The 42744-nt window shown below is 66.2% G+C and carries 36 protein-coding genes, 4 tRNA genes and 1 pseudogene; 23 read left to right on the plus strand and 18 right to left on the minus strand.

The annotated features are described in order from the left end of the window. Position 1: 1 nt before the first annotated feature. Positions 2-778 carry a phosphate ABC transporter ATP-binding protein PstB gene (gene pstB / locus ABZ293_RS18005; RefSeq protein WP_355181844.1) on the plus strand — a complete coding sequence of 259 codons (777 nt, stop codon included), beginning with the start codon at positions 2-4 and terminating at the stop codon, positions 776-778. A 349-nt stretch (positions 779-1127) separates the two neighbouring features. Here the strand turns inward: pstB and phoU are convergent, their stop codons facing one another. The 4 genes from phoU to ABZ293_RS18025 all read right to left on the minus strand — a co-directional run bounded on the left by phoU (position 1128) and on the right by ABZ293_RS18025 (position 7244). Then, positions 1128-1790 (minus strand): phosphate signaling complex protein PhoU, encoded by a 663-nt coding sequence (gene phoU / locus ABZ293_RS18010; protein ID WP_355181846.1) that lies wholly within the window; start codon positions 1788-1790, stop codon positions 1128-1130. 667 nt (positions 1791-2457) lie between these two features. After that, the gene (locus ABZ293_RS18015; RefSeq protein WP_355181848.1) at positions 2458-4836 is read right to left on the minus strand and encodes an LCP family protein; all 2379 of its coding nucleotides are present in this window, start codon (positions 4834-4836) and stop codon (positions 2458-2460) included. A gap of 303 nt (positions 4837-5139) precedes the next feature. Continuing rightward, complete coding sequence (dusB, locus tag ABZ293_RS18020; protein WP_355181940.1) at positions 5140-6261, minus strand: tRNA dihydrouridine synthase DusB; 1122 nt, start codon at positions 6259-6261, stop codon at positions 5140-5142. Between the two features lie 116 nt (positions 6262-6377). Then, on the minus strand, positions 6378-7244 hold the full coding sequence (locus ABZ293_RS18025) for an SDR family oxidoreductase (RefSeq protein WP_355181850.1): 867 nt from the start codon (positions 7242-7244) through the stop codon (positions 6378-6380). A 231-nt stretch (positions 7245-7475) separates the two neighbouring features. Here ABZ293_RS18025 and ABZ293_RS18030 point away from each other — a divergent pair, with 231 nt between their 5' ends. Next, entirely contained in the window at positions 7476-8129 is a 654-nt protein-coding gene (locus ABZ293_RS18030) for a hypothetical protein (protein WP_355181852.1), read from the plus strand. A gap of 122 nt (positions 8130-8251) precedes the next feature. Here the strand turns inward: ABZ293_RS18030 and ABZ293_RS18035 are convergent, their stop codons facing one another. From ABZ293_RS18035 to ABZ293_RS18050, 4 genes are all read right to left on the minus strand, one after another. Continuing rightward, positions 8252-9214 carry an acyl-ACP desaturase gene (locus ABZ293_RS18035; protein ID WP_354961786.1) on the minus strand — a complete coding sequence of 321 codons (963 nt, stop codon included), beginning with the start codon at positions 9212-9214 and terminating at the stop codon, positions 8252-8254. Positions 9215-9225: 11 nt separating this feature from the next. Then, entirely contained in the window at positions 9226-9951 is a 726-nt protein-coding gene (locus tag ABZ293_RS18040) for a DUF937 domain-containing protein (RefSeq protein ID WP_355181942.1), read from the minus strand. After that, a complete protein-coding gene (locus ABZ293_RS18045) occupies positions 9894-10052 on the minus strand; it encodes a DUF937 domain-containing protein (RefSeq protein ID WP_355181854.1) in 159 nt (52 codons plus the stop codon). The genes ABZ293_RS18040 and ABZ293_RS18045 overlap by 58 nt, the downstream gene beginning before the upstream one ends. A gap of 171 nt (positions 10053-10223) precedes the next feature. After that, positions 10224-10296: transfer RNA gene (locus ABZ293_RS18050), tRNA-Lys, on the minus strand. Positions 10297-11145: 849 nt separating this feature from the next. On the opposite strand from ABZ293_RS18050, the gene ABZ293_RS18055 reads away from it, so the two are divergent. The 7 genes from ABZ293_RS18055 (at position 11146) to ABZ293_RS18085 (ending at position 13923) form a co-directional block, all read left to right on the plus strand. Beyond that, positions 11146-11811, plus strand: coding sequence for a TetR/AcrR family transcriptional regulator (locus tag ABZ293_RS18055; RefSeq protein WP_355181856.1), 666 nt, complete (start codon positions 11146-11148; stop codon positions 11809-11811). Between the two features lie 93 nt (positions 11812-11904). Then, positions 11905-11977: transfer RNA gene (locus tag ABZ293_RS18060), tRNA-Glu, on the plus strand. Between the two features lie 29 nt (positions 11978-12006). Further along, a tRNA-Asp gene (locus ABZ293_RS18065) sits at positions 12007-12080 on the plus strand. Positions 12081-12137: 57 nt separating this feature from the next. After that, positions 12138-12211: transfer RNA gene (locus tag ABZ293_RS18070), tRNA-Phe, on the plus strand. Positions 12212-12500: 289 nt separating this feature from the next. After that, on the plus strand, positions 12501-12683 hold the full coding sequence (locus tag ABZ293_RS18075) for a DUF6374 family protein (protein ID WP_355181858.1): 183 nt from the start codon (positions 12501-12503) through the stop codon (positions 12681-12683). An 83-nt stretch (positions 12684-12766) separates the two neighbouring features. Continuing rightward, positions 12767-12952, plus strand: coding sequence for a hypothetical protein (locus tag ABZ293_RS18080; RefSeq protein WP_355181860.1), 186 nt, complete (start codon positions 12767-12769; stop codon positions 12950-12952). A 251-nt stretch (positions 12953-13203) separates the two neighbouring features. After that, complete coding sequence (locus ABZ293_RS18085) at positions 13204-13923, plus strand: polyprenol monophosphomannose synthase (RefSeq protein ID WP_355181862.1); 720 nt, start codon at positions 13204-13206, stop codon at positions 13921-13923. On the opposite strand, the gene ABZ293_RS18090 is transcribed toward ABZ293_RS18085, so the two are convergent. Together ABZ293_RS18090 and ABZ293_RS18095 are read right to left on the minus strand one after the other, a co-directional pair. Further along, positions 13920-15386, minus strand: coding sequence for an HAD-IB family hydrolase (locus ABZ293_RS18090; RefSeq protein WP_355181864.1), 1467 nt, complete (start codon positions 15384-15386; stop codon positions 13920-13922). The two genes, ABZ293_RS18085 and ABZ293_RS18090, sit on opposite strands and share 4 nt — an antisense overlap. Beyond that, positions 15386-17839: a glycerol-3-phosphate 1-O-acyltransferase gene (locus ABZ293_RS18095; protein WP_355181866.1), complete on the minus strand. Its 2454-nt coding sequence runs from the start codon at positions 17837-17839 to the stop codon at positions 15386-15388. Before ABZ293_RS18095 ends, ABZ293_RS18090 begins: the two co-directional genes overlap by 1 nt. Positions 17840-17994: 155 nt before the next feature. Between ABZ293_RS18095 and ABZ293_RS18100 the strand changes: the two genes are divergently transcribed. Continuing rightward, a complete protein-coding gene (locus tag ABZ293_RS18100; RefSeq protein ID WP_355181868.1) occupies positions 17995-18759 on the plus strand; it encodes a DUF2127 domain-containing protein in 765 nt (254 codons plus the stop codon). Positions 18760-18862: 103 nt separating this feature from the next. Then, positions 18863-20176, plus strand: a complete 1314-nt coding sequence (gene nbtS, locus ABZ293_RS18105; protein ID WP_355181870.1) for a nocobactin biosynthesis salicylate synthase NbtS — start codon at positions 18863-18865, stop codon at positions 20174-20176. A 118-nt stretch (positions 20177-20294) separates the two neighbouring features. On the opposite strand, the gene ABZ293_RS18110 is transcribed toward nbtS, so the two are convergent. Then, positions 20295-21914, minus strand: a complete 1620-nt coding sequence (locus ABZ293_RS18110; protein ID WP_355181872.1) for an AMP-binding protein — start codon at positions 21912-21914, stop codon at positions 20295-20297. Between the two features lie 151 nt (positions 21915-22065). Here ABZ293_RS18110 and ABZ293_RS18115 point away from each other — a divergent pair, with 151 nt between their 5' ends. From ABZ293_RS18115 to ABZ293_RS18130, 4 genes are all read left to right on the plus strand, one after another. Beyond that, complete coding sequence (locus ABZ293_RS18115) at positions 22066-25599, plus strand: amino acid adenylation domain-containing protein (RefSeq protein WP_355181874.1); 3534 nt, start codon at positions 22066-22068, stop codon at positions 25597-25599. A gap of 74 nt (positions 25600-25673) precedes the next feature. Continuing rightward, positions 25674-26552: an oxidoreductase gene (locus tag ABZ293_RS18120; RefSeq protein ID WP_355181876.1), complete on the plus strand. Its 879-nt coding sequence runs from the start codon at positions 25674-25676 to the stop codon at positions 26550-26552. Between the two features lie 124 nt (positions 26553-26676). Further along, the gene (locus ABZ293_RS18125) at positions 26677-27147 is read left to right on the plus strand and encodes a carboxymuconolactone decarboxylase family protein (RefSeq protein WP_355181878.1); all 471 of its coding nucleotides are present in this window, start codon (positions 26677-26679) and stop codon (positions 27145-27147) included. 266 nt (positions 27148-27413) lie between these two features. Next, positions 27414-28505, plus strand: a complete 1092-nt coding sequence (locus tag ABZ293_RS18130) for a 3-deoxy-7-phosphoheptulonate synthase (RefSeq protein ID WP_355181880.1) — start codon at positions 27414-27416, stop codon at positions 28503-28505. A 112-nt stretch (positions 28506-28617) separates the two neighbouring features. Here the strand turns inward: ABZ293_RS18130 and ABZ293_RS18135 are convergent, their stop codons facing one another. Then, positions 28618-29187, minus strand: coding sequence for a GNAT family N-acetyltransferase (locus tag ABZ293_RS18135; RefSeq protein WP_355181882.1), 570 nt, complete (start codon positions 29185-29187; stop codon positions 28618-28620). Between the two features lie 106 nt (positions 29188-29293). On the opposite strand from ABZ293_RS18135, the gene ABZ293_RS18140 reads away from it, so the two are divergent. Beyond that, entirely contained in the window at positions 29294-30214 is a 921-nt protein-coding gene (locus tag ABZ293_RS18140) for a sigma-70 family RNA polymerase sigma factor (protein WP_355181884.1), read from the plus strand. Positions 30215-30264: 50 nt separating this feature from the next. On the opposite strand, the gene ABZ293_RS18145 is transcribed toward ABZ293_RS18140, so the two are convergent. After that, positions 30265-30468, minus strand: coding sequence for a hypothetical protein (locus ABZ293_RS18145; RefSeq protein ID WP_355181886.1), 204 nt, complete (start codon positions 30466-30468; stop codon positions 30265-30267). 174 nt (positions 30469-30642) lie between these two features. On the opposite strand from ABZ293_RS18145, the gene ABZ293_RS18150 reads away from it, so the two are divergent. Then, a complete protein-coding gene (locus ABZ293_RS18150; RefSeq protein WP_355181888.1) occupies positions 30643-31830 on the plus strand; it encodes a pyridoxal phosphate-dependent aminotransferase in 1188 nt (395 codons plus the stop codon). Here ABZ293_RS18150 and ABZ293_RS18155 read toward each other — a convergent pair. Together ABZ293_RS18155 and ABZ293_RS18160 are read right to left on the minus strand one after the other, a co-directional pair. Further along, positions 31827-32477 carry a trimeric intracellular cation channel family protein gene (locus tag ABZ293_RS18155; protein WP_355181890.1) on the minus strand — a complete coding sequence of 217 codons (651 nt, stop codon included), beginning with the start codon at positions 32475-32477 and terminating at the stop codon, positions 31827-31829. The two genes, ABZ293_RS18150 and ABZ293_RS18155, sit on opposite strands and share 4 nt — an antisense overlap. Positions 32478-32697: 220 nt before the next feature. Continuing rightward, positions 32698-33342, minus strand: coding sequence for a LysE family translocator (locus ABZ293_RS18160; protein WP_355181892.1), 645 nt, complete (start codon positions 33340-33342; stop codon positions 32698-32700). Between the two features lie 314 nt (positions 33343-33656). Here ABZ293_RS18160 and ABZ293_RS18165 point away from each other — a divergent pair, with 314 nt between their 5' ends. The 4 genes from ABZ293_RS18165 (at position 33657) to ABZ293_RS18180 (ending at position 38221) form a co-directional block, all read left to right on the plus strand. Continuing rightward, on the plus strand, positions 33657-35315 hold the full coding sequence (locus ABZ293_RS18165; protein ID WP_355181894.1) for a DNA repair helicase XPB: 1659 nt from the start codon (positions 33657-33659) through the stop codon (positions 35313-35315). 98 nt (positions 35316-35413) lie between these two features. After that, positions 35414-36082 (plus strand): DUF3239 domain-containing protein, encoded by a 669-nt coding sequence (locus tag ABZ293_RS18170; RefSeq protein WP_355181896.1) that lies wholly within the window; start codon positions 35414-35416, stop codon positions 36080-36082. A gap of 40 nt (positions 36083-36122) precedes the next feature. Then, positions 36123-36758: a LysE family translocator gene (locus ABZ293_RS18175; protein ID WP_355181898.1), complete on the plus strand. Its 636-nt coding sequence runs from the start codon at positions 36123-36125 to the stop codon at positions 36756-36758. A 50-nt stretch (positions 36759-36808) separates the two neighbouring features. Continuing rightward, positions 36809-38221, plus strand: a complete 1413-nt coding sequence (locus ABZ293_RS18180) for a M1 family metallopeptidase (RefSeq protein ID WP_355181900.1) — start codon at positions 36809-36811, stop codon at positions 38219-38221. Positions 38222-38224: 3 nt separating this feature from the next. On the opposite strand, the gene ABZ293_RS18185 is transcribed toward ABZ293_RS18180, so the two are convergent. Next, positions 38225-39046 carry a hypothetical protein gene (locus ABZ293_RS18185; RefSeq protein ID WP_355181902.1) on the minus strand — a complete coding sequence of 274 codons (822 nt, stop codon included), beginning with the start codon at positions 39044-39046 and terminating at the stop codon, positions 38225-38227. Between the two features lie 304 nt (positions 39047-39350). Here ABZ293_RS18185 and ABZ293_RS18190 point away from each other — a divergent pair, with 304 nt between their 5' ends. Beyond that, a complete protein-coding gene (locus ABZ293_RS18190; protein WP_354959195.1) occupies positions 39351-39878 on the plus strand; it encodes a hypothetical protein in 528 nt (175 codons plus the stop codon). Here ABZ293_RS18190 and ABZ293_RS18195 read toward each other — a convergent pair whose 3' ends face one another. Beyond that, positions 39879-42152 (minus strand): helicase-associated domain-containing protein, encoded by a 2274-nt coding sequence (locus ABZ293_RS18195; RefSeq protein WP_355181944.1) that lies wholly within the window; start codon positions 42150-42152, stop codon positions 39879-39881. 262 nt (positions 42153-42414) lie between these two features. On the opposite strand from ABZ293_RS18195, the gene ABZ293_RS18200 reads away from it, so the two are divergent. Then, complete coding sequence (locus ABZ293_RS18200; RefSeq protein WP_062988419.1) at positions 42415-42603, plus strand: hypothetical protein; 189 nt, start codon at positions 42415-42417, stop codon at positions 42601-42603. A gap of 59 nt (positions 42604-42662) precedes the next feature. Here the strand turns inward: ABZ293_RS18200 and ABZ293_RS18205 are convergent. After that, positions 42663-42744: pseudogene (locus tag ABZ293_RS18205) on the minus strand (hypothetical protein); the annotation flags it as partial.

Here is a 42744-nt window from a genome sequence, read left to right on the forward strand (position 1 = left end):
GATGGCCAAGCGGATCGACGTCAAAGACCTGAACATCTACTACGGCAAATTCCACGCGGTTGCCGATGTCAAGCTGTCGGTATTGCCGCGCAGCGTGACCGCCTTCATCGGCCCGTCCGGTTGCGGTAAGTCCACCGTGCTGCGTTCGCTCAACCGGATGCACGAGGTGACCCCGAATGCCCGCGTCGAGGGCGCGGTGCTGCTCGACGGCGAGGACATCTACGGCTCGCAGGTCGACCCGGTCGGCGTGCGCCGCACCATCGGCATGGTGTTCCAGCGCCCGAACCCGTTCCCCACCATGTCGATTCGCGACAATGTGGTGGCCGGGCTCAAGCTGCAGGGTGTGCGCAACAAGAAGGAGCTCGACGAGGTCGCCGAGCGCTCGTTGCGGGGCGCCAACCTCTGGAACGAGGTCAAGGACCGTCTCGATAAGCCGGGTGGCGGCCTCTCCGGTGGTCAGCAGCAGCGTCTGTGCATCGCGCGTGCGATCGCGGTATCGCCCGATGTGCTGCTGATGGACGAGCCATGTTCGGCGCTGGACCCGATCTCCACCCTGGCGATCGAGGACCTGATCACCGAGCTGAAGAAGGAATTCACCATCGTCATCGTCACCCACAACATGCAGCAGGCCGCGCGCGTGAGTGATCAGACCGGCTTCTTCAACCTGGAGGCGCAGGGCAAGCCGGGCAAGCTGATCGAGATCGACGATACCGAGAAGATCTTCTCCAACCCGGGCCAGAAGGCGACAGAGGACTACATCTCCGGTCGCTTCGGATAGCGGCTCCCCCGCCTCCCCGCACCTTCAGGCGCCGGACTCAGGTGCCCGAAGGTGACGTTGGCGGCTGGCGGAGCACCTGAGCCCGTACCCGGCGGGTTACCCATGGGCTCGCGAAATCAGTGGAACCGGCTGAAATGGGAAAGGCCCGCGCTACGGCGCGGGCCTTTTTGCTCTGTCGGCAAATGTAACTTGTTCGAGCTGTATGAACGCCGCGCCGTCGTCCCCGGTTTGCGCCTGGATCCAGTGGATCCGGCGATCGGAGCGACGGCGCGGGCGTGCCTTGTCCCGTTGCGGGGATGTTCGCGTGCGTGCCCTGGTTTTGCTTGGTCCGGCGAGCGGTTCGCCGGGATCAGGCCTCGGCGTCGGCGTCCGGCGGCAGCACGCCGGTGACCAGGAAGATCACGCGACGGCCGATCTCCACCGCGTGGTCGGCGAAGCGCTCGTAGTAGCGGCCGAGCAGCGTCACGTCGACGGCCGCGGCGACCCCGTACTTCCAGTCGCGGTCCATCAGCAGGGTGAACAGGTGACGGTGCAGATCGTCCATCGCCTCGTCGTCCTCATTGAGCTGGGCGGCGCGCTCGGGATCGCGAGTCTCGAGCACCTCCCTGGCGCTCTCGCCCATATTCACCGCGATGCGGCCCATCTCGGCGAAGTAGCCGTTCACCGCCTCGGGGAGCGCGTGATTGGGGTGGCGCCTACGGGTCACCTTGGCGACGTGCAGCGCCAGCGCGCCCATTCGGTTCACATCCTGGACGATCTGGATCGCACTCACGACCTGCCGCAGATCGCCCGCCACCGGTGCCTGCAGCGCAAGCAGGGCAAACGCCTTCTCCTCGGCGTCGGTGATCATTTCGGAGATTCGGTCGTCCTCGCTGATCACCGACTCAGCCAGGGTGAGGTCGGCCTGGAGCAGTGACTGGGTGGCCCGGTCCATCGCCGAACCCGCCAGACCAGCCATCTCGCCCAGCAGGTGGGCAAGATCGGCCATTTGCTCGTTGTAGATGACACGCATGAAATCAGACATTAGTGCCCACTGCTGACCTAGTCACCAACGCAGGGTTAATGGGTGGTGCCGAACATTAGCGACGGTGTTGCCCCAGTTCGGGGCCATACCTACTTGCAGGTGTCGTCGGCGGTATCAGTGCGCCCAGAACTGGCACGAAATGTGATCTGCCTGACTATGACGTGGCTCGTGGGTGCATACACGACTGTTCGCCTTGCACAGAACTCCCGTGTGAGCGTGCGGAAACCGCGTACCCACACGGGAGTTCAGCCCGGATCAGGCTCGATTGTCTACGCCTGCCACTGCTTAGGTCCAGTATTGATAGCTTTCGCCGCCGTCGTACTCGCAGTTGTCACTGACCCGGATTCCTAGGTGTGCAGTGCTTCTCCGGTCTTCCTCGCACTGTTGGTAAGTCGGAGACTTATGCCAGTTCGTAGCCCAATCCGGCTTTTCGGCTTGCGCTGGCCCTGCGAGCAACGTCAGAGCGGCCGCTGATGCGGCTGCGGTGAAGGTTAGTTTGCGTAGCACTGAAACCCCTCCCTGTGTGTTGTAACCGTGCTCACTCTACCCCGCGATGATCATCGCTGAAGCGAATATTGTTGCAGCAGTGCGTGATCCGAGGCCACGGCTGTTGCAGTGGCCAGGTCTGAGTCGGCTGGCCGGAGATTTCGGCGAGCTACTTGCAGGTGTCGTCGGCGGCGTTGACGTGCTCCAGATCCGAGGGCAGTGTGACCGGTGCCGCACTCGATACCGTGACCGACACATTCGAGATCGGATCACCGACCGGCGTCGGAGTCTTCACGGTGCCCGCGTAGTCGGCGCCGATCACAACCTCGACGATGCCGCCGAGATCCTTCGCTTCCTCCAGGGTCGCCCCGGGCAGGGAGCTGGCCACCGTGGCCGCCTCGGCCTCATGGCCGGACCCGAAGCGGACCTTGGTGGCGACCTCGGAATTCCCGCCGGAGTAATTGCCGGTGTTGTAGATCTGGAAGCCCTGGTTGCCGAGTTTGGTCGCCGCCTTATTGGCCACGCCCGGCGTCCCCGAACCATTGGAGACCAGCAGCGACACCGTGCCCGGATCGACCGCGAACAGCTTCGGCGGCGCCGGTTGGGCCGACGGGATCGATCCGGGGGCCGGAGCCGACTTCTTCTCGCCCGGCAGTGGCTGGTCATCGATGACGGCGCGGAAGATCGCCTTGATATCGGACTCGCGGGGGATCTCATTGCCGTATGAGGTGGTGCCTGCGGTGGGGATGGTCAGGAAGGTGACCGCGCCCGCATCCACCTTCTGCAGTGAGCGACCGAGCGTCAGCAGGTCGCTTGTATCGACCTTGTCTACCCAGGTGTGTTTGGTGAATGCATCTATGAACCCGCGCAGCTTGCCAGGGTCGAACAGCACCTTGCTGGATAGCGCGCCGCGTAGCAGCGAGGCGAGGAACCGCTGCTGGCGGTTGATTCGGTCGTAGTCGCTACGCTCCTCGCCGTAGACATGCCTGGCTCGCACATAGTTGAGTGCAGTCTCACCATTGATGTGCTGCCTACCCGGGTTCTCCAAAACCGTGCCGAGGATCCCGTCGACGATCGGCTTCGTGGCGCACACGTCGACCCCGCCCACCTGGTCGACCATCGCCTCGAATCCGGCGAAGTCGATGCTGATGAAGTGCCCGATCGTCAGACCGGTCATCTTTCGGATCACATTCACCAAGCACTTCGGTCCGCCGAGGGCATAGACAGCGTTCAGCTTGTCACCCATTGCCGAGGGGAAGACCTCGTTGGTGTACGCGACCTTGTCGTTGTCCCAGCCATTGCACTGCGGCCGCGTGACATCGAGATCGCGCGGGAATGAGACGACCACGACCCGTGACCTGTTCTTTGGGATATTGACCAGCATGACAGTGTCAGCGCGCGAGCCTTCGGCATCGTCGGTCGACCCCGCACCCACCTGACCGTTGGCTCCCACACGGGTGTCGGTTCCAACGAGGAGGAAGTTCTCATCGCCGAGCTGTGCGCCCGAGTCGACGACATCCTCGGGATGGTCGTCGAGCGCGGAGACCTGGGTGAAGCCGTTGGCGGTCGAACGCAGATAGCTCCAGCCCGCGCCGGTAACCAGGAGCGAGACCACCGCGCAGATCGTCATGGTGGCCCGGCCCGCCAGTTGCAGCCGCTTACTGCGGCGCTGCCGACTCGCAGCGAGCCGGGACAGGCCGACGCGGGTCGATGCCGCGGCCGTCTTGGGGGCCTCCGAATCGGTGGTCGGCCAGCCGTTGGCGCGCTTTTTGGCGGGCGGTGTGTCCTCGACCGGGGGAATGACATCGGTGACGACCTCGGGCGGCTCATTCTCGCCGGACGCGGTCGCGGTACGGCGCTTCGCGGGGTGGGCGGCCGTCGAGGTACCCGCGATGTCGTCGACAACCGCGGAGGACCCGGCTCTGCGAGTGGTGCCGGACGCGCGAGGCGGCGCGTCCGCCTTGCTGGCCGCTGGGGTACTCGATGTGCGGGGCGGTGCGTCGGCCTTGCGTCCGGCCGGGATGCCCGACGTGCGCGATGGCGCGTCCGCTTTCGGCCCGGCTGGCATGCCCGATGTGCGGGGCGGTGCGTCGGCTTTGCGTCCGGCCGGGATGCCCGACGTGCGAGGCGGTGCGTCCGCTTTCGGCCCGGCTGGCATGCCCGACGTGCGGGGCGGTGCGTCGGCTTTGCGACCGGCTGGCATGCCCGATGTGCGCGGCGGTGTGTCCGCCTGACGTCCGGCAGGGGCACTCGATTTGCGCGGCGGCATATCGGACTGGCGCGCGGAGTCCGCGGACCGGGACGGGGCGGATTCCGGGGGGTTCGGAGCGGCGCTCTCGGACCGCCGCCTGCGTCCGGAGCGTTCGTTGTCGACCTTCTGGACCAGGTCCTGAACCGTCAGCGGGGCCGAGCCGGGTTCGGAATCGTTATGTCGGGCTCTGCGGGACGACCGTGCGCCGTCCCGGTCGGTGTTATCCGCCGTGGGATAGCGCTCCCACGGGGCGCGACCTCCGGGCCGTGGCGACTGCCCGTGCCGATCGTCACCCACTAACGAACCTCGCTTTTCGTCTCTGCTGCCGTTTCGGCCGCTTTCGACCGGCATGACCGATTCCGCCAATGATAACGATTCCGCCACGGCGAGCCAGCCCAGTGCGAAATCAACAGGCCGCAGAGGTGTTTCGGAACTGCGTGCGCGCTGGTGGGAGGGTTTTTGACGATCGTATTTCATTTCGAGTGCGCACCGATCGCGCCGGTGTGACCGATGCACCTTGCACGAGACGATCCCGTAGCGATTGCTTGCAGGTCGTTCGAAAGGATCCCGTAGCGACTGCTTGCAGGTCGCTCGAAAGGGTCAGCCGCCGCTGTGCATCAGATCGGCACCCGCTGGAACGGCCGGATCGTCCGGATCGTCGAGCCAGCCGTGCGGCAGCGCCACCTTGCCCGGTGACCCCTGGCGGCCGCGTGGACCTTCGGCATCGCGGGGGAACGGTGCGGTCGGGTCGAGTTCGCCGATGAGATCCTGCAATTGGGTGAGACTCGACACAGTGGCGAAGCTGCGGCGCAGCTCGGCGCCGACCGGGAAGCCCATCAGATACCAGGCCATATGCTTGCGCAGATCGCGCATGGCCTTGTCCTCGCCGAGATGTTCGGCGAGCAGCGCGCCGTGCCGATATAGCACCTCGCCGACCCGGCCGAGATTCGGCGCCTCGGGCAGTGCTTCGCCGCGCAGTGCCGCTTGCAGTTCGGCGAACAGCCACGGGCGGCCGAGGCAGCCGCGCCCGACAACCACTCCGTCGCAACCGGTTTCGTCCATCATGCGTACCGCGTCGGCGGCGGAAAAGATATCGCCGTTGCCGAGGACCGGGATCGTGGTGACGGCTTCCTTGAGTCGGGCGATCGCGGTCCAGTCGGCGTGGCCCGAATAGCGCTGTGCGGCGGTGCGGGCGTGCAATGCGACGGCCTTGGCACCCTCGGCCTCGGCGATGCGGCCTGCGTCCAGGTAGGTCAGGTGGTCATCGTCGATGCCGATGCGGAACTTCACCGTCACCGGGACACCGGCCGGTTCGGCACCCGAGACCATGGCCTTGACGATCTTGCTGAACAGCGCGCGCTTGTACGGCAGCGCCGCGCCGCCACCCAGCCGGGTGACCTTCGGTACCGGGCAGCCGAGATTGAGATCGATGTGATCGGCCCAACCCTCGCCGACAATGATCCGCACGGCCTCGCCGAGTGTGGCCGGATCCACGCCGTACAGCTGCATCGAGCGCGGATGCTCATCCTCGTCGAAGGACATCATGTGCAGCGTCTTCTCATTGCGCTCCACCACCGCGCGCGCGGTGATCATCTCGCACACATAGATCGATGTGGAGCTGCCGAACTCCCGGCACAGCTTGCGGAACGCCAGATTCGTAATGCCCGCCATCGGCGCGAGCACCACCGCCGGATCGACCGGATACGGCCCGATCCGCAGCATGCTCTTGGCCTCAGCGGTAATAGTCACGCCCACCAGTGTCTCATCCGCCCCGAGGCAGCGCCGATGCCACCGCTGTCCGATATGCGCTGGCGCACGCCGGTTCGGCGCGATACGACCTATTGGTCGCGGAGTCTGCGGTGGTAGATCTCGCGTACGGCGGGATCGGGCTGGGCATAGGCCGTTGTCGCGCCGGTGAATTCGGCGACGAGCAGCTGGGCGCGGTAGGGCAGCAGCTGGGCCGACTTGATAATGGCCGCGAGTCTGCGCGGGACGGTGATCAGCGGCTTGTTCGTCCGTACCGATTGCACGATCGCCTGCGCGACATCCTCCGGATCCACTGTGGTCAGCGGTGTGATCCAGTTCGGCATATTGGCACCGGCCGATAGTTCGGTGCGGACGATGCCGGGCAGCACCGCGCCGACGTGCACACCGTGCTCCTTCATCTCCAGGTGCAGCGCCGAGGTGAACCCGACGACCGCGTGTTTGGTCGCACAGTAGGTGGCCAGGCCCGGAAAGCCCTGTGTCCCGGCCAAGGACGCGATATTGATCAGATGTCCGCTGCCGCGGTCCTTGAACCGTTGGACCGCGAGCCGGGAGCCGTGGATCACCCCGTTGAGGTTGATATCGATGATCCGATCGGTCATCTTCTCGTCCTCATCAGCAAACAGGCCGGTCGGCATGATTCCGGCATTATTGACGAGTACGTCCAATGGCCCGAGTTCGCTGTCCACGGTGTCGAGGAATGCGGCGAAGGCGGCGCGATCGGTCACATTGAGCGGCAGACCGACGATCTTGGCATCCGGATCCGCACCCAACTCCGCCGCCGTCTTCGCCACCAGTTCGACATCGATATCGCCGATCGCGACCGCGGCGCCCGCCGCGAGGAATGCCTCGGCGGTGGCGCGTCCGATACCGCGCGCCCCTCCGGTGATCGCGACGACCTTGCCGGTGAGCGTCCCGTTGTCCTTCGATGTGTTGGACATGTCCTCGGCCTCCTACGGTCCTATGACGGTGGCCGGTCGGCGCAGCGCGCCGTCGGCGGCAATACCTTCAGTGTCGAGGTTTGCGGCCGGATCGTCGGCGGATTCGGAATAGCTTTCGAGCTGGCTGCACACTCCCGGTGCGCCGAGGGTGCCAGGACCTTCTCAGACGCCCTCAGTAGCCTGTTACTCGCGGGTATCGCCCGTGACCACCACACTCATCGGAGAGGGCGAATGACGGAACGGATCGAGGGCACCGCATCAGCCGGGGACGGCGACTCCGGTATGGAGTCGGACAAGACTGCCGAGACGAGGGCATCCGATACGAAGGCCGATTCGTCCGGGCAGCGGTCGGACCGGCAGTCGGGAACCGTATCGATTCGCGTCTCCACCGTGGTCACCGGCGTCGTAATCGGTGCATTGGTGATCGCAGTCGGCATATTGACCGGATTGCTGTGGTCGGCGCGCAGCGATCTCGCCGAGCAAAAGGATCGGGCGGCCGCGGATAAGAAGGCCGAACAGGTCGCCAGCGAATATGCGGTCGGCGCGGCCACCGTCAATTACCAGGACATTCCGTCCTGGGTGGCCAAGCTGAAGGCAAATACCGTTCCGCAGCTGGCAAATAAGTTCGATGCGACCGCGCCCAAGCTCGAACAGATTCTGGTTCCGTTGAAGTGGACCTCCACCGCCGCGCCGATTACCGCAAAGGTGATGTCGGAACAAGGCGGTGTCTACAAAGTCGACGTGTTCGTAAATGTGAGTTCGACGAATGCGCAGAGCCCAGAGGGCGCGCAGACAACGGTGACCTACAACGTCGCACTGGATAAGAACTCGGATTGGAAGATCACCGATGTCGGCGGTGTCGACGGCGCACTGCCGATGAAGTAGGGCCGCCGCGAGTTTCGGTGGTTGAACCTAAAAACTCGCCGACGAGATCGGCGTTGCCGGATATAAACGCGCCGCCGCCGGAGAAATCCGGCGGCGGCGCGTTGTCGTTTGCGGGGTCGAGATCAGCTGGCAACCCCGGCCAGCTCCCGCTTCTTCGCCTCGCGGGCGAGCATGCGGTCGCGCTGCTCTTCGAACTTGATGACGTCCTGGCCCAGCTTCTCCAGGAACAGACCGAGCCGCTCGCGGACGGCCTCACCGCGCGCGGTGAAGTCGGTGCGCTCGAAGATGTTCCACTTCTTGAGCACCGGCTGCACCACCTCTTCGAGGTGCTGGCGCAGGTCGTAGATGCCGTGCTTGGCCATCAGCACGCCGTTGCGGCGGAAGTTGGGCATACCCGCGCCGGGCATCTGGAAGTTCTCCAGGATCAGAGTGATCGCCTCGAGCGCCTGGTCGGGGGACAGGTCGAGGGCCGCGCCGCACATGTTGCGGTAGAAGATCATGTGTAGGTTCTCGTCGGCGGCGACGCGCTGCAGCATGCGGTCGGCGATCGGATCGTCGCAGACCCTGCCGGTATTGCGGTGGCTGACCCGGGTGGCCAGCTCCTGGAAGGTCACGTACGCGACCGAATGCAGGAAGCCCGCATCGGCCTCGGTGGGGGAGGCGAAGCCGTTGGTCATGTGGACCATGCGCGCTTCCTCGAGCGCCACGGGATCGACGCCACGGGTGACAACGAGGTAGTCGCGCATGACGATGCCGTGGCGGTTCTCCTCGGCCGTCCAGCGGCCGACCCAGGTGCCCCAAGCGCCGTCCTGGGAGAAGTTCTCAGCGATCTCGCGGTGGTAGGAGGGCAGGTTGTCTTCGGTCAGCAGATTCGTGATCATGGCCGCCTTCGCGACCTCGTTCAGTCGGGACTGCTCGGGGTCCCAGTCCACGCCGCCGAGTGCCGCGAAGTTGCGGCCTTCATCCCACGGGACATAGTCGTGCGGATGCCATTCCTTTGCCATGGAGAGGTGCCGGTTGACGTTTTCTTCGGCAACCGGCTCCAACTCCGTGAGCAGCTCGAGTTGAGTCAGATCCCTTGCCATATACAAGCCCTTCATGTGTGCGTGGCGCTCTTGCTGGTCAGTCCCCTGGGTAGACCGTGTCGATGCGGCCATACCTTACGGCACCGTAGGTGTGATGCGAAACGCATCCGGCCGACAAAGAACACGTCGTGATAGACGTCATACGCCAACGTTGGCGTACGACAACCATCCCGAGTGTAGGTGGTTGGTTCGCGCGAGGGGTCTATCGCTATGGCCCGAGAGTCGTTAGCCCAGCGTGGGACATCGCACAGAGTCGGGAGTGTCGGCGCGGGCGAGCTTCCGCGTTTGCGCCAGAAAAGACCGTCCGGCGCGCTTCCGAGCGCACCACCTGCGTTCTCGGCCAACGCTTCTCCGATCGCGCCCCCGCTGCCGCCGCTGTTGCTGCTGCCGCCGAGCATGTCGCCGATGCCGCCGCCCGACTGTGTCCGCGGCGCCGCCGTGCCGTCACCGCCGCGGGTCAACTGCTCGCTGGGCCAGCACGGAGCCAGCATTGGCAGCAGCTTGGCGACCAGGTCGTTGCCGACGGTGCCCGCGGTCGCGCCGAGCGCGCTGATCACCGCGTTCTGCTTCGCGCCGAAGACCTTGTCGACGATCTTCGACCCGCTGGCGATATCGACCTTGTCGACTTCCGCCGCGCCCTCGCCTTCGACGAGTTCGCCGTGCTGGTCCAGCGCGCCGATCAGAGCGCCGCCGGTTCGGTCGCGTTGGCCGGTAATCCGCCGAAGGCGGTCGGCAATGCCACCTTTACCGCATTCGTCGCAGCGGGTTGGTCGACACCCAACTTGTCGGCGAGCTGTGCAATGGGAACTTGGGAGAGCAGATCATCGAAGGGCGTCATCGTCTCCACCTGTTATCGAGGGATGTCCCCAGGTGTGCGGGGACGTGCCCGCGGTATGGGAAAGCCTGCCCGCAAATGTGCCGATTCGCGGTCGGTGCCGACGTACGTCGGGTGTGCGAAGGGACCGAAAAAGACTCAGGCGTCCGGTATGAAACCGGACGCCTGATGCGGTGCCCCCAGTAGGGCTCGAACCTACGACCTGCGGATTAAAAGTCCGTAGCTCTACCAACTGAGCTATAGGGGCGCGGAGGGACAGTGTAGTTGGCTCGGCGCGGATCGGGTAACCGGGGGCGGGACGCGGCGGGTGGGCCGCGGTTCGGTTCGCTCGGGGTTGCCGGGGTCGGGGGCGAGTCATGCTGGTGTAGCGGGTAACACGGCGCGTGGGCGCGGCGATGCTGCGGGGAAACGTTTGGTGCCCAGCTTTGTTCATTTCGCCCGTGCCGGGCTACCATCCAATCATGTTGCGTACCAATGTCTTTGGATTTGCGGGGGGTGTAGGGTCAGCGCACGGGGGGACGCAGCGAGGCGGCTGGCCGGTGTCGCGCGGTCGGCGCCGCGGCGATCGGTGCGCTGGTCGACTCGGGTGAACGGTGCTGCGTCGCTGCCGAATTCGGAAATCAAAGCGGCTCGATCGCGTGATTGCGCGATGTTAGCTGTAACAGATATCCGGATGTTTCGTCCGCTCGAGTCTTCGGTTTGCCGCGTGTCGGATGGCCTATCCGGGTACGGTGACGACTTGGTGAATTACGGAGGAATCGCCGACTTACCCGGCGATCCGGAATTCGGCTTATCGTTGTTGTGCCCGAACGTGTCGCGACCGGTACGGCCGATCGTGACTTCCTACGAGTCGACGCCGGGGGAGGCAGATCCGAGACGAAGTAATGCCCAGGTGCGCACCCCCTGCGGCGCACCTGGGCAGGAAAACTATACCAGCTGGTGTGTTTCAGGATTTCCGCAAGTTTTCGTACCGAAAGTTTGAAACTGGGCGAAATCCCGGTTTGAAGTATTGATAAAACTCATAACTTCGCGCCAAGGGTCCGTTCCATTGGGGGGCACCGTTTGGCGGCGAGTAGGCTTCGGAGGCGTTTCGAGCATGGCACGGCAGCAAGAGCGGGCCCGCCGGACACGCGCGGCGATAATCAGGTCCGCCGCCGTTGAGTTCGGGAAGAGCGGCTATGCCGCTGCATCGCTCAACCGCATATTGGAAGGTTCACGCGCCACCAAGGGCGCCATGTACTTTCATTTCGATTCCAAGGAAGATCTGGCACGCGCCGTACTCGATACCGCGGTCGAACGATACCGGGCATCGGCCGAACGTTGGCTTGCCAGAACCGATCTCGGTCCGCTCGACGTGCTGCACGGGATGATCGACGAGATGGCGTTGCGGCTCGAGCACGACATCATCGTGCAGGCCGAATTCCGGCTGATCATCGAACCGGACTTCTATCGCGATGTGCAGACCGGTGGCGGCCGGATCCTCGGCCGCGCGACCAGGGCGCTCGCGATCCGGGCCATCGATCAGGGGCAGCTGCGCTCCGACGCCGACCCGGACCGCTTCACTCGCACCCTCTCCGCCGCGCTGGCCGGCCAGCGCTACCTGGTGGACATCCTCGGCAACGGGGTCGATCTACGCGCCCGGTTCCAGGAAGCGCTCGAGGTCGTGGTCGAGGCGATGGCCACCCAAGAGTGGGAGGAGAAGTTCCGCAATGACGGCTGGCGCGCCCAGGCCCGGCTGGAAGAGCTGGGATTGGGAGCCTGAACAGCCGATTTGGGAAACATGGCCGGTCTGTCATAAGCTATCCCAGCTCCCAACGGACACCCGTTGAAGCCGATCCGGAGAAATCCGGGGCGAGCCCCCTTCGTCTAGCGGCCTAGGACGCCGCCCTTTCAAGGCGGTAGCGCGGGTTCGAATCCCGTAGGGGGTACGGTCTTCGGATCGTTGGAAGTAACGCAAGGCCCTGTGGCGCAGTTGGTTAGCGCGCCGCCCTGTCACGGCGGAGGTCGCGGGTTCGAGTCCCGTCAGGGTCGCAAGTGAGCGCCGGAGCAATCCGGCGTTTCGCGTATGGCATTCACCACGGTGCCTGCGGCCAGGTAGCTCAGTTGGTACGAGCGTCCGCCTGAAAAGCGGAAGGTCGCCGGTTCGATCCCGGCCCTGGCCACTCGTCGCGAGGAGCCCCTGTCCGCAGAAAGCGCGGACAGGGGCTCCTCGTCTTTTATTTTGTGGGGTGCAACCCCACACCCGCTCGGCGGGGCTCTCGCCCCCCGAACTCCCCGCCTGCCCGGAGTGCCGTTTCTCGGCCAGCGCCCGGCCCCGCCCCGCCCCGCCTCGGCCAGTGCCCCGCCTCGGTCGGTTCGCTCATCGATAGCCTCGACTGTTCTCCGAAACTCTTGCCTGCGTCTTTGAGGTTCGCTATCGAAAATTTGTTCGATTCGAGGTAGTCTCCGCTCATGCCGGACAGTTCTCGCCTCGACCGGGCACGGACGAACCTCGAACAGGTTCGCGGGCAACTCCTCGACGCCGCCGCATTCGGCAAGCATCTGACTCCCGAGCAGTTGGAGAACGCGGCCGGAAAGATCGGCGAGGGGATGCGGATCTACGTCGAGGCGACGCAGGGGCGCGCTCACGGATAGATCACCGGTCCGCACCGACTGCGCATGAGCCGGGATGGCCGGAAATCTCGGTGCGGTGATCATGGTGGTGCAATGCTGGGGGCATGGCGGAGAAGTGGTACTACTGCTTGAAGCATCAGCGGGCCGAGAACGGGAAGCAGTGTTGGTTCCGGGATCGGATGGGGCCCTACCCGGATCAGCGGACGGCCGAGCGGGCCTTGGAGATCGTGCATGCGCGCAATGCCAGCGAGGATGCCCGGGATCGGGATTGGCGCGACGGGCAGAAGTGAGGGCGCGTCAGGGGTGGTGTGGGGCAACTGATTTCATCCCAGGAGCGGGGCGGCGGGCCGGAGTGCCCGGGCGGTGGGCGGTGCGATCTGCGAGGTAGTCGGCATGTCGCCGGAAAACGGGCGGTGACGGGAGCCCGTATGCGCTCAGGAGCTGTTTAGGTCGATCAAGTACGGTTCTTTGCAATCAGACGAATGCTCGGGGTCCTGTCGTGGGTCAGCGGGCTGGAACAGGTGAGCAGGGAGGGCGACCCTTGAGGGTTACCGTTGTTGTGCCGACCTACAACGAGCGGGAAAATCTGCCGGTTGCGGTGGAGCGGCTGACGGCGCTGCCGGTGCCCGACCTGCATGTGCTCGTGGTGGATGACAATTCGCCGGACGGTACCGGTGAGGTCGCCGACAAGTTGGCGGCGGAGCTGCCGAACGTGGTCGGCGTGCTGCACCGAACCGAGAAGAACGGATTGGGCCGCGCCTACGTGGCCGGGATCACCCGGGCACTGGACGAGGGCGCCGATGTGGTGATCCAGATGGACGCCGACCTGTCACATCCGGCCGAGGTCATTCCGGCGATGCTGGAGAAGCTGAACACCACCGATGCCGGTGTCGTACTCGGTTCGCGCTATGTGCCCGGCGGGTCGACCGCCGAGGAATGGAAGTGGTATCGCAAGGCGCTGTCGGCGTGGGCCAACTTCTACGTGAACCTGATCCTGCGGATCGGTGTGAAGGATGCGACCGCCGGATTCAAGGCATGGCGGGCCGACACCCTGCGCGCCATCGACGTGGCCTCGATTCGCAGCAACGGGTACTCGTTCCAGGTCGAGATGAACTACCGGACCGTGCAGAAGGGCATTGCGATCGCGGAGGTTCCGATCCGGTTCGAGGAGCGCACCCTCGGCGCCTCCAAGATGAGCCTCAAGGTGCAGCTGGAATCGGCGCTGATGCCGTGGAAGCTGCTGCTCGGCCGAGCCGTCTAGTCCGGCGCGGGCCAGTTCAGCAGGGTGTCGAGGTAGCGCTGACGGACCGCTTCGACCTGGTCGTCCATATCGTTCGGATCCCAGCCGCTGACGTCGATCGGGTCGAGGATGGCGACATCCACCGTGCCCTTGCGCGCGACCATCGAATTGCGCCAGTTGACCTCGCCCGCATTGCGGATCACTACCGGGATCACCGGCACCCCGGCCTGGATCGCGATGTGGAAAGCGCCCTTCTTGAACGGGCCGATACCCGGCGTGTACGACCGGGTCCCCTCGGGCGCGACCACGATCGACAATCCATCGCGCAATGTCCCCACCACCGGGGCGAGGGCCGCCTTGGCCTGTGTGGTGTTCGCACGGTCGATAAAGGTGACACCGACGAACCGCATCAGCGGACCGAAAATCGGATTCTTGGTCAGCTCCTTCTTGCCGATTCCCGTCACACCACCCCCGAGCACCTTGGGCAGGATGATGACGTCGAATTGGCTCTGATGGTTGAACAGGAAGACGGCGGGCCGCGGCGCACGGGCGTGCTCCGCACCGGTGACCCGCAGCCGGATCCCGGTCGCCGCCAGTGTCGCGCCGGTCCCATCGGCCATCAGCGCATCGGCCATCTGCCGCCGCTGATGGGTGTACGACTTGGCCAGCACGCCGAATAGCGCCCCGCCCAGCAGTCCGGCGAATCCGGCGATGGTGCGCAGATAGTCACTCGGGCGTGGCGGTTGCCGAGGACGGAAGGTCACGATCGGCCAATGCTGTTCGGTGGCGGCGATGCCGAGCTTGCGATCGGGATTCACCGCGACCGGATATCCGACCACCGATAGCAACGGCAGATCGGCGATGCTGTCGGCGTAGGCGTAGCTGTGGGTGATGTCCAGGCGGTGTGCCGCGCCGAATTCGCGGACTGCATCGGCTTTGCCACTGCGCCACAGCGTTCTTCCCTCGGCATATCCGGTCAGTACGCCGTCGGTCGTCGCCATTCGGGTGTACAGCACATGGTCGATACCGAGTGCGGCCGCGGCGGGCTCGACCTGGAACCGGGTCAGCGCCGTGACCAGCACCACGGTGTGCCCCGCAGCCTCGTGCGTGCGGATCAGCTGCCACGCTTCGGGATACAGATGTCCGTAGATGGTGCGTCGGAACAGCCGCTCGCCCAATTGCTCCAGTTCAGCCTCCGGATGGTCGGCCAATGTGCGCTCGGCCTGCTGTAGAAACCGACCGTATTCGCCGTCTGTGAGCCCGTCGCGGATACCGTCGAGCAGTGTGTTCGCGGGGGCTCTGTCGCGCTGGAGTATCCGCCGCCACCAGGGCGGACGTGCGAAACCGTCCACCACGGTGCCACCGAAATCGAAGACCGCGGCGATCTGCGGTCCCTGCGGTCCGGATCGGATCGCGGCAATCGCCGTCGCCAGATCCGCTGGGGTCGCTCGGTGCTGCGACTCCGCGGTATTCGATGACTCCATCAGGCCCCCAGCCCGGGCCGATTCGACGGATCGAGTGCGGCGGCCTGCGAGATCAGGGCGGCGATGGTGCGCAGCTGATCGGCGAACTCGATTCTGCGCCGCGTCAATTCGGCCCTGCGCTTGGCCGAATCACGACTCACCGGAGCCAGCAGGCCGCGGTTGTCCGCGAGTTTCAGTGCGCTGGTGAACAGTTCGGTGGAGACCGACTCCGGACTGTGCAGCCGCTGCTGCAACAGCATCTGCTTGCCGACCGCAACGCATTCGTCGATGAATTCCTTGCGGTCGATCTGCTCGGCGTTATCGCGGGCCGCCAGCCGCTCGGCCACCACCAGCTGCGCGTCGACGAACGGGCGCAGCGCACGGTGAGCCATCATGAAACCGGAGGCGGTGAGCTTGTGCAGAATGTCCACTCCGAGCGTGTCCTCGGTGGTGTGGGCATACCAATCCGGATCGACCAGCAGCATCTCCGCGGTCATCTGCGCCGAGAATTCGGCCCGCTCCGGGAAGAAGAATTCGAACTTCAGCAGATCGCGCAGCTCGAAGGCCTCGTCCCAGCCGGCCCGCAGCTGATCCGGCGCCTGCTTCTCCAGCCCCGCCAGGATGGACAATTCGAGGATGGCGCGGTTGATGAACCAGTGCACCGCGCTATTGCGATAGAACGCGGCCTCCAGATGCGCACCCGCTTCGATCGAGTAGACCGGTTCCAGCCCACCGCGATACACCGTGACGACCCTGGCCAGCGACAGCTGCTCGAGCACGACCGCCAGGCTCTGTTCATCGCGCAATGCCGCCAGCTCGCCGCGCGGCAGATCGCGCTTCTCGATATAGCCCAGCACCGGGGCCAGCACGGCGCGCACCTCGCCGAGGGTGAGCGCGCGCTCGTGCACACCGAGCAGCGCCAGCGTGACCAGCGCGTTGACGGTGATCGGCGTGACCTCGTTGATGCCGACGGCGACCTCGAAGGCCAACCGCTGCACCGCCTTTCGCTCCAGCTCCGCGACATGCTCGGACTCCGCCGTCGCGGTCGGCTGGGGCGCGGTCCGCTCGACGCCGTGCAGCGGAATCGTCACCGGCGGCGGGGTGAGCGGATCACCGTATGCCGCAAGGCGATCGCGCGCCGACAGCGGCGCACCGAAGCGTACATAGACGTGTCCGGCCGAATGCTGTTGGCTGCGCACATAACGCGCCAGCCAGGCCAGCCCCTCCGGCTTCTTGGTCCCGCCCACCTGCTCGGTCGCGATGGCGCCGAGTTCGTTGAGCCGCTCATAGGTGATCGAGACCGGGACGAGCAGGACATCGTCGATCCGATTCGAACGGACCGCGGCGGCAAGATAGTTCAGCAGTCCGTAGCGCGGTGGACGCAGCTTCCCGGTGCGCGTCCGGCCGCCCTCGAAGTACCACTCCATATTGAATCGCTTGGACAGCAGATAGGCGAAGTACTCCTCGACCACCGCCTTGTAGACCTCGTCGTCACCGAAGCTGCGGCGAATGAAGACGGTGCCGGTGCGCCGGGCGATCGGTCCCATCGGCCAGAAGCTCAGATTCGCGCCGCCGATCACATGATTCGGCGGGAAATCATTGCGGGCCAGCACATCACCGAGGACGAACGCATCGACATAGGACCGGTGCGAAGGCAGAAAGACCAGCGGATAGCTGCGGTTGAGCGCGCGCAGTCCGTCCAGACCGGTGTCGTCGGATTCCACCTTCCAGGTCGAGGCGTGGACCGGGCGCATCGCCTGGGTGAACAGATCCGTGACCAGTCTGCTCTGCGCGGCGACGAGTTCGCGCAGCGCCTTCTCCGCCCGCCGGTACACCTCATGCGGACTGGCGCCGAGCTGATCGGCGATGAATTCGAGACGGCGCAGGAATTCCGGGGAGTCCAGGATCTCCTCGGCTACCAGCCGCGGCACCTTGTACCGGTCGCCGATGACGGAGCGTTCCGCGCGTTCCAGCGCGACCACCGCCGCGCGCACAATGGCGCGGGCGAACGGCTCGGTGGAGCCCTTGACCAGCAATGCCGCCGCCTCCGGATTATTGGCGCGCAGCTCGCTGAGCAGGGCGGGCTGACCGGTGAGCACCACGTGCCGGTCCGGCTCGCCGACCAACCGGCGCTGTGCGAGGCGGTTCGGCTTGCGTGGATTGGTCAGCAGGGCCAGGTCGGCGAAGGTGATGCGCCGGACCCCGTCGCGCTCGGGCGGTAGCCACAGCACCCGGATCGGCACCACGAGTGGATCGTCGCGCCGTCCGACCAGTCGAGCGCCGATCGCGCCCGCGTCCAGATCCAACTGGGTGACGGGCGCGTCGATGCCGAGTTCGTGCTCGAGCCCGCCGTCGGCGAGCCAGGCGCCGACGAGTTCGCGTTCCACTCCGGAGCCCGCGTCGATGAGCGCCACCACCGATCCGGGTGCGGTCGCTCGAGCCGGAGCGGGCGAATCCCCGCGGTGATCGATCATGCTTTTCCTCCGCAACTGCCGATCCCCCTATTCAAGCCCGCCAGGGGATTCCGCGCAGGAACTCCGGCGGGCGAGTCGGCCGCGAGCCCGGTGGGCGGCGGCGGACACGATGGTTTCGATCGCTGCCGATGGTGATCATTAACTAGGCTGCGCGCATGGATTGGGCGTTACGCGCATGCGGCTGGCACGGCCACTACACCTATGCGCCGGATGAGCAGGATCTGGCGGAGCGTCTGCATGTGCAGACCGTGGCCGGGGTTGCATGGCGGTGTCTGCGCTGCGGCACCTTCGTTCCGGGCGAACCGGTCGGCTCGGGGCCCGCCGATCATGCGCCGGAGGTGCCGCGCGGGCGACTGCTGCGCGACCGCTGGCTGATGCGGGCGCTGGCGATCGAGCGGGTGGTACGCGGATTGCTGTTGGTGGTGGCCGCGCTCGCCGTCTTCAAGTTCCGTTCCTCGCGCGAGACCATGCGGGCCGACTTCGAACGGGATCTGCCGCTGCTGCGGCCGCTGGCCGATCAGATCGGGTGGGATATCGACCGATCCAAGATCGTGCATCTGATCGATCAAGCGTTCTCGCTGTCGAATACGACGCTGCTGTGGGTAGGCATCGGCATCCTGTGCTACGCGGCGCTGCAGGCCATCGAGGCGGTCGGGCTGTGGTTGGTCAAGCGCTGGGGCGAATATTTCGCCGTCATCGCGACCAGCATCTTCCTGCCGTTGGAGATCTACGAATTGACCGAGAAGATCACCGTGCTGCGCATCGGCGCGCTGCTGATCAATATCGCCGCCGTGGTCTGGCTGGTCTACAGCAAGCGCCTGTTCGGCCTGCGCGGCGGCGGAGCGGCATACCACGCGGAGCACAGCACGGAGAGTCTGTTGAGTGTCGAGCGTGCCGCGCTCGCGCTGCCTGCGGAGTAACGGTTTTCGCGGTCGTCGCTGTGGCCGTCGGCACGCTGGCGATCTAGACAGGTAATGCTAACCTTACTTCTCGAAGTTAGGTCAGCATAACCTTGGAGGATCGTTGTCGATCACGGAGCGCTTGCGCGTTGAGTATGTGACCGATCCGGCGGCAGCGATGTCCCGGCTGGCGGCGGCCGAGCGCTTCGGCGAATACGTGGTGTACGAGCGGCCCGGCGAATGGGTATTCGCAGCCGACCCCCTGGGCGGCGTTGAACTCGACGCGAATGAATTGCGCGTGAGTTGGGACGGGCGCGTTACGGCCGGTGCGTGGGAGGGCAGTCCGGCCAGTGTCATCGACCGTGCACTCGGCATGCTGCCGCTGGGTGGGCGCCGGGCCTACGGCTGGATCGGATTCGAATTCTGCGCATGGGCATTGGATGCGACCGCACATCTGGATCCGCGAACGGCGCTGGCCCATTTGATGATTCCGCGCATCGAGGTGCGGGTCGGCGCATTCGGCGTCCGGATCTCCGGTGCCACCCCCGCCGAGGCCAACGACATTCACGATCTCATTGCCGCCTCGCAGAACACCGAATTGCCGCGGGCGCAGCCGGTCGATGTGCGCCTGGATCCGACCGGATATCGCGACCGGGTCACCGAGGCGGTCGCGGAGATCCGTTCCGGCCGTTACCAGAAGGTCATTCTGTCCAGAAAGGTCGATCTGCCCTTCGCAGTCGACGTACCGGCCACCTACCGGCTCGGCCGTGCCAACAACACTCCCGCACGGTCGTTCCTGCTGCGCCTCGGTGGGCTGGAGGCGGCGGGATTCAGCCCGGAACTGGTCGCCGCCGTCGATGAGGATCGGGTGGTCACCACCGAGCCGCTCGCCGGAACCCGTGCCTTCGGCCTCGGTGCGGCGATCGATATGGCGGCTCGTGCCGACCTGGTCACCGATCCCAAAGAGATCGTGGAGCACGCGATTTCGGTCCAGACCTCCTTTGCCGAGATCGCCGCGGTGGCCGATCCGGGCACGCCCGCGGTCTCCGATTTCATGGCGGTTCGCGAACGCGGCAGCGTGCAGCATCTGGCCTCCACCGTGCGGGGACGCCTCGCGGCGGACCGCACCAGTTGGGATGCGCTGGAGGTGCTCTTCCCGTCGGTCACCGCGTCCGGCATTCCGAAGCGGGCGGGCGTGGATTCGGTATTCCGACTCGACGGTGCGCCGCGTGGTCTGTACTCAGGTGCCGTCGTGACGGTTTCGCCGTCCGGTGCGATGGAGGCCACGCTGGTGCTGCGCGCGGTCTATCAGACCACCGAGGGCGCCTGGCTGCGTGCGGGCGCTGGCATCGTCGGGCAGTCGCGGCCGGACCGGGAATTCGAGGAGACCTGCGAAAAGCTGGGCAGTATCGCCCCCTACGTCGTCAAAGCGTCATAGCAGACCCATCAACTTCGGGGTGGGCTCCGAATATCTGCCGGGGCAACCCGGTTATCGGCGACATCCGGGTAGATCGGGGGCGGCGTAGGTCGGACTCACGCCGCCCCCGATTGTCCGATCAGGCGTGTCCGGCGCGCAGGGCCTTCTTATCGATCTTGCCGACGGCGGTGATCGGGAGCCGGTCGGCCCGGCGCACCAGGTCCGGCAGCTTGTAGGTGGCCAGACCGCGATCGGTCAGGAAGGACTTGAGCTGGGCCAGGGTCGGCATCTCGCCGTCGACGACCAGGACGGCGCATACCTTTTCGCCGAGTGCGGCATCGGGAAGGCCGACGGCGGCGGCATGGCGGACCGATGGATGGGCGAGCAGATGTTCCTCGAGTTCGTCGCAGGAGATGTTCTCGCCGCCGCGGTTGATGACGTCCTTGATGCGGCCGGAGACGATCAGGTGTCCGCTGGGGAGGCGGCGCACGAGGTCGCCGGAGCGGTAGTAGCCGTCGGTGGTGAAGGCGCGGGAATTGTGCTCGGGGGCGCGGTAGTAGCCACGGATCGTGTAGGGGCCCTTGGTGAGCAGTTCGCCCTCCTCGCCCGGGGCGACATCATTGCCGTCGGCATCCACGACGCGGATCTCATCGGCGGGGGAGAGCGGGCGGCCCTGGGTGGTGCAGACGAGCGCGGCGCTGTCATCGAGGCGGGTGTAGTTGAGCAGGCCCTCGGCCATGCCGAATACCTGTTGCAGTTGTACGTCCAGCGCCGGTGCCACCTCGCGGGCATTCACTTCCGCGAGCCGGGCGCCGCCGACCTGGAGTAGTCGCAGTGAGCCGAGCTCGGCGTCCTCCCATTCGGTTGCCGCGCACCAGAGTTGGGCCAGTGGCGGCACCACCGCGGTGACCGTGACCCGATGGCGGGCGATCGCGGCGAAGGCGCTCTCCGGACTCGGATCGGTCGTGAAGGCAACGGCCGCGCCGACCGCGACGGTGCCGAGAATGCCGGGACAGGCGAGCGGAAAGTTGTGTGCGGCGGGCAATGTCGCGAGGTATACGTCGTCCTCGGTCAGTCCGCAGATCTCCGCGCTCGCGGTGGCGTTGTAGACGTAGTCGTCGTGGGTGCGTGCGATCAGTTTGGGCAGGCCGGTGGTGCCGCCGGAGACCAGCATCAGTGCGATATCGCTCGGGTCGATGGTCGGCAGCGAACCGCCGTCGCGGGGAATCGAATTCAGATCGGTGCAGCTGCCGGGGTCGCCGAGTACGAGAATGTGGCGCAGGGTGGGCACGGCCGTGCGAACGGTTTCGGCCAGTTCGCGGTAGTCGAAGTCGCCGAACCGGTCGGCAATGATGTAGGCGACCGCCTCGGAAAGTCCGGCCAGATGTTCGATTTCGGCCCGACGGTGGGCGGGCAGGGTCAGTACCGGAATGATTCCGGCGCGCAGCAATCCGAACAGGACGGTCAGGAACTGCGGGACATTCGGCAGCTGTACGACCACGCGGTCGCCCGGCGCGATCCCGAGCGCGAGTAGACCGTGTGCCATCCGGTCGGCCTCGGCATCGACCCACGCGTAGCTGCGGGCGCTGTCCGCATCCAGCAATGCGGTTCGGTTCGGATGCTGGGTCGCGGTCGTGCGCAACAGGTCGCCGAGCGGCCGGCCGGTCCAGTAACCGGCCGCTCGATACGCCTCGGCGTCGGCAGTCGGAAAGGGGACGTAGCCGTCGCGATGGGTGGGCCAGGTGGATGTCGAAGTCACGGTCTGCCTCACAGATGCCTGGAACTTGATCTACTGCCTGATGATCAGGTCTCCTAAGATAGGTTAGGCAACCCTATCTCAATGCGATAGGCTGCCGCCGAGCAGTCTCGATCCGCCGAATGCGGCGGCGACCAAGGAGTGACAGCGGCAGATGGAGCCAGCACAGCGACCGGGGAACGGGGCGGGGACGACGATCGGCCGGGAGGAAATCCGCGCCGCGATCGCTGCGCAACTCGACGTAGCCGTCGAGACGATCGGCTTCGGCGACGATCTGATCCAGTTGGGGCTGGACTCCATCCGGACCATGAAACTGGCCGGGAGCTGGCGTAAGCGCGGTATCGACATCAACTTCGCGCTCTTGGCCGCGAACCCGACGGTGGACGGGTGGCATGAATTGCTCGGCGGATCCGGTGGAGATGATGCTCAGCCGGATCCGGACGTATCGGATGCCGATGCGGTGGTCGATCGGGCCGACGACGACACCCCCTTCGCGCTCGCGCCGATGCAGCACGCGTACTGGATCGGGCGCTCCGAATCCCAGGAACTCGGCGGCGTTGCGGCGCATCTGTATGTCGAATTCGACGGTGCGGGCGTCGATCCCGCCCGGCTCGAGCGGGCCGTCGACGCGCTGGTGCTGCGGCATCCGATGCTGCGCACGCGATTCCTGCCCGACGGCACCCAACAGACCATGGCTCGGCCGGGTCGCCCGGTGTGGACCTGCACCGATCTGCGTGAGCTGCCGTCGGATGCGGCCGAGCGCAGGCTGGAGTCATTGCGGGAGCAGAGAACTCATCAGCGGATGGCGGTCGAGGACGGCCAGGTCATCGGTATCGCGTTGACATTGTTGGCGGACGGCCGGACCCGGCTGCACCTCGATGTCGATATGCTCGCCGCCGATGCGATGAGCTACCGCATTCTGATCAGCGACCTGGCACGGCTCTATCACGGCGAATCGCTACCGCCGCAGACCTATACGTTCCGCCGCTACCTCGCGGAGCACCCGAGCGGTACCGGTGCCGAACACGAGCGGGACCGACAGTGGTGGCAGCAGCGGCTGCCCGAACTGCCCGGCGCGCCGGAACTGCCACAGGCGTCGGGGGTTTCGGGAGCCAGCCGTACCGTGCGGCACCACCGCTGGCTCGCGCCCGCGGCGAAGGCGCGGATATTCGAGGCCGCGCACGCTCGCGGCATCACCCCGGCCATGGCACTGGCATCGGTATTCGCCGAGACCATCGGCGGCTGGTCGGCCCAGCGTCGGTTCCTGCTCAATCTGCCGCTGTTCCATCGCGAACCGGTGCATCCGGAGGTCGACGGCGTGGTCGGCGACTTCACCTCGTCGGTATTGCTCGAGGTGGATGTGACCGAACCGGCGACCGTCACCGAACGGGCGCGGGCGCTACAGGCGAAGCTGCATGCGGCGGGCGCGCATACGGCGTATTCGGGACTGGAGGTGCTGCGCGACCTCGGGCGCCAGCGCGGTGAGCCGGTACTCGCACCGATCGTCTACACCAGTGCGCTCAATCTCGGTGAACTGTTCGCCGATACCGTGACCGAGACCTTCGGCGATCCGGTCTGGATCATCTCGCAGGGTCCGCAGGTGCTGCTGGACGCGCAGATCACCGAGGTGCGCGGTGGGCTGCTGCTGAATTGGGATGTGCGCGAATCCGCCTTTCCCGCGGGCGTCGTCGAGGCGATGTTCGCGCGCTATATCGATGCCATCCTGCGACTGGCCGGAGATATCGGGTCCGGTGAAATATCGTCGGCGGCCGGTTGGGATGCCGAGGCGGCACTGCGGATTCCGCTGGAGCAGGCCGAAACCCGCGCCCGGGTCAATGCCACCGCCGGACCGGTCAGCGCAGGATTGCTGCACACCGGCTTCTTCGCCAATGCCGCAACGAATCCCGATGCGCCCGCGCTGATCTGGGAACCGGGCGGTGTCGTCTCCTACGGCAAACTCGCCGCCGAGGCGCTGTCGGTCGCCGGTGCGCTGCGCGATGCCGGTGTGCTGCCGGGTGATTCGGTCGCGGTTCAGCTGCCGAAGGGGCCCGACCAGGTGGTGGCGACCCTCGGTGTGCTTGCCGCGGGCGCGGTCTACGTACCGATCGGCTTCGACCAACCGGTCGCACGGCGCGCGGAGATTCTGCGCATCGGCAATGCCGTCGCCGCCGTGACGGTCGGCGATGAGCAGATCCCGGAGGTCGGCACCGTCGCCTTGGCCGCGGCTCGGGCCTATCCGAAGCCGTTGGCGCGCCACATCTTCGGTGATCCGGAAACCATCGCCTACATCCTGTTCACCTCCGGTTCGACCGGTCGGCCCAAGGGTGTGCAGGTCCCGCATCGTGCGGCCATGAACACCATCGACGACCTGAACGAACGCTTCGAGGTCGGCGCCGAGGATCGCGTGCTCGCCCTCTCGGCACTGGAGTTCGACCTGTCGGTGTACGACATCTTCGGCCTGCTCAGCGCGGGCGGCGCGGTGGTCGCGGTGGACGATGCACAGCGCGGCGAACCGGCCGACTGGGTGGAACTGATTCGCCGCCACCAGGTTTCGGTGCTCAACTGTGTGCCGAGCCTGCTCGATATGTTGCTCACCGCCGCCGCGGGTGCGCCGCTCGGCTCGCTGCGCACCGTCATTCTCGGCGGCGACTGGGTCGATATCGCCCTGCCCGGTCGGCTCGCTGCGGTGGCGCCCGCTGCCCGCTTCGCCGGGCTGGGTGGTGCCACCGAAACCGCCATCCACTCCACCATCTGTGAGGTCGTCGACGGTGCGGTGGCCGCGGAATGGGCCGCCGTGCCCTACGGCACTCCGCTGCGCAATGTGCAGTGTCGTGTCGTCGGCCCGACCGGTCACGACTGCCCCGATTGGGTGACCGGTGAACTGTGGATCGGCGGCGACGGCGTTGCGGCGGGCTATCGCGGCGATCCGGAACGTAGCGCCGAACGCTTTGTGGTGCATGACGGCATGCGCTGGTACCGCACCGGCGATCTGGCCCGCTATCTGCCCGATGGCACACTGGAATTCCTCGGCCGCGCCGATCATCAGGTCCAGATCCGCGGCTACCGGGTGGAACTCGGTGAAGTCGAGAGCGCGCTGCGCCAGGTCCCCGGCGTCCGTCACGCCATTGCCGCCGTGGTCGGCTGCGCCGCGCCGAAACTTGTCGCCGCCCTTGTCCCCGAGGCGAATACCGAAGTGGTGCCGGAGTCCGTACTGGTGGCCGCGGCGGAGCTCCTGCCCGCCTACATGATTCCGACGCGATTGGAAATTCTTGCGGAATTGCCGCTGACCTCGAATGCCAAACCGGATCGCAAGGCCGTGCGCGCCGTGCTCGAACGCGCCGATGACACAGTCGAATTCGTCGTGCCGCGCACCGCTCTGGAACGCGCGCTCGCCGATATCGTCGGCACGGTCCTCGATCCGGCCCGGGTCGGGGCCACCGACGACTTCTTCGCCCTCGGCGGTGACTCCGTCCTGGCCACGGCGGTGATCGCCCGTGTCCGTGAGTGGCTGGACACACCGGAGGCGATCGTTGCCGATCTCTTCACCGCCCGCACCGTGGCGGGTCTGGCCGCGCGCCTGCTCGACCGCGAAGCCGACCGGGGTGTGACCGGAAGGTTGGAGCGGGTGGCCGGGATGTATCTGGAGGTGGCGGCGATGAGCGACGATGAGGTGCTCGCCCAGGTTTGACGGTTGTCCTACGCTGCGGCCCGGGCGGGTCGCAGCGGATGAGACTTGTCCCACACCGGACTAGACTCTCCCGCATGAGCAGGTGGGATCTGTCGAATATGCCCGATCAAAGTGGCCGGAAGATCATCGTCACCGGCGCGAACAGCGGGTTGGGGGCGGTGACCGCGCGTGCGCTCGCGGGAGGCGGTGCGCAGGTGATCTTGGCGTGTCGAAATGTGGCCAAGGGTGAGCACGTGGCCGGGGATATCGGGCCGCTGGCCTCGGTGCGCAAACTCGATCTTGCGGATCTGGCCTCGGTGCGTGAGTTCGCCGATGGGGTGGACCAGGTCGATGTGCTGATCAATAACGCCGGGGTGATGGCGCTGCCGGAGCAGCGCACCGCCGACGGATTCGAAATGCAGATCGGCACAAATCATCTCGGACACTTCGCGCTGACCGGTCTACTGCTGGACAAGATTTCGGACCGGGTGGTCACGGTGTCCAGCGGGATGCACCGCCTCGGGAAGATCGATCTCGAGGATCTGAACTGGGACCGCCGCAAGTACCAGCGCTGGCCCGCCTATGGTCAGGCCAAACTGGCCAATCTGATGTTCGCCTACGAGCTGCAGCGCAGGCTCACCGCGGCGGGTTCGTCGAAGCTCTCGGTGGCCGCGCATCCCGGTTATGCCGCAACGGAACTGCAGTCGCATACCGAGTCCATCCAGGACACGGTCATGACATGGGGGAACCAGCTGTTGGCGCAGAGCGCCGAAATGGGCGCGCTGCCAGAGATCTACGCGGCCACCGAATCGGTCGAGCCGGGCGCGTTCTACGGTCCGCTCGGCTGGGGTGGAATGCGTGGCTATCCGGGGCGCTGCGGTTCGAGTGCGGCATCCAAGGATGAGCCGGTCGCGCGCGAGCTCTGGGAGTTGTCGGAGAAGCTGACGGGAGTCACCTACAGCTTCGGCGAATGACCGCATCTCAGTTGGTCGATTCGGTGGCCGAGGCTGTATGACTCACGTCACATGCAGTGATGTCACACCTCGCCGGGGCGCGTCGTCCTCTCTGTGAACCCATCCGAATGGAAAGGCACAGATCATGGAACAGCGCTTCAACCTCTACGCCAACCCGGTCGCCGGCAGCTTCGTCAAGCGCCTCACCACCGCAAGCAAGGTGATCGACGGATCCGAATTGCCCGCCGCCACCTATGAATTGGTCAAGATCCGCGCCAGCCAGATCAATGGCTGCGGCTACTGCACGGATATGCACACCAAGGATGCCGCGCACGCGGGCGAAACCTCGGTGCGGCTGAACCTGGTCGCCGCCTGGCACGAGGCCACTGTCTTCACCGATGCCGAACGCGCCGCCCTCGCCCTCACCGAGGAGGCCACCCGCATCGGTGACGGCCGCAGTGTCAGCGATGAGACCTGGGCGCAGGTGCGCAAGCACTACGACGACGATCAGACCGCCGCTCTCATCGCGGCCATCGCGATGATCAATGCCTGGAACCGGATGAACGTGATCGTTCGCACTCCGGCGGGCGACTACCAGCCCGGCCAGTGGGGGTGAGCCGGCCCGGATCTGCCGCAATCCGGCTCGGGCGCAGCCGGCTGGGTGGCGGTGCCGAAAGTTGGCCACGGCGTCACTCGGAGGTTGCACCTGGTACTGTCGGCGTCGTGCAGCGCGTGTATTTCTGGTTTAGCAACCCGGCCCTGGGTGGGCCGGTCTGCGGCAACCGCATGCGCTGACTGCACCTCCACCCCGAGCCGGATGAAGACCGGCTCGACGGGTTCGATATCCGTGGGTCGGCCTTGAAGTAAAGGAACCCACAAACGATGACTACCGCAGCCGACATAGACGCGCGGCATTCCGATCTCGACGACCAACGCACCCTGAGTGTGAGCCCATTGCGCTCACCTGCCGAGGTGCGCATGGTCCACCCGATCACCGATCCCCTGGCGGATGTGGTCCGCGCCGGTCGCAGGGCCACGATCGATGTGCTCAACGGCGACGACGATCGCCTGATGGTGATCGTCGGGCCGTGTTCGGTACACGATCCCGTCGCCGCGCTGGACTACGCCCGCCGCCTGGCTGCCAAGGCGGCCGAGCTGAACGACCGGCTGCATGTGGTGATGCGGGTCTACTTCGAGAAGCCGCGCACCACCCTCGGCTGGAAGGGGCTGATCAACGATCCGCACCTGGACGGTTCGTTCGACGTCAATACCGGTCTCGGCATCGGCCGCAAGGTGCTGGTCGATATCACCGCGCTCGGCCTGCCGGTGGCCTGTGAATTCCTCGACCCGATCACCCCGCAGTACATCGCGGATCTGGTCTCCTACGGAGCCATCGGCGCGCGCACCGCGGCCAGCCAGGTACACCGCCAGCTGAGCAGCGCGCTGTCCATGCCGGTCGGCATCAAGAACGGCACCGACGGCGATGTGCAGGTGGCCGTCGACGGTGTCCGCGCCGCCGCGGCCAGCCACGTTTTCCCGGGCACCGATCTGGACGGCCGCTCGGCGCTGATCCGCACCACCGGCAATCCGGACTGTCACGTGATCCTGCGCGGCGGCAGCACCGGTCCGAACTACGATGCCGCCTCGGTCGCCGAGGCCTGCATCCGGCTGGAGAAGGCCGCGCTGCCGCAGCGGATCGTGGTCGATGCCAGCCACGGCAATAGCAATAAGGATCACAACAAGCAGGTCGATGTGGTCACCGATATTGCGGGCCGGTTGGCCGCGGGCGAATCGGGCGTGGTCGGGGTGATGCTGGAGAGCTTCCTCGTCGCGGGCCGCCAGGATCTGACCCTCGGTCACGCCGATGCGCTGACCTACGGCCAGTCCATCACCGATGCCTGCATCGATTGGGACACCACGGCCGCCCAGCTCGACCGGCTCGCCGACGCGGTGCAGCAGCGCCGCACTCGCTGAGCACCGCGCCCGCCCCGGTGAAAGCCGGGGCGCGGCTACGGCTTTCGGCGTGATCTGGCGACCACGCCGAGGATATCGCCGGAGCAGACGGTGTCGCCGTCGAAGCCCGCGGTCAGATTCCGGGCGGCCAATCCGCGGCCGGGCCGGGCGGGTCCGTCGCCAGCCGCCCGGCCAGCCACATATCGCGGCGGACGCCACGCTGGACGCCGCCGAGCCGGGTCATGCCCTCGTAATGAAAGCCGTTGCGGCGCACGGCGGCAGCCGAGGCGTGGTTGCCGACGAAGGCGCGCCAGCCGATCCGGGCCAGCGCCAATCCGTCCGGATGGAAGCCGAATTCGCAGACGAGCGCGATCGCGCGCGACATCACCCCGCGACCGCGCTGTGCGGACGCGAGCCAGAAGCCGATCTCTGAGGTCGACGCATCACGTTGGCCGAGGTTGATCATGCCGACGACCGGACCGTCGGCGCGCAGCCGGATCGCCCAGATCGGGCCGCGGGCGGCCCAGCCCGGCGTGACCATCTCGTCGAGGAAGGCCTCGGCATTCGCCCGGTGATACGGCACCGGAATCGTCACCCACTCGGCGATGGTGGGCTCCTGACAGCAATCGACAATGTCGTCGATATCGGCCTCGGTCGGCCGCGACAGCCAGACGGTGCCATCGGTGAGCGGGTGATCCTGCATTCGATCATCGTGTCATGCAACCCCCTGTCGAATCATGTGGATTTCGCATGACGGCCGGTCCATACCGCGATCAGAGGACGATCGCGCAGACCGTAGAATAGGACCGATGGTTTCCGCTCTGCTCGCCGATCTGTTCGAATCGCATCGGGCGCATCTGCTCTCGGTCGCATACCGGCTGACGGGCAGCGCGCGCGACGCCGAGGACGCCGTGCAGGAGAGTTGGCTGCGGCTGGCCGGTGCGCATCAGTCCGAGATCGAGGATCTGCGGGCCTGGCTGACCACGGTGGTCGGCCGGATCTGCCTGGACCACTTGCGCAGTGCCGCGGTGCGCAGGGAAAGCTATGTGGGCCAGTGGCTTCCGGAGCCGGTGGTAACCGGCACTTCGCCATCGAGTACACCCGACCCGCTGGAAGCGGTGGTGCGCAAGCAGGAATGCAGCCTCGCCGCCTTGGTGGTATTGGAAAGTCTGACACCGCCGCAGCGCGTGGCATTCGTACTGCACGACGGGCTTTCGGTGCCCTTCGGCGAGATCGCGGAAATCCTTGGTGTCTCGACGGAGGTGGCGCGCCAGCTGGCCGTGCGGGCGCGGAAATCCGTCGCGCAGGCCCCGCCCCCCACTCCGAATGCCGAGCACGAGGCCGCGGTGCGGAAGTTCTTGGATGCGCTGTCCGCCGGAGATATCGGCGCGGTAGCCGCAGCGCTGCACCCGGATTCGGTGCTGATCGGCGATGCCAACGGCACCACCTCCACCGCGGTCAATATCATCGGCGGCGCGGACAAGGTCGCCCGTTTCTTCCTCGGACTGGTGCGCAAGTACGGGTTGGACGGTTCGGCAGAGCCGACGCTCGAATACGAATTCGCCTCGGTCAATGGGCAATTGGGTTTGGTCGTGCATCGGGTCGGCCCGGGCTACGGGCGCCTCGAAGGTCCGGCCCGGGTCCTCGGATTCGCCGTTCGCGACGGATTGGTCTGCGGTGTCTACGATCTCGCGAATCCGGAAAAACTGTCTCGGGTGCGCCTCGGTTGAGGCGGTGCCAGGCCGTGCCCTCATCGCCGGGCCTGACACCGCCGGTCGGGCTACGGCGTGGACGAGCCCAGGAACCAGTTCCCGGTGGACGATCCGGTGCCGCTATTGCCGGTCGATGAACCGCTGAACCAGTCGCCGGTGGAGGAGCCGAATCCGGAGATCAGTTCGTGCACGACATGTCGAACGAAACCCAGTACGGTTCCGGCGACCTCCGACGCGGCCGGATTCAGTACCAGGTCCAGATACGAGGCCATTAGCGCCCCTTTCTAGCTACCGCCTTGTGAGCGGTTTGTGAGGTAGAACACGGCGAGGCTAGCCGTCGTTGGGGAAACGCACAACCATGCAGGTAGAAGCCGCAATTCAAAAGTGAAACATAGCCTTTCGCTATCTAACGGCAACAATAGCGACCATTGGGCTACGCTCCGGGTATGCCCTCGCAACCCGCGACCGTCGCTCGCCTGCGCCCCTTTGCCTCCACGATCTTCGCGGAGATGACCGAATTAGCCGTCCGCCATGAGGCGGTCAATCTGGGGCAGGGCTTTCCGGACACCGATGGACCCGCAGGCATGCTCGAGGTCGCGCGCCAGGCCATCGCCGACGGGTTGAACCAGTACCCGCCGGGGCGCGGCATGCCGATCCTGCGCCGCGCCATCGCCGCCGACCGGGCCCGCCGCTACGGCACCCGATACGACCCGGACACCCAGGTGCTGGTCACCGTCGGGGCGACGGAGGCGATCAGCGCCGCCGTACTCGGTCTGGTGGAACCCGGCCAAGAGGTCGTACTGATCGAGCCCTACTACGACTCCTACGCCGCCGCGATCGCCCTGGCCGGGGCCCGACGGCGCACCGCCCACCTCGTCGCCGACGGGGATCGCTTCGTACTCGACCTGGACAGCCTGCGCGCCGCGATCACACCCGCGACCAGGATGCTGATCGTCAATTCACCGCACAATCCGACCGGCACCGTACTCGACCGCGCCGATCTCACCGCGATCGCCGAAATCGCCTGTGAACACGACCTATTGGTGCTCACCGACGAGGTCTACGAACATCTCGTCTACGACGGCAACGAGCACATCAGCCTCGCCACCCTGCCCGGTATGGCCGATCGCACCGTGGTGGTGTCCAGCGCGGCAAAGACTTTCAGCGTCACCGGCTGGAAAACCGGCTGGGCCTGTGGTCCCGCGGATCTCATCGACGGTGTGCTCGCGGCCAAACAGTTCATGACCTTCGTGGCGGGCGGGCCGTTCCAGCCCGCCGTCGCGCACGCGCTCAACAATGAACTCGGCTGGGTCGCGGGACTGCGGGATACGCTGTCGGAGAAGCGCCTCCGCCTCGCCGCCGCGCTGTCGGATACCGGTTTCGGGGTCAAGCAGAGCGCTGGCGGCTACTTCATCTGCGCGGATATCACGCCGCTCGGCGGCACCGACGGTCTGGCGTTCTGCCGGGAACTTCCGGGTCGGCTCGGTGTCGCGGCCGTGCCCATCAGCGTCTTCGCCGACCATGCCGAGGCATGGAAGCACCTGGTGCGCTTTACCTTCTGCAAGCGTGACGAAACCCTGGACGAGGGCGTGCGCCGACTCCGCGCGGGAGTTCGAGTGAACTCGACGACCTAGGCCCGGTCCTGTGGGCGCCGCCGAGCCTGCGGCGCGTGCCAGTCGTAGCGCAGCGCGAGCAGTCGAAATGTGATGGCGCCGAGCGCGGCACCGCCGCCGGTGATCGGGTTGTAGGCATTGAAATGCAGCAGCGTCGCCGTCGCGGCGGCCCCGAAAAGGGCTGGTACCGCATAGATCTGCTCGGGTATCAGCACACTCGGCGTCTGCCCGCCGAGCAGATCCCGGATCACCCCGCCACCGATTGCCGTGACGAGTCCGAGCAGCGTTGCCGACGGTGCGCCCAGGCCGTGGTTATAGGCGATCACCGTGCCGGTGACGCAGAACAAGCCGAGTCCGAACGCATCGGTCACTTCCAGCGGTCCGCTGGTCACCCGCGGTGATGGATGCCAGAAGAAGATGACCGCGGCCGCGATCAGTGCGGTCCACAGATAGCTGAGATCGACGAACGACGCCGGCGGGGTCCGGCCGATCACCAGATCTCGGATCACCCCGCCACCCAGCGCCGTACTGCAGGCCAAGACCACGATCCCGAAGACATCGAACCCTCGCCGCACCGCGAGCAGCGCCCCCGAGGTCGCGAACGCGACAACGCCGAACAACTCCCCGACATGCTGCACGGTGTTGACCGCGGAATCGAAATGCGCCATGTGCACACGATCACATACCCGCCGCACCGGTTGCATCGAGGCCACCGAGCACAACCGCGGCGGCGCCGCGGTTGTGTGGCGATGGTCGCATCCGCTGAGTGCTCGGTCGTGACAGTGCGTCGACGCTGTGGCTACTCGTGCCCGGCCGAGGTGACTCCATCCGCCGGGCCTATCGAGGCGATGCCGAACTCGGGGCAGGCCCGCGCGAAGGCCGGGTGGGTCAGGCGGGCATCGGGCGAGCGCGGTCGGTGGCAAGCAGTACGGCGATCCCGCCGAGCATGGTGCCCATGACATAGCGCTGGATCCGCAGCCACAGCGGGCGACCGGTCACGAAGGCGGCGATTGTGCCAGCGCCGAGCACGATCAGTCCGTTCACCGTCAGCGCCACCGCGATCTGTATCGACCCGAGGCACAGACTCTGCAACCACACCCGCCCGTGCGCGGGCACCACGAACTGCGGAATCAACGCCATGTACATGATCGCGATCTTCGGATTCAGCAGATTCGTGACCAGACCCATGGTGAACAATCGCCGGGTCGGATCCGCGGGCAGCTCGCTGGGCGCAAAGACCGAGGTCCCGCCGGGCCGCACCGCCTGCCAGGCCAGCCACAGCAGATATCCCGCCCCCGCCAACTTCACCGCCAGATACAGCCCGGGAACCACCGCGAACACCGCCGTGATCCCGGCCGTGGCCGCCGCAAGATACACCCCGAACCCGGCCGCCACGCCCCCGAGCGACACCAATCCGGCCCGCCGACCTTGGGAAACACTGCGCGAAACCAGATACATCATGTTCGGCCCTGGCGTCAGCACCATCCCCAACGCCGCCGCTGCCACTCCGAGAACCGCCGCAGTTCCGATCATGGCCCCGATCTTGACGCACATCTCCCGCGCCCGTCTCGGTCCAGTCGAGCACCGGTGGCCTGGCGTCCCGGAACAAAACAGCCGTCTCACACGCTGTATGTGCGAGGCCGACGCGAGCTATGCCCGTCGGCATTGGCCCCACACTCGCCGGGTTGTCGGTGGTGTCGGGAAGAATGGGCCGAAGTCGCACGCGCGATCGGACACGCACGCCGACGCCGTATACGAGGAGAGACGACTGTGACCGAGTGCAGCGAGGGAACCATAGACACAGCACCTCCGGTCGCAGCGGAGCCGAGCGTTAGCGCGGCGCAGCTGTGACCGACGGTCCGCTGATTGTTCAGAGTGACAAGACGCTGCTGCTCGAGGTCGACCATGAGTTGGCCGGGGTGGCGCGGCAGGCCATCGCGCCGTTCGCGGAGTTGGAGCGGGCGCCCGAGCATGTGCACACCTATCGGGTGACGCCGCTGGCGCTGTGGAATGCGCGGGCGGCGGGGCATGATGCCGAGCAGGTGGTGGACGCGCTGGTCAGTTACTCGCGATATGCGGTGCCGCAGCCACTGCTGGTCGACATCGTGGACACCATGGCCAGGTACGGCCGGTTGCAGCTGGTGAAGAATCCCGCGCACGGGTTGACGCTGGTCAGTCTGGATCGGGCGGTGCTCGAGGAAGTGCTGCGGCACAAGAAGATAGCCCCGATGCTCGGTGCTCGTGTCGATGAGGACACCGTCGTCGTGCACCCGTCCGAGCGCGGCCGGATCAAGCAGATGCTGCTGAAGATCGGTTGGCCCGCCGAGGATCTGGCGGGTTACGTCGACGGCGAGGCGCATCCGATCGAGCTGGACTACACCGGCGGCCACTGGCATCTGCGCGATTATCAGGAGATGGCCGCGGAATCGTTCTGGGCCGGTGGTTCCGGCGTGGTCGTGCTGCCGTGTGGCGCTGGCAAGACGATGGTCGGTGCGGCGGCGATGGCCATGGCGAAGGCCACAACGCTGATCCTGGTCACCAATACCGTGGCCGGACGACAGTGGCGGCGTGAACTGCTGGCGCGAACCTCGTTGACCGAGGAGGAAATCGGCGAATACTCCGGTGAGCGCAAGGAGATCCGTCCGGTCACCATTGCCACCTATCAGGTGATCACCCGCCGCACCAAGGGCGAGTACAAACACCTTGAACTCTTCGACAGCCGCGACTGGGGCCTGGTCATCTACGACGAGGTGCACCTGCTGCCCGCACCGGTTTTCCGCATGACCGCCGATCTGCAATCGCGGCGCCGGCTCGGTCTCACCGCGACCCTGGTGCGCGAGGACGGCCGCGAGGGCGATGTCTTCTCGCTGATCGGACCGAAGCGCTACGACGCCCCGTGGAAGGATATCGAGGCCCAGGGCTGGATCGCGCCGGCCGAATGTATCGAGGTCCGGGTCACCCTCACCGATGCCGAGCGAATGGCCTACGCCACCGCCGAACCGGAGGAGCGCTATAAGCTCTGCTCGACCGCGCGCACGAAAATCCCTGTGGTGGAATCGATTCTGGCCCAGCACAAGGATGCGCAGACCTTGGTCATCGGCGCATATCTCGAGCAATTGGATGAACTCGGCGCCGATCTCAACGCCCCCGTTATTCAGGGTTCGACGAAAACCAAAGAGCGCGAAGAACTTTTCGACGCCTTCCGGCGCGGTGAGATTCCGGTGCTCGTGGTGAGCAAGGTCGCGAATTTTTCCATCGATTTACCCGAAGCGTCTGTCGCGGTACAGGTTTCGGGAACCTTCGGTTCGCGCCAGGAAGAAGCGCAACGCCTCGGTCGGTTGTTGCGGCCGAAACATGATGGTGGCCAAGCCCACTTCTATTCGGTCGTCGCGCGTGACACCCTGGACGCCGAATATGCCGCGCACCGACAGCGTTTCCTCGCCGAACAGGGGTACGCCTATCGCATAACGGATGCCGATGACTTGCTGGGACCGGCCATCGGATAAGGGGTGCCCTCGCCTGCGCTCGGGCAAGCGACGGGCTTCACCCGGCAGCGTCATTTATGCGGAGGTGTCGGCTCCGATACGTATGCTAGGAATGAGACGTGCGACGCTTCGAATTCGCGGTGGACCGGCACCACGCCCATGCGGTCAACGAAGTCTTCGCCGACTTGCGTCGACTGCGCGTGATGGCGATCGCCGCCGCCGTCATCGCCGCGACCGGCACCGCATACCTGATCTGGCTGAACCATCCGTGGGCCTATCTGCTGGCCGTCGCGTTCGCGCTCGGTGCGGTGGTCGCGGTGTGGGTGGCGTTCTGGACGCCGCACCGTTCCAGCATCGATAAGCTCTACGCCGACGGTGAGCTGGTCCCCGCGGTCGTCTCGGAGACCCATCCGAGCGGGGTGGTGCTGCTCGCCCTGGTCGACGTCTCGAAACCGGAGACTCCCGAGCCGCGCTGGGCCCTGGTGATCAGGAAGGTGCGCGACCTGCCCGGACACGAGAAGCGCGCGGGCGAGCGGGTGCCATCGGTCGCGGTGCGCACCGATCGGGCGCCGCGTCAGGTCGGCGAGCGCTGGCAGTCGGTCAGCGCGATGCCGATCGCCTGGGGCACCCGGGACGGCGCGGTCATCGAGCGGGCCCGCGCGGCCATCAGCGAGGTCGAATGGCGGCTGCTCACCGATAATCTCGCGCTCGCCGACAAGGTTCGGCGCACCTCCGCCAAACGTTTGCTGCTCGACCCGCACCAGTTGCCCGGTGACCTGGGTTCCTGATCATCCGAATTCCCTTGCGCCCGCGCAATAGACTCGGTGGATGGTTCCGGCGTCAAATCTGCTGGCTTTTATCGCCGCATCGATTGTCCTCATCGTCATCCCTGGACCGGGTGTGCTCTTCACCATCGGCCGCGCGCTTGCGCTAGGCCGCCGCGCCGCCCTGGTCTCGGTACTGGGCCATGCGGTGGGCGTTTTCGTCGCGCTGCTGCTGGTCTCGGTCGGGCTCGGCACCCTGCTCTCGGCATCGGCGCTTGCTCTCACCGTGGTGAAGTTCACGGGTGCGCTGTATCTGATGTACCTCGGTATCCAGGCGATTCGCGAGCGCAAGGCGCTGCGCGAGGCACTGAACGTCAAGGTCGACCCGGCCGATTCGAGGGTGTTCCGGCAGAGCATCGTCGTCGGGCTGACCAATCCGAAGGCGATCGTCTTCTTCTCGGCGGTGCTGCCGCATTTCGCCGATCCGGCGGCGGGTTCGCTGCCATTGCAGTTCCTGATGCTCGGCACCATCTTCCTGGCTATCGCGCTGGTCTCCGATAGTGCGTGGGGCCTGCTGGCTGCATCGGCACGCGCCTGGTTCGCGCGTTCACCGCAACGGCTGGAGGCGGTCGGCGGTGCGGGTGGTGCAATGATCTTCGGTCTCGGCGCATCGGTGGCGCTCAGCGGTAGCGCCGACTGAGGCGGTTACCATCCACCCAGGTCGGGTGGGCCGGAAGGGGTGGTCATCGAATGAGGTTGTCCGGGTTGTGGTGTGCGGCGGTGGTCGGCGCGCTGGTCGCGGCTCCGGTACCCGTGCAGGCCGATCCGGTGCCCCCGAACACCGATCCGGTGGTCGGCGCGGCCGGACAGAACGACCCGTACTATCCGCTGGACGGTAACGGCGGCTACGACGCCGACCACTACGAGGTCAGCGTCGACTACGACCCGCCGAGCCACCAGCTCACCGGCTCCACTCGGATCGACGCCACCGCCACCCAGCCGCTGCGGATGTTCAACCTCGACTTCAATGGCCCCGATGTGCGCATGGTCTCGGTGAACTATCTGCCCGCCGCCTTCGACCGCAACGGCGAGCACGAACTGACCGTGACGCCACTGCTGCCGCTACTGCCGGGCCTGCCGTTCACCGTGACCGTCGACTACGCGGGCCAGGTCGCGGATACCGAGGGCGCGGGCTGGACCTATGCGCCCAATGGCGGCGCCTTCGTCGCGGGCGAGCCGCGTTCGGCGACCTCCTGGTACCCGCTCAATGACACCCCGCTGGACAAGGCCACCTTCACGCTGCACGCATCGGTGCCCGAGGAGTGGGAGGTGGTCTCCACCGGGGTGCGGACACGGAACACGGTCACCGGTGCGAAGCGCAATGTCACCTGGGAGACACACCAACCGGTGCTCGGCTACCTGACCACCGTCGCCATCGATCACTACAGCTACCTCGAGCAGCGCCGCGCCAATGGCACCCCGCTGATCAGCGCCTTCGCCCCGGATGCGGAGCGCAATCGGGAAACCGAACTGCGCCTGCCCGAAATCCTCGACTTCGCGGAGGCGCTCTACGGGCCCTATCCGTTCGACGCGGCGGGCGGCATCTACGTCGACGCGGACCTGGATTTCTCGCTAGAGACCCAGACCCGGCCCATCTACGCGCCGTGGACCGATCTGCCGACCGTGGTGCACGAAATCGCGCACCAATGGTGGGGCGATTCGGTATCGGTGCGGCAATGGTCCGATATCTGTCTCAACGAATGCTTCGCCAGCTACACCGCGGACTATTTGTGGCCGGAGCGAATGGAAGGCAAAGACGTCGACGCCGAATACCGCAAAACCATTCGGAAAAATCGTAATGAGCCGAAGTTCTGGGATATTCCTCTGGAGAACCCGGGCGCCGGAAATGAATTCACCTCCGTCTACTACCGCGGCCCGCTGTTCCTGCACGCGCTGCGCAAACAGCTGGGCGACGATATATTCTTCGCCGCCGTCCGGCAATTCAATACCGCGCACGCCTACGGCAATGCCTCGATGCCGGAATTCCGTGCCTTCATGCAGTCGAAATCCCCCACCGATCTGACCGGCTTCTTCGATGCCTGGCTGAACCGCACCACGCCGCCCTCGGACGAGTACCTCTTCCCCGGCACCCTGCGCGATTGAGAATTACTCGCCGTCGACGCGCTCGCGGGCCCGTTGCACCCAGCGCTCGGCCCGATCGAGTTGCTTCTGCGCCGAGCGCAACCCGTCCTGCGCGCCGCGCTCGGCAGTGCGGGCGAATTGCTTCTGCTGTTCGGCGTGCGCCAGTTCCGCGCGCACGGCCGCGATCCGAGATTCGCTCTCGGCCAACCGGTTCGCCGCCTGCTCGGCCTCGTCCTGTGCCGTTTCCATTGCGGTGCGGGCGGATTCGAGGGCTGTCAGCGCATCGTCGAGGTCCTGGCGCGCGTCGTCCCGCGCCGGTTTTGCCGCGGATTCCGTTGTGTCCGTTGCATCGACGGCCCGCAGCGCGGCCCCGCTCGGTCCGAAGCCTTCGTAACTCGCCGCGGTCGCCAATGTTCCGGTGCGCACCTGCTCGGCCACCTTGTCATCGGCCAGCGCCGCCGTCAGCGTCTGTCCCACCTCGCGCAATACCCCCTCGCCGACCGAATGTCCGCGGTCGGCGGCCAGCGCACCGGCGCGTCTGGCAAGCGCATTGACCACCTGCTGCCGCTGTACGGTCAGCGCGCGCAACTGATCGCCGGACAGTTCGCGCTGTGCCGCGCGCAAGGCCGTGCCCAGCCGCAGCAGTGCCTCGACATCGTCGGGTGCGGCGCGGGCCAGCAGATTCACCGTCCACGCGACTACCGTCGGTTTGCGCAATTTGCCGATGGCGGCGGCGAGTTCCTTATCGCCCGCATCCTTGGCCTCGGCGACGCGTGCCGCCCTGGCGGCGATGAACTCCCCAGGGGCGAGTGCATACAGGTCGACGGCGACCTCCTCGAGCCTCATACTTTTCAAGCGTAACGATCGGGTCGCCCGAAGCGACAGAGTGCACGTACTGGACAAACGTCCATATGTTCGAAATGCGAAAGGCATTGCCAGTGAGCTATTTAGGAATCGTGGTCCTCGCCAATCTGATCCCGAAATTCCTCAGCCTCGGGTTGTCGGGGCTGACCGGACTGCACGGGTTGTACTGAGCCGCGTCCCGGGTTGGTCGGTCGTCCGAACTGCTGATGCGGTTCGGACGACCGTGACGGTATCCTCACCGCGTTCACGACTACCGTGAACGCGTTCGGTGAGAGAGGGTTTCACGTTGAAGTTCCCAGGAACGAGGCTGCTGGCACGTCTTGTGCTCGCCCTCCTGGCGGTGGGTGCATTGGTGGCCGCGGTGACCGGTTGTTCGGCGCTCGACGATGCAAGTAAGTCCGACACCGCCAAGGCGAAGGTCGGTGACTGCATCAATGTCACCGACAGTTCGTCGACGGCCACCAAATCCGAGCCGGTCGACTGCTCCTCGGCCAAGGCGGTCTACAAGGTATTCCAGACCGCGGACAAGAAGCTCGACTGCGCTGCCGAATACACCACATACACCGAGGACCTGGTGAGCGGTAGCAAGGCCTACATGTGCCTGGCGCCGAACTTCAAGCAGGGCAGCTGCTATGCCGATGTCGGCACCAACCCGTACAAGTACGTGGACTGCTCCGCATCGGAGGCCACCTTCAAGGTGGTCAAGCGCATCGACGGCCAGGCCGACGAACTGCTGTGCGGTGCCGATGCGACCAGCTTCGTGACCGTCCCGGATCCGAAGGTCACCTTCTGCCTCGGCGCAGCCAAGGGCTGATTATTCGAGCAGCGCGACCGACGCGATCCGGTGCAATGTGAAATGCCGGATCGCGCCGGTCACCGGGTCCAGTGCGTCGAGCTGGCCGTTGCCGACCTTCAGCGGTTCGACCACGCGCTGCGACGCGACGCCCTGGGCGTCGACATAACCGATATTGACCGACCGCCGCACCCGCGCCGCCAGTTGCAGCAGCGCCAGGGTTGCGGCGGTACTGGTTCGGGTGCCATCGGTGCGTACCGCCTCGCCCTTGCGCGCGCTGGCGGCCCGCTCGCCCGCGCGCAGTTCCGTGACGAGCAGTGCCAACTGCTCGCTGCTCGGCGGCGTCGGGCGATACGGCTGCCTGGCATGCGGGCGGACGGCGATTCGGGCGCCGCGCGGGCGCAGATCCACAATGGTGCCCGCCGAATCCTCACCGGCCGGGGCGAATCCGGCCGCGCGCAGCCGTTCGAGCAGTTCGCCGAGCGGGGCCTGCGCAATGGCAACGGTGGGTGCGATGCCCCGCAGCGCCAGTTCACTCGCCACCGGCGAGGCCAGCACCTGAGCCAGCAGCGCTGGATCGTCGCTGCGCACGAACGCCTGCGCCATTCCGGCCCGTAGCTGGCCGTGCCTGCGGGCCACGTCATCGATCAGATAGGTCAGCGACTGGGGGATCGGTGTGCGGGAGTGGGTGGTGAACAGGGTATGCAGTTCGGCCGCCGTCATCCCGGCATCCAGCGCGCGCCGCACCGAGGTATCGCTGATCCGGTAAACCGTTGCCGCACCTGCGGATTCGACATCGGCGACGAGGGCGACCCGACTCTGCAATTCGGGGGTCAGCGGTCCGGGCGCGATAACCGTCAGATCCGCCTGGACCAGCACATGATCGACCGGTTCCGGCAGGGCCGATTCCATCGCGGCTTCGGCATCGGATGCGCTGGTCGGCACACCGTGCAGCAGCGCCCTGGCCGGTGAGCCGAGTGCGCCGCGCCCGATGAATCCCAGCGTCGCGGCCTCTTGCAGCGTGTGCTCGACCGCCTCGGAGCGAAAGTGCCTGCGCCACCGCGGTTGTCGCCAGGACAGAATCCGGCCGATATCGGCGGAATGCAGTGCCGCGCCGGTCGGATATTCGGCGAGCAGATTCAGCATGGTGCGCCGGTCGCGCGGTGCGTGCGGGGTGCGCAGTTCGATCGACAGTGCAGCGATCGGTTTGTCGTTGGCATCGCGCATACCGATCATCCACGGCATGCGGTCCAGGTCGAGCCAGGCCAGTGCCAGCGCCACCCAGCGGCGTGCGGGCGGAGCGTCGCGCCAGCCGTCCGCGGCCGGGGTCGGTGCCCAGAAGTCGTCGGTGGAGTCGAATTCCGGTGGCGGGTCCGGCATCCCCTTCTCGACGAGTTTGGCCGCCGCGAGCAGTTCGACGAGCAGTCCGGCGCGCGGCTCGTCGATTCCGGTCTGTTTGGCGATGCGGCGCAATTCCCGCACCCCGAGCCCACCGGCCCGCAAGGCGGGTGCGGGCGCTTGGCCGAGGGCGTCCAGAATGTCGGCGCAGTGCCGGAGCAGTTCGCCCACTTCGCCCGCCGCGACCGCGTTCACCTCGGCGGGGGTGTGTTTCGTCAGTGTCGGATCCGGCGGTTTCAGCGCGTGTGGATGGGTCACCGGCTCCCGGCGCAGCACCTGACCGACGGTGACCGGGAGTTCGACCGTCTCATCGTCGATCCAGTGCAGCAGTCGGCGGGCGAGCAGCTGCTGGATCGGGCGGTCGGCGGGCGTGCCCGGTGCGGCGTCCCTGCTGCGTCCGCGCGGGCCGGTGGCGGCCAGTTTGTCCAGCAGTGCGTGTTCGGCGGGGGAGACCGCCGCGAGGGCGGCCACCACCTCGGGCTCGGTCAGGGCGTCCGGAATCTCGGTGGCGGCGCCGATCGGCCATGGCAGCGCCTCGGCAGCGGTCGGGATCAGATGCAGATCGTCACCGTCGTTCCACATCAGCGCGCGATCGGATAAGCGGGTCAGTGCGGCATCGATCGCCGCGACCCGAACGCGATCTTTCAACTGCGAGCGCAGCGCCTTGCGGCTCATCGGCGTCCCACCCGACCCCGTCGACCGGTGCACCGCAAGGGTTTCCACGATCGCGAACTCCAGCGTGTCGAGATCGTCGGTGGCGCGCAGCACCGACGCGCGCTGCTCGGCGCGTGCCGCGAGCACGGCCATCGAGGAGGGCAGTGGTACGGCCAGATCGGGCCGGAGTTCGAGCAGGGCCACCAGCTGCGCATCGCTACGGGCCGCGAGCCAGCCCGCCAGTGATTCGGTCGCGGGCTCCCCCGCCTCCCCGGGCCTTGTGCCGGTCGTGAGTGCCGCGTGACCTACGTCGCGGGCTTGCGGTCGTGTGCCTGGCACGGCTTTGGGGTTCCCCGACGAGTTACCCATGTGCTCTCGAGATCAGTTGTCGCGTCACAGTCCGAATGTTGCCGATTTTGTCAGCCTAGTGGATGTGGACTACCCGCCGCCGGGCGACAGCGGAGGGCAGAGTGCTCGCGGGTCGCTCGCGTGCCACAATGTGGTCGTGGTGAACAAATCGAAGAAACCCTACGTCGACAATGGCTGGCCCTCGCTGGAGGACGGTGGCCACGCGGTCACCGAACTGTCATCGACTCGTTCCGGTGGGCTTTCGCCGTTCGGCGAGGACACCGAGTTTCCGGTCCCGGCCGATCAGCTGCCGTACATGCACCCGAACACGGTGATCAACCGCTGAGAACCCAGACGGAAAACCCGCGGATACGACGAAGGTCCCCGCATCACCATTGATGCGGCCACATCCCCGCCGCGTCCGCCATTGCCGCCATCGGGACCGCCGAGCGGCATGAACTTCTCCCGGCGCACGGAGGCGCAGCCA

It is taken from the genome of Nocardia sp. NPDC005998 (assembly GCF_040614395.1).
Lineage (GTDB): Bacteria > Actinomycetota > Actinomycetes > Mycobacteriales > Mycobacteriaceae > Nocardia.

Coding starts and splice junctions, on each gene's coding strand:
- ABZ293_RS18160 (WP_355181892.1), bottom strand. CDS start 33,342: ATGATCGGAACTGCGGCGGTTCTCGGAGTGGCAGCGGCGGCGTTGGGG.
- ABZ293_RS18035 (WP_354961786.1), bottom strand. CDS start 9,214: ATGGCAAGGGATCTGACTCAACTCGAGCTGCTCACGGAGTTGGAGCCG.
- ABZ293_RS18155 (WP_355181890.1), bottom strand. CDS start 32,477: ATGGCGCATTTCGATTCCGCGGTCAACACCGTGCAGCATGTCGGGGAG.
- phoU (WP_355181846.1), bottom strand. CDS start 1,790: ATGCGTGTCATCTACAACGAGCAAATGGCCGATCTTGCCCACCTGCTG.
- ABZ293_RS18125 (WP_355181878.1), top strand. CDS start 26,677: ATGGAACAGCGCTTCAACCTCTACGCCAACCCGGTCGCCGGCAGCTTC.
- ABZ293_RS18030 (WP_355181852.1), top strand. CDS start 7,476: ATGACGGAACGGATCGAGGGCACCGCATCAGCCGGGGACGGCGACTCC.
- ABZ293_RS18135 (WP_355181882.1), bottom strand. CDS start 29,187: ATGCAGGATCACCCGCTCACCGATGGCACCGTCTGGCTGTCGCGGCCG.
- ABZ293_RS18025 (WP_355181850.1), bottom strand. CDS start 7,244: ATGTCCAACACATCGAAGGACAACGGGACGCTCACCGGCAAGGTCGTC.
- ABZ293_RS18150 (WP_355181888.1), top strand. CDS start 30,643: ATGCCCTCGCAACCCGCGACCGTCGCTCGCCTGCGCCCCTTTGCCTCC.
- ABZ293_RS18080 (WP_355181860.1), top strand. CDS start 12,767: ATGGCGGAGAAGTGGTACTACTGCTTGAAGCATCAGCGGGCCGAGAAC.
- ABZ293_RS18115 (WP_355181874.1), top strand. CDS start 22,066: ATGGAGCCAGCACAGCGACCGGGGAACGGGGCGGGGACGACGATCGGC.
- ABZ293_RS18185 (WP_355181902.1), bottom strand. CDS start 39,046: ATGAGGCTCGAGGAGGTCGCCGTCGACCTGTATGCACTCGCCCCTGGG.
- ABZ293_RS18055 (WP_355181856.1), top strand. CDS start 11,146: ATGGCACGGCAGCAAGAGCGGGCCCGCCGGACACGCGCGGCGATAATC.
- ABZ293_RS18100 (WP_355181868.1), top strand. CDS start 17,995: ATGGATTGGGCGTTACGCGCATGCGGCTGGCACGGCCACTACACCTAT.
- ABZ293_RS18090 (WP_355181864.1), bottom strand. CDS start 15,386: ATGGAGTCATCGAATACCGCGGAGTCGCAGCACCGAGCGACCCCAGCG.
- ABZ293_RS18175 (WP_355181898.1), top strand. CDS start 36,123: ATGGTTCCGGCGTCAAATCTGCTGGCTTTTATCGCCGCATCGATTGTC.
- ABZ293_RS18130 (WP_355181880.1), top strand. CDS start 27,414: ATGACTACCGCAGCCGACATAGACGCGCGGCATTCCGATCTCGACGAC.
- ABZ293_RS18180 (WP_355181900.1), top strand. CDS start 36,809: ATGAGGTTGTCCGGGTTGTGGTGTGCGGCGGTGGTCGGCGCGCTGGTC.
- dusB (WP_355181940.1), bottom strand. CDS start 6,261: ATGCTGCGGATCGGGCCGTATCCGGTCGATCCGGCGGTGGTGCTCGCG.
- ABZ293_RS18145 (WP_355181886.1), bottom strand. CDS start 30,468: ATGGCCTCGTATCTGGACCTGGTACTGAATCCGGCCGCGTCGGAGGTC.
- ABZ293_RS18075 (WP_355181858.1), top strand. CDS start 12,501: ATGCCGGACAGTTCTCGCCTCGACCGGGCACGGACGAACCTCGAACAG.
- pstB (WP_355181844.1), top strand. CDS start 2: ATGGCCAAGCGGATCGACGTCAAAGACCTGAACATCTACTACGGCAAA.
- ABZ293_RS18120 (WP_355181876.1), top strand. CDS start 25,674: ATGAGCAGGTGGGATCTGTCGAATATGCCCGATCAAAGTGGCCGGAAG.
- ABZ293_RS18140 (WP_355181884.1), top strand. CDS start 29,294: ATGGTTTCCGCTCTGCTCGCCGATCTGTTCGAATCGCATCGGGCGCAT.
- ABZ293_RS18045 (WP_355181854.1), bottom strand. CDS start 10,052: ATGACGCCCTTCGATGATCTGCTCTCCCAAGTTCCCATTGCACAGCTC.
- ABZ293_RS18095 (WP_355181866.1), bottom strand. CDS start 17,839: ATGATCGATCACCGCGGGGATTCGCCCGCTCCGGCTCGAGCGACCGCA.